At 67.3% G+C, this 56,495-nt stretch carries 56 protein-coding genes (1 of these 56 running past the window's edge); 30 read left to right on the top strand and 26 right to left on the bottom strand.

Annotation, left to right across the window (positions count from 1 at the left end):
* The 5 genes from ACFWBU_RS06990 to trmD form a co-directional block, all read left to right on the top strand.
* Positions 1-1,101 carry the 3' portion of an amidohydrolase family protein gene (locus tag ACFWBU_RS06990; RefSeq protein WP_378527883.1) on the top strand. 6 nt of this gene lie to the left of the window's left edge, so only the last 1,101 of its 1,107 coding nucleotides appear in the window; its start codon lies beyond the left edge, outside the window; its stop codon occupies positions 1,099-1,101.
* A gap of 172 nt (positions 1,102-1,273) precedes the next feature.
* The gene (gene rpsP, locus ACFWBU_RS06985; protein ID WP_378527880.1) at positions 1,274-1,708 is read left to right on the top strand and encodes a 30S ribosomal protein S16; all 435 of its coding nucleotides are present in this window, start codon (positions 1,274-1,276) and stop codon (positions 1,706-1,708) included.
* Positions 1,708-1,950, top strand: a complete 243-nt coding sequence (locus ACFWBU_RS06980; RefSeq protein WP_072698641.1) for an RNA-binding protein — start codon at positions 1,708-1,710, stop codon at positions 1,948-1,950. The genes rpsP and ACFWBU_RS06980 overlap by 1 nt, the downstream gene beginning before the upstream one ends.
* A gap of 10 nt (positions 1,951-1,960) precedes the next feature.
* Positions 1,961-2,554 carry a ribosome maturation factor RimM gene (gene rimM, locus ACFWBU_RS06975; protein ID WP_169620715.1) on the top strand — a complete coding sequence of 198 codons (594 nt, stop codon included), beginning with the start codon at positions 1,961-1,963 and terminating at the stop codon, positions 2,552-2,554.
* A gap of 4 nt (positions 2,555-2,558) precedes the next feature.
* Positions 2,559-3,266 carry a tRNA (guanosine(37)-N1)-methyltransferase TrmD gene (gene trmD / locus ACFWBU_RS06970; protein WP_378527879.1) on the top strand — a complete coding sequence of 236 codons (708 nt, stop codon included), beginning with the start codon at positions 2,559-2,561 and terminating at the stop codon, positions 3,264-3,266.
* Positions 3,267-3,285: 19 nt separating this feature from the next.
* Here trmD and ACFWBU_RS06965 read toward each other — a convergent pair whose 3' ends face one another.
* Complete coding sequence (locus tag ACFWBU_RS06965) at positions 3,286-4,302, bottom strand: serine hydrolase (RefSeq protein ID WP_378527878.1); 1,017 nt, start codon at positions 4,300-4,302, stop codon at positions 3,286-3,288.
* A gap of 128 nt (positions 4,303-4,430) precedes the next feature.
* Between ACFWBU_RS06965 and ACFWBU_RS06960 the strand changes: the two genes are divergently transcribed.
* The 9 genes from ACFWBU_RS06960 (at position 4,431) to dprA (ending at position 13,375) form a co-directional block, all read left to right on the top strand.
* Positions 4,431-6,809 carry a Tex family protein gene (locus ACFWBU_RS06960; RefSeq protein WP_169652432.1) on the top strand — a complete coding sequence of 793 codons (2,379 nt, stop codon included), beginning with the start codon at positions 4,431-4,433 and terminating at the stop codon, positions 6,807-6,809.
* A gap of 97 nt (positions 6,810-6,906) precedes the next feature.
* Positions 6,907-7,803 (top strand): hypothetical protein, encoded by an 897-nt coding sequence (locus ACFWBU_RS06955; RefSeq protein WP_206038754.1) that lies wholly within the window; start codon positions 6,907-6,909, stop codon positions 7,801-7,803.
* A gap of 96 nt (positions 7,804-7,899) precedes the next feature.
* Complete coding sequence (gene rplS / locus ACFWBU_RS06950; RefSeq protein WP_072698636.1) at positions 7,900-8,241, top strand: 50S ribosomal protein L19; 342 nt, start codon at positions 7,900-7,902, stop codon at positions 8,239-8,241.
* 103 nt (positions 8,242-8,344) lie between these two features.
* The gene (lepB, locus tag ACFWBU_RS06945) at positions 8,345-9,208 is read left to right on the top strand and encodes a signal peptidase I (protein WP_296550958.1); all 864 of its coding nucleotides are present in this window, start codon (positions 8,345-8,347) and stop codon (positions 9,206-9,208) included.
* Positions 9,209-9,213: 5 nt separating this feature from the next.
* Entirely contained in the window at positions 9,214-9,912 is a 699-nt protein-coding gene (locus ACFWBU_RS06940) for a ribonuclease HII (protein WP_378527935.1), read from the top strand.
* 37 nt (positions 9,913-9,949) lie between these two features.
* Positions 9,950-10,264 (top strand): DUF2469 domain-containing protein, encoded by a 315-nt coding sequence (locus ACFWBU_RS06935; protein WP_072698634.1) that lies wholly within the window; start codon positions 9,950-9,952, stop codon positions 10,262-10,264.
* A 122-nt stretch (positions 10,265-10,386) separates the two neighbouring features.
* Entirely contained in the window at positions 10,387-10,743 is a 357-nt protein-coding gene (locus ACFWBU_RS06930) for a YraN family protein (protein WP_378527876.1), read from the top strand.
* Positions 10,743-12,251, top strand: a complete 1,509-nt coding sequence (locus tag ACFWBU_RS06925; RefSeq protein WP_296550960.1) for a YifB family Mg chelatase-like AAA ATPase — start codon at positions 10,743-10,745, stop codon at positions 12,249-12,251. The genes ACFWBU_RS06930 and ACFWBU_RS06925 overlap by 1 nt, the downstream gene beginning before the upstream one ends.
* A complete protein-coding gene (gene dprA, locus ACFWBU_RS06920; RefSeq protein ID WP_378527875.1) occupies positions 12,248-13,375 on the top strand; it encodes a DNA-processing protein DprA in 1,128 nt (375 codons plus the stop codon). The genes ACFWBU_RS06925 and dprA overlap by 4 nt, the downstream gene beginning before the upstream one ends.
* A gap of 19 nt (positions 13,376-13,394) precedes the next feature.
* Here dprA and ACFWBU_RS06915 read toward each other — a convergent pair whose 3' ends face one another.
* A complete protein-coding gene (locus tag ACFWBU_RS06915; RefSeq protein ID WP_072698626.1) occupies positions 13,395-14,729 on the bottom strand; it encodes a ClC family H(+)/Cl(-) exchange transporter in 1,335 nt (444 codons plus the stop codon).
* Between the two features lie 216 nt (positions 14,730-14,945).
* The gene (locus ACFWBU_RS06910; protein ID WP_169652429.1) at positions 14,946-15,227 is read right to left on the bottom strand and encodes a DUF6953 family protein; all 282 of its coding nucleotides are present in this window, start codon (positions 15,225-15,227) and stop codon (positions 14,946-14,948) included.
* A gap of 99 nt (positions 15,228-15,326) precedes the next feature.
* On the opposite strand from ACFWBU_RS06910, the gene ACFWBU_RS06905 reads away from it, so the two are divergent.
* Complete coding sequence (locus ACFWBU_RS06905) at positions 15,327-16,109, top strand: siderophore-interacting protein (protein ID WP_378527873.1); 783 nt, start codon at positions 15,327-15,329, stop codon at positions 16,107-16,109.
* An 80-nt stretch (positions 16,110-16,189) separates the two neighbouring features.
* Here ACFWBU_RS06905 and ACFWBU_RS06900 read toward each other — a convergent pair whose 3' ends face one another.
* A complete protein-coding gene (locus tag ACFWBU_RS06900; protein WP_378527934.1) occupies positions 16,190-17,377 on the bottom strand; it encodes a multidrug effflux MFS transporter in 1,188 nt (395 codons plus the stop codon).
* Between the two features lie 108 nt (positions 17,378-17,485).
* On the opposite strand from ACFWBU_RS06900, the gene ACFWBU_RS06895 reads away from it, so the two are divergent.
* Together ACFWBU_RS06895 and ACFWBU_RS06890 are read left to right on the top strand one after the other, a co-directional pair.
* A complete protein-coding gene (locus tag ACFWBU_RS06895) occupies positions 17,486-18,400 on the top strand; it encodes a tyrosine recombinase XerC (RefSeq protein WP_240952167.1) in 915 nt (304 codons plus the stop codon).
* Between the two features lie 420 nt (positions 18,401-18,820).
* Complete coding sequence (locus ACFWBU_RS06890) at positions 18,821-19,939, top strand: MinD/ParA family protein (protein ID WP_072698887.1); 1,119 nt, start codon at positions 18,821-18,823, stop codon at positions 19,937-19,939.
* A gap of 44 nt (positions 19,940-19,983) precedes the next feature.
* Here ACFWBU_RS06890 and ligD read toward each other — a convergent pair whose 3' ends face one another.
* Together ligD and ACFWBU_RS06880 are read right to left on the bottom strand one after the other, a co-directional pair.
* Entirely contained in the window at positions 19,984-20,955 is a 972-nt protein-coding gene (ligD, locus tag ACFWBU_RS06885; RefSeq protein ID WP_378527872.1) for a non-homologous end-joining DNA ligase, read from the bottom strand.
* Between the two features lie 83 nt (positions 20,956-21,038).
* The gene (locus tag ACFWBU_RS06880; RefSeq protein WP_378527870.1) at positions 21,039-21,572 is read right to left on the bottom strand and encodes a M23 family metallopeptidase; all 534 of its coding nucleotides are present in this window, start codon (positions 21,570-21,572) and stop codon (positions 21,039-21,041) included.
* 303 nt (positions 21,573-21,875) lie between these two features.
* On the opposite strand from ACFWBU_RS06880, the gene rpsB reads away from it, so the two are divergent.
* The 6 genes from rpsB (at position 21,876) to ACFWBU_RS06850 (ending at position 26,899) form a co-directional block, all read left to right on the top strand.
* Complete coding sequence (gene rpsB / locus ACFWBU_RS06875) at positions 21,876-22,745, top strand: 30S ribosomal protein S2 (RefSeq protein ID WP_169652423.1); 870 nt, start codon at positions 21,876-21,878, stop codon at positions 22,743-22,745.
* 132 nt (positions 22,746-22,877) lie between these two features.
* Complete coding sequence (gene tsf / locus ACFWBU_RS06870) at positions 22,878-23,702, top strand: translation elongation factor Ts (RefSeq protein WP_072698617.1); 825 nt, start codon at positions 22,878-22,880, stop codon at positions 23,700-23,702.
* Positions 23,703-23,912: 210 nt separating this feature from the next.
* The gene (pyrH, locus tag ACFWBU_RS06865; protein WP_072698616.1) at positions 23,913-24,647 is read left to right on the top strand and encodes a UMP kinase; all 735 of its coding nucleotides are present in this window, start codon (positions 23,913-23,915) and stop codon (positions 24,645-24,647) included.
* 28 nt (positions 24,648-24,675) lie between these two features.
* Positions 24,676-25,233: a ribosome recycling factor gene (gene frr, locus ACFWBU_RS06860; RefSeq protein ID WP_072698615.1), complete on the top strand. Its 558-nt coding sequence runs from the start codon at positions 24,676-24,678 to the stop codon at positions 25,231-25,233.
* A 2-nt stretch (positions 25,234-25,235) separates the two neighbouring features.
* Positions 25,236-26,168 carry a phosphatidate cytidylyltransferase gene (locus ACFWBU_RS06855; protein ID WP_072698614.1) on the top strand — a complete coding sequence of 311 codons (933 nt, stop codon included), beginning with the start codon at positions 25,236-25,238 and terminating at the stop codon, positions 26,166-26,168.
* 32 nt (positions 26,169-26,200) lie between these two features.
* Positions 26,201-26,899, top strand: coding sequence for a class I SAM-dependent methyltransferase (locus ACFWBU_RS06850; protein WP_378527933.1), 699 nt, complete (start codon positions 26,201-26,203; stop codon positions 26,897-26,899).
* A gap of 20 nt (positions 26,900-26,919) precedes the next feature.
* Here the strand turns inward: ACFWBU_RS06850 and ACFWBU_RS06845 are convergent, their stop codons facing one another.
* On the bottom strand, positions 26,920-27,750 hold the full coding sequence (locus ACFWBU_RS06845; protein WP_378527868.1) for an HpcH/HpaI aldolase/citrate lyase family protein: 831 nt from the start codon (positions 27,748-27,750) through the stop codon (positions 26,920-26,922).
* Between the two features lie 84 nt (positions 27,751-27,834).
* On the opposite strand from ACFWBU_RS06845, the gene rlmN reads away from it, so the two are divergent.
* A complete protein-coding gene (gene rlmN, locus ACFWBU_RS06840; protein WP_072698613.1) occupies positions 27,835-28,944 on the top strand; it encodes a 23S rRNA (adenine(2503)-C(2))-methyltransferase RlmN in 1,110 nt (369 codons plus the stop codon).
* Between the two features lie 45 nt (positions 28,945-28,989).
* On the opposite strand, the gene ACFWBU_RS06835 is transcribed toward rlmN, so the two are convergent.
* The 18 genes from ACFWBU_RS06835 to ACFWBU_RS06750 form a co-directional block, all read right to left on the bottom strand.
* Positions 28,990-29,730 carry an ABC transporter ATP-binding protein gene (locus ACFWBU_RS06835; protein ID WP_378527866.1) on the bottom strand — a complete coding sequence of 247 codons (741 nt, stop codon included), beginning with the start codon at positions 29,728-29,730 and terminating at the stop codon, positions 28,990-28,992.
* Entirely contained in the window at positions 29,723-30,496 is a 774-nt protein-coding gene (locus tag ACFWBU_RS06830) for an ABC transporter ATP-binding protein (protein ID WP_378527865.1), read from the bottom strand. Before ACFWBU_RS06830 ends, ACFWBU_RS06835 begins: the two co-directional genes overlap by 8 nt.
* A complete protein-coding gene (locus tag ACFWBU_RS06825; protein ID WP_378527864.1) occupies positions 30,486-32,492 on the bottom strand; it encodes an ABC transporter permease in 2,007 nt (668 codons plus the stop codon). Before ACFWBU_RS06825 ends, ACFWBU_RS06830 begins: the two co-directional genes overlap by 11 nt.
* 53 nt (positions 32,493-32,545) lie before the next feature.
* Complete coding sequence (locus ACFWBU_RS06820) at positions 32,546-33,778, bottom strand: ABC transporter substrate-binding protein (RefSeq protein WP_378527863.1); 1,233 nt, start codon at positions 33,776-33,778, stop codon at positions 32,546-32,548.
* A 20-nt stretch (positions 33,779-33,798) separates the two neighbouring features.
* Positions 33,799-34,320, bottom strand: a complete 522-nt coding sequence (locus ACFWBU_RS06815; protein ID WP_378527862.1) for a carboxymuconolactone decarboxylase family protein — start codon at positions 34,318-34,320, stop codon at positions 33,799-33,801.
* Positions 34,321-34,459: 139 nt separating this feature from the next.
* Positions 34,460-35,203, bottom strand: a complete 744-nt coding sequence (locus ACFWBU_RS06810; protein ID WP_378527861.1) for an SDR family NAD(P)-dependent oxidoreductase — start codon at positions 35,201-35,203, stop codon at positions 34,460-34,462.
* Entirely contained in the window at positions 35,200-36,033 is an 834-nt protein-coding gene (locus ACFWBU_RS06805) for a TauD/TfdA dioxygenase family protein (protein ID WP_378527859.1), read from the bottom strand. The genes ACFWBU_RS06810 and ACFWBU_RS06805 overlap by 4 nt, the downstream gene beginning before the upstream one ends.
* Positions 36,034-36,099: 66 nt before the next feature.
* Positions 36,100-36,669, bottom strand: coding sequence for a nuclear transport factor 2 family protein (locus ACFWBU_RS06800; RefSeq protein WP_378527858.1), 570 nt, complete (start codon positions 36,667-36,669; stop codon positions 36,100-36,102).
* Positions 36,666-37,571 carry an SDR family NAD(P)-dependent oxidoreductase gene (locus tag ACFWBU_RS06795; RefSeq protein ID WP_378527857.1) on the bottom strand — a complete coding sequence of 302 codons (906 nt, stop codon included), beginning with the start codon at positions 37,569-37,571 and terminating at the stop codon, positions 36,666-36,668. Before ACFWBU_RS06795 ends, ACFWBU_RS06800 begins: the two co-directional genes overlap by 4 nt.
* A 25-nt stretch (positions 37,572-37,596) precedes the next feature.
* Positions 37,597-38,145 carry a nuclear transport factor 2 family protein gene (locus ACFWBU_RS06790; RefSeq protein WP_378527856.1) on the bottom strand — a complete coding sequence of 183 codons (549 nt, stop codon included), beginning with the start codon at positions 38,143-38,145 and terminating at the stop codon, positions 37,597-37,599.
* Positions 38,142-39,578 carry an aldehyde dehydrogenase family protein gene (locus ACFWBU_RS06785; RefSeq protein ID WP_072698603.1) on the bottom strand — a complete coding sequence of 479 codons (1,437 nt, stop codon included), beginning with the start codon at positions 39,576-39,578 and terminating at the stop codon, positions 38,142-38,144. The genes ACFWBU_RS06790 and ACFWBU_RS06785 overlap by 4 nt, the downstream gene beginning before the upstream one ends.
* Before the next feature lie 63 nt (positions 39,579-39,641).
* A complete protein-coding gene (locus ACFWBU_RS06780; RefSeq protein ID WP_072698602.1) occupies positions 39,642-41,348 on the bottom strand; it encodes a thiamine pyrophosphate-binding protein in 1,707 nt (568 codons plus the stop codon).
* On the bottom strand, positions 41,338-42,261 hold the full coding sequence (locus ACFWBU_RS06775; RefSeq protein ID WP_378527855.1) for an SDR family NAD(P)-dependent oxidoreductase: 924 nt from the start codon (positions 42,259-42,261) through the stop codon (positions 41,338-41,340). The genes ACFWBU_RS06780 and ACFWBU_RS06775 overlap by 11 nt, the downstream gene beginning before the upstream one ends.
* 45 nt (positions 42,262-42,306) lie before the next feature.
* Positions 42,307-44,133, bottom strand: a complete 1,827-nt coding sequence (locus tag ACFWBU_RS06770) for a flavin-containing monooxygenase (protein ID WP_378527854.1) — start codon at positions 44,131-44,133, stop codon at positions 42,307-42,309.
* 31 nt (positions 44,134-44,164) lie between these two features.
* Positions 44,165-45,547 (bottom strand): SRPBCC family protein, encoded by a 1,383-nt coding sequence (locus tag ACFWBU_RS06765; protein ID WP_378527853.1) that lies wholly within the window; start codon positions 45,545-45,547, stop codon positions 44,165-44,167.
* Positions 45,548-45,573: 26 nt separating this feature from the next.
* Positions 45,574-46,419 (bottom strand): SDR family NAD(P)-dependent oxidoreductase, encoded by an 846-nt coding sequence (locus ACFWBU_RS06760; protein WP_169620565.1) that lies wholly within the window; start codon positions 46,417-46,419, stop codon positions 45,574-45,576.
* 7 nt (positions 46,420-46,426) lie between these two features.
* Positions 46,427-48,016 (bottom strand): SMP-30/gluconolactonase/LRE family protein, encoded by a 1,590-nt coding sequence (locus tag ACFWBU_RS06755; RefSeq protein WP_378527852.1) that lies wholly within the window; start codon positions 48,014-48,016, stop codon positions 46,427-46,429.
* 393 nt (positions 48,017-48,409) lie between these two features.
* Positions 48,410-49,213 (bottom strand): FadR/GntR family transcriptional regulator, encoded by an 804-nt coding sequence (locus tag ACFWBU_RS06750; RefSeq protein ID WP_378527851.1) that lies wholly within the window; start codon positions 49,211-49,213, stop codon positions 48,410-48,412.
* A 121-nt stretch (positions 49,214-49,334) separates the two neighbouring features.
* Here ACFWBU_RS06750 and ACFWBU_RS06745 point away from each other — a divergent pair, with 121 nt between their 5' ends.
* The 5 genes from ACFWBU_RS06745 to ACFWBU_RS06725 are packed head-to-tail and all read left to right on the top strand — an operon-like array spanning position 49,335 to position 54,532.
* A complete protein-coding gene (locus ACFWBU_RS06745) occupies positions 49,335-50,507 on the top strand; it encodes an acyl-CoA dehydrogenase family protein (RefSeq protein ID WP_296550851.1) in 1,173 nt (390 codons plus the stop codon).
* Positions 50,504-51,457 (top strand): acyl-CoA dehydrogenase family protein, encoded by a 954-nt coding sequence (locus ACFWBU_RS06740; RefSeq protein WP_296550852.1) that lies wholly within the window; start codon positions 50,504-50,506, stop codon positions 51,455-51,457. The genes ACFWBU_RS06745 and ACFWBU_RS06740 overlap by 4 nt, the downstream gene beginning before the upstream one ends.
* On the top strand, positions 51,454-52,251 hold the full coding sequence (locus ACFWBU_RS06735) for an enoyl-CoA hydratase/isomerase family protein (protein WP_296550853.1): 798 nt from the start codon (positions 51,454-51,456) through the stop codon (positions 52,249-52,251). The genes ACFWBU_RS06740 and ACFWBU_RS06735 overlap by 4 nt, the downstream gene beginning before the upstream one ends.
* Positions 52,248-53,444 (top strand): acyl-CoA dehydrogenase family protein, encoded by a 1,197-nt coding sequence (locus ACFWBU_RS06730; protein ID WP_378527849.1) that lies wholly within the window; start codon positions 52,248-52,250, stop codon positions 53,442-53,444. The genes ACFWBU_RS06735 and ACFWBU_RS06730 overlap by 4 nt, the downstream gene beginning before the upstream one ends.
* A complete protein-coding gene (locus ACFWBU_RS06725) occupies positions 53,441-54,532 on the top strand; it encodes an acyl-CoA dehydrogenase family protein (RefSeq protein ID WP_378527848.1) in 1,092 nt (363 codons plus the stop codon). Before ACFWBU_RS06730 ends, ACFWBU_RS06725 begins: the two co-directional genes overlap by 4 nt.
* A gap of 37 nt (positions 54,533-54,569) precedes the next feature.
* Here ACFWBU_RS06725 and ACFWBU_RS06720 read toward each other — a convergent pair whose 3' ends face one another.
* The gene (locus ACFWBU_RS06720) at positions 54,570-55,211 is read right to left on the bottom strand and encodes a TetR/AcrR family transcriptional regulator (protein ID WP_378527847.1); all 642 of its coding nucleotides are present in this window, start codon (positions 55,209-55,211) and stop codon (positions 54,570-54,572) included.
* Positions 55,212-55,270: 59 nt separating this feature from the next.
* On the opposite strand from ACFWBU_RS06720, the gene ACFWBU_RS06715 reads away from it, so the two are divergent.
* On the top strand, positions 55,271-56,449 hold the full coding sequence (locus ACFWBU_RS06715; protein ID WP_378527846.1) for an alpha/beta hydrolase family protein: 1,179 nt from the start codon (positions 55,271-55,273) through the stop codon (positions 56,447-56,449).
* The last annotated feature ends 46 nt before the right edge of the window (positions 56,450-56,495 follow it).

Below are 56,495 nucleotides of genomic sequence, written 5' to 3'. Positions count from 1 at the left end.
GGGGGGACCGCCGAGGCATTCGCGGTTCGGGGAAAGACGCTCGACGGTGAGCCCGTCGAACTGTGGGTCGGCTCGGACGGCATGTTTGCGTCCGAGCTGATTCCCGGCGCCGAGGTTGCGTCGACCGGCGGGTGGATTCTGCCGGGTCTCGTCGATGCCCACTGCCATGTCGGAATCCGCTACGGCGGCGGCATCGAAGACGCTGCCGGGGCCCTCGCGCAGGCGATCGTCGAGCGGGACGCGGGCGTCCTGTTGCTCCGCGACGCCGGGTCTCCCGCCGACACGCGCAGCTTCGACGACGATCCGGCCCTGCCGCGGATCGTCCGCGCCGGCCGTCACATCGCACTCCCGAAGCGGTATATCCGGGGTCTGCCGGTCGAACTGGACGACGAATCGCAACTTCCCGCGGAGGTGGTGAGGCAGGCGCGCGCCGGCGACGGCTGGGTCAAACTGATCGGCGACTGGATCGACCGGGGGAGCGGCGACCTGGCGCCGTTGTGGAGCGATGCCATCCTCGTCGAGGCGATCGCCGCGGCACACCGCGAGGGCGCCCGCGTCACCGCGCACGTGTTCGGTGAAGACGCGTTGCCGGGTCTGCTCGCCGCGGGGATCGACTGCATCGAGCACGGCACCGGCCTGACCGACGAGACGATCGCGACCATGGCGGCAGCGGGCACCGCGCTCGTCCCGACGCTGGTCAACATCGACAACTTCCCCGAAATCGCCGATTCCGCAACGCGTTTCCCAGTGTATGCCGCGCATATGCGGGATTTGCACGCCCGCGTCGCCGACACGATCGGCGCGGCCCACGACGCCGGGGTCCCCATCTATGCCGGCACGGACGCCGGTGGGCACGTCCGGCACGGCCGGATCGCGGACGAGATCGCCGCACTCGCCCGCGTGGGTCTCGGCCCGACCGAAGCGTTCGACGCGGCCGGGTCGGCGGCCCGGACGTGGCTCGGCCACCCCAGCCTCGAGCCGGGCACTCCGGCCGACTTCATCGTCTACACCGAGGACCCGCGCCGGGACCCCGCGGCAGCACGTCCGGATCTCGTCGTCCTCCGCGGTGCGGTCGTCACGCGGAGTGCGTCACTCGCGTGACCTCCGGTTTCGTCCTGGCTCGGCGATCTGGCAGAATGGACCGCTGTCGTCGCATCCGGTTACGTACCGCGCGGCGGTCACAGGTTAGAGGCAAAACCGGGCGTGCCAAAAGGGTGCGCCGTCCGAATTGCACGTGACATGCGCCTTGTGCGCTTCGAAGGAGAACTCAGCCATGGCTGTGAAGATCAAGCTCACCCGTCTCGGCAAGATTCGCAACCCGCAGTACCGCGTGGTCATCGCGGACTCGCGTACCCGTCGCAACGGCCGGGCGATCGAGACGATCGGCAAGTACCACCCCAAGGAAGAGCCGTCGCTGATCCAGATCGATTCGGAGCGCGCGCAGTACTGGCTGAGCGTCGGCGCACAGCCGACCGAGCCCGTCCTCAACCTTCTGAAGATCACCGGTGACTGGCAGAAGTTCAAGGGCCTGCCGGGCACCGAGGGCACCCTGAAGACCGCAGAGCCCAAGCCGTCCAAGCTCGAGCTGTTCCAGGCCGCTCTCGCGCAGGCCGAGAACGAGCCGGCCGCCGCAGCGACCACCCCGAAGAAGAAGAAGGCTGCCAAGGAAGAGGCCGCCGAGGCCGAGTCCACCGAGGCCGCCGAGTAATGAGCACCGTGGTCGCCGACGCCGTCGAGCATCTTGTTCGTGGAATCGTCGCCAACCCCGATGACGTCCGCGTCGACCTGATCACAGGCCGACGGGGACGCACCGTCGAGGTTCACGTCAACCCCGACGATCTCGGCAAGGTGATCGGTCGTGGTGGGCGTACCGCCACCGCGCTGCGGACCCTCGTCACCGGCATCGGTGGCCGGGGCATTCGCGTCGACGTCGTCGACACCGACCGATAGGCGCATGCAGGTGGAGCTCGTGGTAGGCCGGGTGGCGAAGTCGCACGGCATCAAGGGTGAGGTGGTCGTCGAGGTTCGCACCGACGAACCCGAGGAGCGCTTTGCTGTGGGTGCGGTCCTGCGTGGCCGCAAACCCCGCGAGAAGAACCTGCAGGACTACACGGTAGAAGCCGCCCGGGAGCATTCCGGGCGGCTTCTGCTGCGCTTGACCGGGGTTGACGATCGCAGCACGGCGGACGCGCTGCGCGGAACCCTGTTCGTCGTCGACAGCGACGACCTGGGGCCGTCCGACGATCCCGACGAATTCTACGATCACGAACTCGAAGGGCTGTCGGTGCGCATCGTCGCCGGCCGTCCCGACGGCGGCACCGTGGTGGGCACCGTGCGCGAGGTGCTGCACACGGCTGCCGGTGAACTGCTCTCGCTCCGTCCCGTCGACGACGAGCGCGCGGAACTGCTGATCCCGTTCGTCACCGACATCGTGCCGACCGTGTCTCTCGCGGACGGTGTCATCGAGATCGATCCGCCCGAAGGTCTGCTCGACCCCGACTTCGGGGAGCCGCCTTCGAAGGCGTCACAGCGGAACAGCAAGGGAGACAGGTAGTTCCGTGCGACTCGATGTCGTCACCATCTTTCCCGAATATCTCGCACCGATGCGTGCAGCGCTCCTCGGCAAGGCCATCGACAAAGGCCTGATCTCCGTGGACATCCACAATCTCCGCGACTGGACGCACGACGTCCACAAGGCCGTCGACGACTCGCCGTACGGCGGGGGTCCCGGAATGGTCATGAAACCCACCGTCTGGGGGCCTGCCCTCGACGACGTGCTCGCCGGTCCCGGCGGCGACACCGACCCCGACGTCCTGCTCGTCGTCCCCACCCCCGCGGGGCGGCCGTTCGACCAGGCCACCGCCCAACGCTGGTCGCAGGAGAAGCGCATCGTCTTCGCGTGCGGCAGGTACGAAGGTATCGACCAACGCGTCTTCGACGACGCTGCCCGCCGCGTGCGCGTCGAGGAAGTGAGCATCGGGGACTACGTACTGATCGGCGGGGAAGTCGCGGTACTCGTCATGGTCGAGGCTGTCGTCAGGTTGCTCCCCGGCGTCCTCGGCAATCAGCAGTCGCACCAGGAGGATTCGTTCTCCGACGGACTCCTCGAGGGGCCGAGCTATACGCGGCCCGCCAGTTGGCGTGGACTGGACGTACCGGCGGTGCTGCTCTCGGGCGACCACGCGAAGGTCGCCGCCTGGCGCCGGGAGCAATCGCTCGCCCGCACCCGGGAACGCCGGCCCGACCTGCTGCCCGACGAGACCTGACCGCCCTGCGCGCTGCCGCTCAGCGGTCGGCGCTGCTGCCCAGTGCCGTCTCCACCGCCATCGACACCGTCTCGCGCGCATGCCGGGCGCTGCCGTCGTAGGTCACGTCGTAGAGCGACGTATCCGGCATGCTTCCCGTGCCGAACTCGGGATCGCCCTCCTCGTAGGTGACTTCCTCCTGCGACGTCACGGCCACGACATACCGTTGGTCGTCGCCGAAGAAACCGGTGGACAGGTGTACCCACTCGCCGTCGAGGCAGCACATCCACCCTTGCTTGACCCCGAGATCGGTCATGCCCGGCAGGCCTTCGGGCAGACCGAACGTCTGGTCGTACCCGTCCGATCCTGTGGGTGTGAAATCGGTCAGATATCCGATGATCCGGGCGCGCGCCTCGTCGTCGAGCCCGCCGCGACCACCGAGCACATCGTCGTACCAGGTGAGCAGGTCCGACGCCGTGGTCGTCGTGTTCCACCACCACGGTGAGAACGGCGGCGTGGTCCCGGTGAGGTTGTGCCGCTCCGCAACCCGCAAGACCATCTCCGAACCACCGTGCTGCGCCCACAGCAGATTCGCGGCCGTGTCGTCGGACGACCGGAGCATGTTCTCGATGAGGTCGTAGTCGTCCTCGGTGAGTGTCACTTCGCCGGTCGACTCGCGGAACAGCAGGTCGTCGGCGAGAAACAGTTTCACCACCGATGCGGTTTCCACGGGCTCGTCCACGCCGCCCACCGTGCGTGCGCCGGTGCTGCGATCCAGCACGGCGATGGTCATCCGGGCACCCCGGCGTTCCGCGAGGGTCGCTGCCGCTTCGATGCGGTCGGCGACCGACTCCACGTCGAGTGAGGACGAGCCCATCTGCAAGGCGAGGTCCGCGAACCCGTCACCGTCGGTATCCGTGACACCCGGGTTCAGCGCGGCAAGCGCCGGCACGATCTCTTTCGACCCGTCGGACTGCGATCCACACGCCGCTACCGTTGCTGCGGCGAGCAGCACCGTTGCGTACGACCGAGCACCGGTCCGGCGACCCCGATTCATCGTTTGCTCCTGTATGCCATTGTGCGGCGCGCAGCACCATGCGTCCACGCGTCCGTCGTCGACGCTCCGTCCGGAACCCGATGTGGCGCCCGGGGAGCTTCGCAAGGATAAATGTAGGGTCGATCGTCGTGACAACCGAACCCGACACCGTGATCCGGCGAATCGCCGACGAACTCGACGTCCGCGAACACCAGGTGGCTGCGGCGGTGGGATTGCTCGACGGCGGCGCGACCGTTCCGTTCGTCGCGCGCTACCGCAAGGAAGCGACCGGCGGACTCGACGATGCCCAGCTCCGCACCCTCGAAGAGCGACTGCGGTACCTGCGTGAACTCGACGAGCGCCGCACCGCGATCCTCGAATCGATCGAGGCCCAAGGCAAACTCGACGACGACCTGCGCGCCCAGATCCGCCTCGCGGACACCAAGGCCAGGCTCGAGGACATCTACCTGCCCTACAAGCCCAAGCGGCGCACGAAAGCGCAGATCGCGCGGGAAGCCGGCCACGAACCCGTCGCCGACGCCCTCTACTCGGACCCGAGCACCGATCCCGCCGGGTTCTCCGCAGAGCAACTCGACGGTGCACGTGCCATCCTCGTCGAGCGTTTCGCGGAGGACCCCGACCTCGTCGGTGAACTTCGCGAGGCGATGTGGAGCCGCGGTTGCATGAAAGCGGCCGTCCGCCCGGGCAAGGAGACCGACGGCGCGAAGTTCGCGGACTACTTCGAATTCTCCGAGCCGTTCACCCAGCTTCCGTCCCACCGCATCCTCGCGATGCTGCGTGGCGAAAAGGAAGAGGTGCTCTCCCTGACGCTCGTTCCCGATGCCGACGAGCCCGAGCCGGGGGAGCCGTCGTACTTCGAGGGCCGCATCGCCGCACGTTTCGGTATCGCCGACCGCGGCCGGGCCGCCGACCGCTGGTTGCTCGACACCGTGCGCTGGGCGTGGCGGACCCGCCTGCAGGTCTCGCTCGGTGTCGATCTCCGGATGCGGCTCAAGCAGTCCGCGGAGAAGGATGCCGTCGACGTCTTCGCGGCAAACCTCAAGGATCTTCTGCTCGCCGCACCCGCCGGGTCCCGTCCCACCATGGGCCTGGACCCCGGCTTCCGCACCGGCACCAAGGTCGCAGTGGTCGACGCCACCGGCAAGGTCGTCGACCATGCCACGATCTACCCGCACCAGCCCCACAACAAACGGGACCAGTCGCTGGCGACCCTCGCCCAACTCGTCGCGAGGCACGGCGTCGAACTGATCGCCATCGGTAACGGCACGGCGTCGCGGGAGACCGACGCGCTCGCCACCGAACTGATCGCGAAGCTCGGCACGCCCGGTCTCACGAAGATCGTGGTGTCCGAGGCGGGGGCCTCGGTGTACTCGGCCTCGGCGTACGCCTCACAGGAACTGCCCGACCTCGACGTGTCGATCCGCGGCGCGGTATCGATCGCCCGGCGCCTGCAGGATCCGCTCGCCGAACTGGTCAAGATCGATCCCAAGTCCATCGGCGTGGGGCAGTACCAGCACGACGTCTCGGAGACGATGCTCGCCCGGTCCCTCGGAGCGGTCGTCGAAGATGCGGTGAACGCGGTGGGGGTCGATGTCAACACTGCGTCGGTGCCGCTGCTCTCGCGCGTCTCGGGTGTCACGTCGTCGCTCGCCGAGAGCATCGTGGCGCACCGCGACCAGAACGGTCCCTTCCCCAGCCGCCGGGCGCTCAAGGACGTCGCGCGGCTCGGTCCCAAGGCGTTCGAGCAGTGCGCCGGATTCCTCCGCATTCCCAACGGTGAGGACCCGCTCGACGCGTCCGCCGTGCACCCCGAGGCCTACCCCGTGGTGCGACGGATCGCCGAACGCAGCGGGACGGCCGTGCGCGAACTGCTGGGCAACACCGCAACGCTCCGTACGGTGCGTCCGGACGACTTCGTCGACGACAAGTTCGGGCTGCCGACGGTCACCGACATCATCGGGGAACTCGAAAAGCCCGGACGCGACCCCCGCCCGGAGTTCAAGACCGCTACCTTCGCGGTGGGCGTCGAGAAGGTGGGCGACCTGAAGCCCGGGATGGTGCTCGAAGGTGTCGTCACCAACGTCGCCGCATTCGGTGCGTTCGTCGACGTCGGAGTGCACCAGGACGGTCTGGTGCATGTGTCGGCGATGTCGCGCAGCTTCGTCAAGGATCCGCACGACGTCGTCAAGTCCGGCGAAGTGGTCAAGGTGAAGGTCCTCGAGGTCGACGTGCCGAGACAGCGCATCGCTCTGACCCTCCGCCTCGACGACGAACTGCCCTCGACCACGCCCGATGCGTCCGACGGGCGTCCGCCCCGGGGCGGCGCACGCCGCGGGGGACCGGCCGGCGGCCAGAGCCGGGGCAACACTCAGGGCCGGGGCGACAGCCAGACGCGGGGCAACGGACAGGGCGGCCGGAACCGCGACGGGCAGTCGGGCCGGCGCAGCGAAGCTCCGGCCGCCGGGTCCATGGCCGAGGCGCTGCGACGAGCCGGATTCGGGAAGTAGTTCGTATCCCGGTGCGGGGTCGCGTTGTTCCGCGGCGTGGCCCCGCACCTGCGATGCTGAGTTGTATGGAGTGGCTGCCGGTCGTGCGATGACCGGAATGATCGACTGGTTCCGCAGAGAAATCGTCGAGCAGGGGCGATTTCCGCTGCTGTGCTTCCTCATCGGTTTCGTGGTGGCCTTCTTGTTCATCCGGATGAGCGTGCGCATGATCCGCGCGAACGTGCGGTGGTGGCCCGGCAACATCAGTCCCGGCGGACACCATGTGCACCATGTGGTGTTCGGCGTGGTGACCATGGTGATCGCCGGTGGTGGCCTGATCGGCTTCTACGAGGACGGCAGCCTGGCGGCCGGGGTCGTGTTCGCGACGCTGTTCGGGATCGGCGCCGCGTTGACCCTGGACGAGTTCGCGCTGATCTTCTACCTCAACGACGTCTATTGGGACGAAGAAGGCCGCGTCTCGGTCGACGCGGTGTTCGTCGCGGTCGCCGTGACGGGCATGTTGCTCGTCGGGCTCCGGCCGCTGGACCTCGGGGACGCCGGCAATTTCGAGGACACCGGCGACCTGATCAGCCGCGGCCTGCTGGTGGTGGGTGCGGTGATCGACCTGCTGCTGGCGATGGTCGTCCTGTCCAAAGGGAAGATCTGGACGGGGCTGGTGGGCTTGTTCTTCGCTCCGCTGCTGTGGGTCGGTGCGCTCCGGTTGTCGCGTCCGGCGGCACCGTGGGCACGGGCGCGGTACGCACCCGACTCGCGCAAGATGGCTCGGTCGCTCGCCCGGGAGCGGAAAGTACGTCGCCCCGTCGTCCGGGCGAAGGTCGTCGTGCAGAACCTCGTGGCGGGGGCTCCGACGCTCGAGACGGTGCGCGGAAGTGTGGAGAATTCGAAGGTCGTGGCCGAGGAGGTCCTCGACCGGGAGGTCCATCCTGCGCTGCCACCCCCGTCGATTTCGCCTCCGGCGGCGTCGTCTGGCACAATTGACGGGTTGCCCCGTTAGGGCACGCCTACCTGACCTGGGTATGAACCGGTCGAGCCCGCCTCACGGTGGTCGCCGCCAGGTTCCTCTGCTCGAGCAAAAAAGAGGATGTAACCGATGAACACCCTGGACTTTCTGGACGCAAAGTCGCTGCGCGACGACATCCCGGACTTCCGTCCCGGCGACACGCTCGACGTGCACGTCAAGGTTATCGAGGGCTCCAAGGAGCGCGTGCAGGTCTTCAAGGGCGTCGTGATCCGGCGTCAGGGCGGCGGCGTCCGCGAGACCTTCACCGTGCGCAAGGTGTCGTTCGGCGTCGGTGTCGAGCGCACCTTCCCGGTCCACAGCCCCAACATTGCGAAGATCGACGTCCTCACCCGCGGTGACGTGCGCCGCGCCAAGCTGTACTACCTGCGCGACCTGCGCGGCAAGGCTGCGAAGATCAAGGAAAAGCGCTGATCTCCACGCGCTGAACCACGCGTTCGACAACCCGGTACGGACATTCGTCCGTGCCGGGTTGTCGCTGTTCGGAGAGCGTCGGGACAGACGCTAGGCTGTCGTCGTGGCAGATTCCCCGCACGATCCGGCCGGTCCGGGTGCGCACCGTTACAGCGACGACGCCGTCGCCCGCAACCACCGAACCTCCGGTGCACACCACCGGCGCGACGACGCCGATCCGGGCGGTGGATTCTCCCGCAAGGACGACAACACGGACACGAAGAAGGAGAAGTCCTTCTGGCGCGAACTCCCTATTCTCATCGTGGTGGCGCTGGCACTGAGTTTCCTGCTCCAAACATTCGTCGCCCGCGTCTACCTCATCCCGTCCGAGTCGATGGAGCCCACGCTCCACGGATGCCCGGGCTGTACCGGAGACCGGATCGTCGTCGAGAAGATCAGCTACCGCTTCACCGATCCCCGGCCCGGCGACGTCATCGTGTTCAAGGGACCCGACTCGTGGTCGGCGGGATACACCTCGACTCGCTCCGACAATGTCGTTCTGCGCGGCCTCCAGGAGGTCGGCTCGCTGATCGGTGTCGTGCCGCCCGACGAGAACGACCTCGTCAAGCGCGTCATCGCAGTCGGGGGTCAGACGGTCGAGTGCTGTGACGACCAGGGCCGCGTCCTCGTCGACGGCAAACCGCTCGACGAGCCGTATGTGCAGATGGACTACCCGTTCACGCCCGGTGTGGTCGACTGCGACACCGACGTACCGTCCGGCCGGTGCTTCGGACCGATCACCGTCCCCGAGGACGCGGTATGGGTCATGGGCGACAACCGCAGCAACTCCGCAGACTCGCGGTATCACGTCGGCGACGAATACCAGGGTGCCGTTCCCCTGGACAACGTGATCGGCAAAGCCCAGTTCATCGTGCTGCCCCCCGGACGGTGGGGTCTGATCGATTCTCCGGAGATAATCCCCTCGTGACCGTTCTGGACAATTGGCCCCCTCGTCCGGTGATCCGCAGGTCCGCGGGCCTGCGGACGATGGAATCCGCCCTCGTGCGGTGCGGACTCGGCCCGGTGGCCGGAGTCGACGAGGCCGGGCGAGGTCCGTGCGCCGGCCCGCTGGTCATCGCGGCCTGCATCCTCGGCCCGAAGCCGCACCCCTCGCTCGATCGGCTCGACGACTCGAAGAAGCTCACCGAGAAGACCCGCGAAGAGTTGTACGCGGTCATCACGCGCAGGGCACTCGCGTGGAATGTGATCGAGGTACCGGCCGCGGAGATCGACGCGATCGGTATCCACGTGGCCAACATCGAAGGCATGCGACGCGCCGTCGCGGGCCTGTCCCTCGCACCTGGCTATGTGCTCACCGACGGATTCCGGGTGCCCGGTCTGCCGGTTCCGTCGCTTCCGGTCATCGGCGGAGACGGCGCGGCCGCCTGTATCGCGGCCGCCAGTATTCTCGCCAAGGTCACGCGAGATCGGATCATGGTGGACCTCGATCGCGAGATACCGGGGTACGGTTTCGCGGTACACAAGGGATACAACACACCTACTCACCTGGCCGCGCTGAGGGATCGCGGCCCGTGCCCGCAGCATCGGCGATCATGGGCGAACGTCGCGGCGGTGTCCGGGGAGGGCCCGTTCCGGCGGCGATTGTTCATCGACGAGGCAGATGCGGGATGATGACAGGACACACCGGACTGGGAGGACACCGAGAGCGATGAGTGCCGAAGATCTCGAAAAGTACGAAACCGAGATGGAGCTCTCGCTGTACCGGGAGTACCGGGACATCGTCGGTCAATTCGCGTACGTCGTGGAGACGGAGAGACGGTTCTATCTCGCCAACGCGGTCGAATTGCTGCCGCACAACGCGAGCGGTGAGGTGTACTTCGAAGTTCGCATGTCCGACGCGTGGGTGTGGGACATGTACCGCCCTGCGCGGTTCGTCAAGCACGTCCGGGTGATCACCTTCAAGGATGTCAACATCGAGGAACTCGACAAGCCCGAGTTGAGGCTGCCCGACAAGCTGGGATAGCCGAGCGTAGGGAGTTGTCCACAACACCCGTCCTCATCCCCAGATCACCCTTTCTGCGCCTTTCCCGCGCTTCTCCGGTGCTTGCCCGCTGCACAGTAGGTGCACGCAGGGGAGGAGCGGACATGGGACGCAATCAGGATCTGGGGATACGCGGGGAAGACCTCGCCGCCGAATTCCTCGAGTCCGCCGGAATGGTGGTGCTCGAACGCAATTGGCGCACTCGCTACGGGGAACTCGATCTGATCGCGCAGGACGGCGCGGTCCTCGTATTCGTGGAGGTCAAGACCCGGTCGGGTCTCGGGTACGGCACGCCCGCCGAAGCCGTCACCCGAGGTAAGACCGAACGGATCCGGCGTCTCGCGGGCATGTGGCTCGCCGCGCAGAGCAGGCGGTGGACGCACATCCGGGTGGATGTCGTGACAGTGCTGCTCCAGCGCGGCTACGCGCCCGTCATCACCCACCTGCGGCAGGTGCTGTGATGGCGCTGGGCAGAGCCTGGTCGGTCGCGGTCTCGGGTGTCGACGGGCAGGTCGTCGAGATCGAAGCGGATATCGGCCGGGGGCTACCCGGCGTGACCATGGTGGGTCTGCCCGACACCGCACTGCAGGAGTCGCGCGATCGGGTGCGCGCCGCGGTGTCCAATTCTGGTGCTGCATGGCCGGATTCGAAAGTCGTGCTGGCGTTGTCGCCGGCGACGCTGCCCAAAGTGGGCAGCGTCTACGACGTGGGTCTTGCGTGCGCGGTGCTCAACGCCGCCGACGTCGTCCCCCTCGATCTCCTCGAGAAGACGATCCTCCTCGGTGAACTCGCACTGGACGGCAGGCTGCGGCCGATCCGGGGAGTGCTGCCGGCGGTCGTGACCGCGATGAATCACGGGTGGCGGAGGGTTGTGGTGCCCACCGCGACGATGATCGAAGCCGCGCTGGTGGAGGGGATCGAGATCTACGGCGCCGATACCCTCGCGGACCTCGTGCGCTGGTTGCAGGGTGACGGTGCTCTCGAGCGTCCCGGCGAGCGTCGCGCCCCTCCGCGTGCGGTCCGCGGGGACCTGAGCGAAGTCGTCGGGCAGTACGAGGCGCGCCGCGCCCTCGAAGTGGCCGCTGCGGGGGCGCATCACCTCATGCTCACCGGTCCGCCGGGGATCGGCAAAACGATGCTCGCACAGCGTCTCCCGGGAATTCTTCCCGTGCTCACCGAGAAGCACGCCCTCGAAGTGACCGCGATCCACTCGGTGGCAGGTACGCTCACCGCCGACCGTCCTCTGGTGACGGAACCCCCCTTCATCGCCCCTCACCACACCGCCTCCGTGAGCTCGCTGATCGGTGGTGGGACCGGGATGGCGAAGCCGGGTGCGGTAAGCCGAGCACACCGCGGAATCCTCTTCCTCGACGAAGTTGCCGAGATGGGCACGAAAACACTCGAAGCGCTGCGGACACCCCTCGAGGACGGCGAAGTCCGGATTGCGCGGCGTGACGGCGTGGCACGGTACCCGGCGCGGTTCCAGCTGATCCTGGCGGCGAACCCGTGCCCGTGCGCACCGGCACGCGACGCCGACTGCGTCTGTGCTCCCACGGCGCGCCGCCGGTATCTCGGGAGGCTTTCGGGTCCGTTGCTCGACCGGGTGGACCTACGCATCCGGATGGAGTCCGTCGCGACCAGCGCCCTGATGGACGAGACCGGCGAGAGTACCGACGAAGTGCGTGCCCGGGTCGCGAACGCACGCGGCGCCGCGCGGGAGCGCTGGGCCGAGTACGGGTGGTCCACCAATGCCGAGGTACCCGGACCCGCTCTGCGGCAAAAGTTCCGGCTCGCCCCGGCGGCGGTGCGGCCCGTCGAACGAGCGCTGCGGAAGGGTGCGATCACCGCGAGAGGCGCCGACCGGGCGTTGCGCGTCGCGTGGTCGCTGGCCGATCTCGCGGGTGCGGCCTCGCCGTCGGAGGTGCACGTCGCGACAGCACTGCAGTTCCGCGACAGGGGCTTGGTGTGAGCGCGGCCGACGAGAGACGTCTCGCCTGGGCGTATCTGTCCACGGTGGCGCAGGGCGCGTCCCGGTCGTTGTCCGCGGCGATCGGGGAACATGGTGTGGTCGAGGTGGCCGAGGCGGTTCGTCAGGGCGGCGCCGGCGGACGGTTGTCGTCCCGGCTTGCCGCGCGGGCGCACCTCGACACGGCGGCGGAGGATCTCGGCAGGCTCGCACGATCGGGAGGGCGCCTGGTCACGCCGGACGACGAGGAGTGGCCGGCCTGGCACCTGCTCGGATTCGACTCGCTGACCACCACCGCCGATGCCGACGCGCCGCCTCTCGCGCTGTGGGTGTGGGGGGAGCGAAGAATCGACGAACTGACCGACCGGTCCGTGGGCATCGTGGGCACCCGCGCGGCGAGTGGATACGGCGAACACGTGACCGCGCAGGTCGCCGGGGATCTCGCTGTCGACGGGTGGACCGTGGTGTCCGGTGCGGCGTTCGGGGTCGATGCTGCAGCGCATCGGGCGGCGCTGGGGGTCGGGGGGCCGACGCTGGCCGTCCTTGCGTGCGGCGTCGACCGGGCTTATCCCGCCGCGCATTCCGCGCTGCTGCGATCGGTCTCGGAAACGGGCCTGGTTGTGAGCGAGTACCCCACGGGCACTACGCCTGCCCGGTACCGATTCCTGGCGCGCAATCGCCTGATTGCGGCGTTGTCGGCGGGCACGGTCGTGGTGGAGGCGGGATGGCGCAGCGGCGCTCGCAATACGGCGACGTGGGCTCGACGGCTCGGCAAACCCGTGATGGCGGTGCCGGGTCCGGTGACCTCCGCATCGTCGCAGGGTTGTCACCGGATGATCCGCGAGGGTGAGGCGCGTCTGGTGGGCAGTGCGCGCGAGATCGTGGAGGAATGCGGTCCGCTGCTCGGGCGTGACGACGGACGTGATGCGTTGTTCCGCCGCGATCTCGATGATCTGTCCAGGGAGAGTTCTCTTGTGTACGAGGCTTTTCCAGCCTCAGGTAGTTGTACTCCGTCGGTCTTGGCGGAGTCGGCGGGTGTGCCCGTCGAGCAGGTGCGGGCTGCCTTGTCCCTGCTCGAACTCGACGGGCTCGTGGTTCTGGTGGACGGTGGCTGGCGGCGTGCGTGAACCTCACCAGTGCCGGATTTCAGTCTCCACGTGGGGGGTGGTGCAGTTGCGCGAGCATGCGTTCTCTCAGGCTGTCGTAGATCGGCGAGGATCCCATCAACTGCGCTACGGCGAATGCCCCGGCGACGGCTGCGAGCATCGGGACGGTGACGCTGGTCGTCGCGGTCATCTCCATGACGAGGACCGCGCCGGTGACGGGTGCGCGCACCGTCGCACTGAACATCGAGGCCATTCCCACGATTGCCATCGGCACCGCAACAGAGGAATCGATTCCGGGAACTATTGCGTGGCAGATCCCCGCGTAGAGCACGCCCCACAGCGCACCGAGCGCGAGTAGCGGAGCGAACAGACCTCCCGGAGTGCCCGCGGCATACGAGACGGGCCCCGTGGCGAACCGCAATGCGACGTACAACGCGACGAGCGGGATCGCGAGCGCGCCGCCCGACAGCACGTGCTGCACCAGGGAGTCGCCGCCGCCGGTAGCAGGAGGTGAGGCTGCGGAGAGCAAGCCGATGGCACCTCCGATCGCAGTGGCCTTCACCACCGAGGGGACCGAGCGGAGAGCGTCCACAACGGACAGTGAACCCATCACCGCACGGTTGTAGGCAGCGCCGAGAACTCCGGTGAGGAGACCGAACACGACGAACACCGGGAGCAGGGTGATCGAGGGGGGATCGACCGGGCCGACCGAGAAGTCAGGCGAATCTCCGACGACAAGACGGGAGCACGCGACCCCGACGGCGACAGACACCAGAACCGGCACCACAGTCCGGAGCCGGAACGAGTGCATGACTTCCTCGAAGACGAACAGCGCGCCACCGATGGGCGCATTGAACGCGACCGCCAGTCCCGCGCCGGATACCGACGTCTGCAGGAGTCGCTGGTGATCGGCGTTCATCCCCGCGCGGCGAGCTGTCTCGGCCCCTGCGACTGCGCCCATGTGCACGATGGGGCCTTCACGTCCGAGCACGAGACCCGACCCGATGCTGAGGACGCCGCCCACCAACGTCGCAGGCAATATCCGGAATTGCGGTGGGTCGACCTCGCCGCGGGAGACGGCCTCGACATGCTGAATACCGCTACCGGATGCGAACGGCACCCAGCGCACTATCAACGCCGCGATCGCGGCACAGACGGCCGTGACCCCCATCGGGATCAACCATCCCGGTCCGGGCAACTCGTGCGCCCAGCCCAGAAGATCGATCCGTGCTGCGTCAGCCCTCAGCAGACACCATCGGAACGCTCCTCCGACGAAGCCGATCAGCGCGCCGGCAACAGCAGCGACCAGGCAGACGATTGCGAGTTCGCGCGCGACTACGGGAGCTTCGTCCGATTTGTCGCGTGAATCCGCCATGCGCTCTCCAGGACCGGGGGATGTCGGCTACGGGCGCAGGCCGCGCCGTGCCGACGCGGCCGTGAAGGGATCGAACGCAGGCGATCGAAAACAATCCACACTCGGAAGTATGGCCACCGGAGTCTGTCCTGCGTGGTCGTTCGGACGTTTCGGCCGGTCCGGGAATCGGAGTATCGCGGAATCGTCCCGGCGGGTCGGCGTCGCCGGGGTGTCGTGTCAGTTCCCGGTGGTCTCCGAGTCGGTGCCCTCGGCGGCGGCGGTGTCGTCCACGTACCAGGCGCGATCTTCCCGGTCCCACTTCACGCCACCGCGGTGGGCCTTGCGGAACTCCCGGAGAACGGCCCGGTCGATCGACGCGTGACCGTTGTCGTTGATGTAGGTCCACTCGGGTCCGAACTTGGCCTCGATCGCGTCGACCATGTCGGTCTGGGTGACCTTGTGTTCCGTGGTGATGATGTCGGTCATCCAGGTGGCGATCTCGGTCGCGGTGGTGCTCATGGGTATCGAGCCTAGAGCGTCCCGAGGGGTGACGTCCCCGCTGGACCCCGCCTCGGAGTACGGTTGCGCCGATATAGGTAACCCTTACCAGGAGGCGCAGTGGCCCGGAAATCTCCGTCATCGACGACCCTGACCGTGTTGCGCACGGAGACGATCGCCGAACACTTCGTCCGGGTCGTCCTCGGCGGAGACGGCTTCGGCGACTTCGCCGCGCGAGCCGACACCGACAGCTACGTCAAGATCGAACTTCCCACGGGAGAGGACACCGCGGTACGCACCTACACGGTGCGCCGGGTCGACGAGGCTGCCCGCGAGATCTGGATCGACTTCGTCGTGCACGGTGACCAGGGTGTCGCCGGACCGTGGGCGCGCAGTGTGCAGCCCGGGACCGACGTCGTAGTGCGCGGACCGGGCGGTGGATACCGGCCCGATCCGGCCGCGGATTTCCACCTGCTCGCGGGCGACGAGACGGCGCTCCCGGCGATCGCTGCTGCGCTCGAGTCGCTGCCCGGCGACGCTCGGGGGGCGGTATTCGTCGAGGTGGCGGGCGTATCGGACGAATTGCCCTTGTCCGCTCCGGCGGGTGTCGAGGTGCACTGGGTGCATCGTGGGGTGGCCGCCGGTGACGCACCGCAGGACCTGATCGACGGTAACGCGCCGCTCGTCGCCGCGGTGAAGTCGCTTCCGTGGCCGGCCGGGGACGTCCACGTCTTCGTGCACGGTGAGGCGGAGACGGTGATGAAGCATCTTCGTCCGTACCTGCGAAAGGACCGGGGCGTGAGTCCTGCCCGCGCCTCTATCTCCGGGTACTGGCGTCGTGGTCGTACCGAAGAAGGCTTCCGGACCTGGAAGCAGGAATTGGCGACCATCGAAGCGTCGTAACGGCATTCACAACGAGTGCGGCCCGGGTCCCCGGTGAGGGGAGCCGGGCCGCACTCGTCGTGCCGACGGGGCGCGTTGCGTCAGTGCGCAGGCTCGCTGGCGGCCTCGACGCGGGATTCCCTGGTGAGCACGGTGAACGCGGTCAGCGCGAGGGTCCCGCACACGAGGATCGAGATCGCCATCGGTACCGCGGTGCCCTCGCCGCCGAGTCCGACGAGGGGCGACACGAGTGCCGCGAGCCCGAACTGGGACGCGCCGATCACCGCCGAACCGGTGCCGGCCGCCTTGGGGACCTGCGACTGGGCGAGCGCGGTGGCGTTACCGAGGATGAAGCTGAGGCTGCTGACGCACACGAACATCAGCGGGAGGATCAGCCAAGGTGTGTACCCGACGACCAGGATCGACAGCAGCAGGAGTGCTCCACCGCAGAAAAGGGTGGTGACGCCGGCGCGCAGCAGCGACCGCGTCGGGAAACGTCCGATCAGCCGGCTGTTGACGATGTTACCGCCGACGAGACCGACGGAATTCACGGCGAAGACGAGAGAGAACTGTCCCGGGCTGAGTCCGAGGATCTCCTGCGTCACGAACGGGGACGCCGAGATGTAGGAGAACATCGCCCCGAAACTGAGAGCGAAGGTCGCGGCGTAGCCGACGAACCGCCGCTGCGACAGCACGTACCCGAAGTTGCCTGCCATGGCGGAGAAGCCGCCGCCGTGCCGCTTCTCCGGCGGCAGGGTTTCCGGGACGAAGAGCAGCACCGCGACGGTCATCGCGACGGCCAGCGCCGTGAGAACCCAGAAGATGCCACGCCACCCGATGGGGCCGAGAAGCGCGCCGCCGAGCAGGGGCGCGGCTACCGGCGCGATACCGCCGATGATCATCATGATGCTGAAAAGCTTGGCGGCCTGATCGCCCCGCGCGCGGTCGGCGATGACCGCACGCGCCAGGACGATTCCGATTCCGCCGCTGAATCCTTGGACAAGACGCGCGGCGATCAGCACCTCCACCGTCGGCGCCAGCGCGCAGAGGGCGCTGCTCGTCACCAGGACGAGCGTGCCGATGATGAGCAGTCGGCGTCGCCCCCAGCCGTCGGAGAGCGGCCCGATCACCAGCTGTCCCAGGCCGAGACCGGCCATGAACGTCGTCAGGGTGAGCTGGACACCGACCGTCGTCGTGCCGAGGCTTTCGGACATGACGGGGAGCCCGGGAAGGTACATATCGGTGGAAAGTGGTGCGATCGCCGACAGCAGCGCGAGCGCGCAGAGCATCGACAACGGGATTGTTTTACTCACTAACGAACTGTAACGGCGTGGCTCGTTGCGTCGTGCGGTGACTCCGCGCACGGTAGACCCATGCGAACCGACGGTCCGAGAGAACTGCCGCCCCCGCTCGCCGTGCACCTCGACGATTTCGCCGACCACCTCGCCCTCGAGAACAACCGCTCCGCCCACACCGTGCGCGCCTACTCCACCGATGTCCGGTCCCTGCTCGCCCACCTGGCTGCAACGAACCCGGACGCTCGCATCGCGGACCTCGACCTCGCGACGCTGCGATCGTGGCTCGCAGGGCAGGTCGAGGCCGGCGCGGCACGGACCACGATCGCGAGACGCACGTCGACGGCGCGGGCGTTCACGGCCTGGCTGGTTCGGACCGGGCGGCTCGACCAGGATCCGGCAGTGCGACTCGCGTCGGCGCGGGCACATCGGACACTGCCCACCGTGCTGCACGACGAGCAGGCCATCGAGGTCATGGAGGCTGCGAAATCGGGTGCGCAGGAACTCGACCCGTCGGCACTCCGCGACCGGGTCATCCTCGAGGTCCTGTACGCGACGGGCATCCGTGTCGGCGAACTGTGCGGGATGGACCTCGGCGACGTCGACAGCGAGCGGCGCGTGCTGCGTGTGCTCGGCAAGGGTGACAAGGAGCGGGTGGTGCCCTACGGCGTTCCGGCGGCCGACGCGCTCGATGCCTGGCTCCGTCACGGCCGCCCGCATCTGGTGCGGCCGTCGTCCGGCGATGCGCTGCTGCTCGGCAAGCGCGGCGGACGCGTCGACCAGCGCCAGGTCCGCACGGTCGTGCACGACGCGGTGTCGGCGATACCCGGAGCCCCCGATCTCGCGCCGCACGGACTCCGGCACAGTGCCGCGACCCATCTCCTCGAGGGCGGCGCGGATCTGAGAGTGGTCCAGGAAGTGCTCGGGCATTCGAGCCTCGCAACCACCCAGCTCTATACGCACGTGTCCGTCGCGCGGCTGCGTGCCGTGCACGAGCAAGCACATCCACGGGCCTGACGACCGGAACGTCGGCCCTCGTCGCCCGCGCGAACTGTCCTCCGCGCAGGGGTTCGCCCGGTGCGGACGTGCGCAGTCCCGCCCGGATTGATAGCGTGCGCGCCGCACCATCGAATTCGGGGGGATCAGATGAGACGCGACGAACCGGGCCATGCTCTGCCCGCGTGGCTGCGGGACCAGCCGCCTGCCGCAAGTGAGCCACCACCGGCACGGAAGTCTTTCCGCCGGGTGGTCCGGCCGGAGGGGGCAGGCTGCGAACCGAAGAGTGAGACGCCCGAGACAGCTGCCACCGCTGTGCAGGCGGCCGAGCGCCCCGTCGCGTCGGTCCCGTTCGGAACGCCACTCCTGCCCCCGGCCGGTGCGGCGGACGACGCGGGAGAGACACCGACCCCGGAGCCCGGAGCGCCGCGATCCGAAGACATGCCGCGCTCCGAAGAGACCGAGCCGTCCGTCACGGCTTCCGAACCATCCCCGGTGAACGCCTCCGGGGAGGACTGTCCCGATCCGGTGGTCGAGGCCGAGGAACCCTGGGCGCCGCACCAGGCCGGTGAACACGATCCGTCGGCGTTGCTCCCTCACGCGTTCGAGCACCAGCCGTCCACTGTCGATCTCGCGTCGGACGTGCTGGTCCGACGATCCCGTCGTTCTTCGCCGGCCGGGTGGCGCCGTGGTGTGCAACGGTTCGCGAAGGGACTCCTCGAGCCCGGCGACTCCACGGGGAGCGCTCGCCACGAACATCTCGTGGAACGAATCCGGCAACCGATCTCGGGGGATTACCGCATCGCGGTGCTGTCCCTCAAAGGTGGGGTGGGCAAGACGACCACGACGATCGGGCTCGGTTCCACGTTCGCCTCGTTACGTGGCGACTGTGTGGTGGCGGTCGACGCGAATCCTGATTTCGGCACGCTCGCGCAGCGCATCCCGCAGCAGACCGACGCCACGGTCCGGGACCTGCTCGCGGCAGCGCCCACGATCCGGCGCTATTCCGATGTCCGGGCGCACACCTCCCAGGCGCCGAGCCGGCTCGAGGTGCTGGCGAGCGAACGCGACCCGGCGGTGTCGGAGGCGTTCAGCGAGGACGACTACCGCGCTGTCGTCGACATCCTCCAGGTCTTCTACAACATCATCCTCACCGATTGCGGTACCGGGATCATGCACTCCGCGATGCGGGGAGTACTCGATCTGGCGAATGCCCTCGTGCTGGTGGGCTCGCCCGCGCTCGACGGTGCGCGGAGCGCTGCCGCGACCCTCGACTGGTTGCAGGCACACGGGTACGACGATCTGGTCGACCGCACGGTCGTGGTGATCAGCGCGCCGCGTCCGGGCACGTCGACGATCGACATGGATGCGCTGACTGCGCATTTCCTCGCGCGGTGCCGCGCACTGCATGTCGTCCCGTTCGACGAGCATCTGGCGGAGGGAGCCGAGATCGACCTCGAGCGGTTGCGGCCTGCGACCCGGCGTGCCTTCGTCGAGCTTGCCGCGATCGTGGCGGACGACTTTCCGCCGTTGTCCGGCCGGCATGCCGGCCGCGGCTGACGATGCGGGTGTCTCCGGTCCGGCCGAGGGTCGCGGCGCGCTCCTCAGTGCTTGCCCGGTAGCTCGACCTCGGCCGGTGACTTGTCGGTCCGTAGTCCTTTCCAGCTCGGATGGCGCAGGCTTCCGCCCGCGTATTCGCGGAACTCCACGTCGCCGACGAGGACAGGCTCGACCCAGTGCGCATCGCGGGTGTCGCGAGCCGGTGCCGGGACTGCCAGCGGGCTCGTCGTCCGCTCGAGTGAATCGAGTTGTGCGTGCAGCGTCCGCCGGGTCGCGGCGGTGAAACCCGTGCCGACCTTCCCGATGTACACCAGATGCCCTTCGTCGTCGTGCGCGCCGAGAATCAGGGAGCCGATACCTCCGGCGGCCGACCCCGACCTGGGCAGCCAGCCGACCACCACGGCCTCGGTGTTGTTCCGCAGTGGTGACTTGATCCAGGTCGGCGCCCGGGCCCCGGGCAGATACGTCGAGTCGAGCCGTTTGGCCACTACGCCTTCGAGTCCGTGCAGGCGGGCAAGGTCGAGCATCTGCGCGCCGTCGACATCGGTCCAGTACGGGGGGATCTTTACCTGCGCACTCGGTCGCACCAGGTCGTCGAGCACGGCCCGGCGCTCGGCATACGGCAACGCGGTGGTCGACCGGCCGTCGACGGCGAGAACATCGAACAGGTACAGCACCACCGGGATCTCGCGTCGCAACGCGGGCGTAGGCCGCTGCACGTGCATCCGGCGCTGGAGCCGGTGGAACGACGGTCTTCCCTTCGCATCGAGCGCGACGATCTCGCCGTCGAGTACCGCCTCGCGGCCGCCCAGGGCGAGCGACACCGGGCCGGGCAGTTCAGGATAGGAGACGGTGATGTCGTTGCCGTTGCGGCTCGAGAATCGGCAGCCGTCGGCTCCGGCCCGCGCGATCGCCCTGACACCGTCCCATTTCATCTCGAATGCCCAGCCGTCCCCGGCCGGCAGCACGCCGAGGGTCGCCAGCATCGGGGACGGTTCCGTCGGCGAGGACCGCATAGACCGAGTCTGCGGCATCCGCCCTGGCGGTGATCGGCGAATCGGGAGCGTTGCCCCCGGCTACTGCTCGTCCTCGATGCCGGTCACACCGGATGGAGACGGATAACCGGTCGCTCCACGAGGGGGAGGGGATCGAGATACTCGTCCCGGTCCCGGCGCAGTCCCCAATGCAGGCACGCCGCGACCGGGCACCCCTCGTGACCGCTCTCGACCGTGCCGATCGGATCGCCGCGCCCGATGCGCCGCCCGGACACGACCGCGGCGACGACGGGTTCGTACGTCGTGCGCAGCCCACCGGGATGGTCGACGGACACGACCGGCTTCCCCGCGACGGTGCCTGCGAACACCACCACACCGTCACCCGCAGACCGGACGTGCTGTCCGGGCGACGCGGCCAGGTCGACGCCACGGTGACCGGGCAGCCAATTCCGGTCGGGCGGGTCGAAGGCGCGAGTGACGGCGGGCCGGGGATCGAGCGGCCATCCGAACAGCGGACCGGCGGGCGGCCCGTCGGTCCGGAGGGGGCCGCCCAGGGCCGGGACCGTCCCCACGGTGAACACCAGCACCGCGAGGCAGGCGCTGCGGGACACGATCCGGCGGGCGGCCGCGATACTCATGCAGGAAGGGTGCCGTCCGCAGCCGCCCGAGCGACAGACCCGATCCGGGGTCTGTGGACAAAGCGGGAGTGCTCCACAGGGGCGACGTGCCGGTTTAGCGATCCGGCACCTGGGCACGTACACTTGTCGGGCGGTCTGTGTTCGCAGATCGACTTCGCGCGTCCGCGCACGGTGTCACCCGTTCGTACGGTGTACACCCGATGGCCGTCGATCGGTCCCGCAAGGGTTCGACGGGCATGTGGACGCCAGGGCGGGGATCGCAAGATCGCCCGCATCAACCGACACGAAAGAGAGACAACAGCCATGGCTGTCGTAACCATGAGGCAGCTGCTCGACAGCGGCGCCCACTTCGGTCACCAGACTCGACGCTGGAACCCGAAGATGAAGCGGTTCATCTTCACCGACCGCAACGGCATCTACATTATCGACTTGCAGCAGACGCTGACGTACATCGACAAGGCGTACGAATTCGTCAAGGAGACCGTCGCCCACGGTGGCACGATCCTGTTCGTCGGCACCAAGAAGCAGGCGCAGGAATCCATCGCCGAAGAGGCCACTCGCGTCGGAATGCCGTACGTGAACCAGCGCTGGCTCGGCGGCATGCTCACCAACTTCTCCACCGTCCACAAGCGCCTGCAGCGCCTGAAGGAGCTGGAGGCCATGGAGCAGACCGGTGGCTTCGAGGGTCGCACCAAGAAGGAAATCCTCATGCTCACGCGTGAGATGAACAAGCTGGATCGCACCCTCGGTGGTATCCGCGATATGGCCAAGGTTCCGTCGGCCGTGTGGATCGTCGACACCAACAAGGAGCACATCGCCGTCGGTGAGGCTCGCAAGCTCAACATCCCGGTCATCGCGATCCTGGACACGAACTGCGATCCGGACCTCGTCGACTACCCGATCCCGGGTAACGACGACGCGATTCGTTCGGCTGCGCTTCTGACCAAGGTTGTCGCTTCCGCCGTCGCCGAGGGCCTCCAGGCCCGCGCCGGCAAGAGCACGGACGCCGACGCCAAGCCCGAGGCCGGCGCCGAGCCGCTCGCCGAGTGGGAGCAGGAACTGCTCTCGCAGGCCACCCCGGCCGCCGAGGCCGAGGCCCCTGCTGCAGAGGCTCCCGCCGCGGAAGCTCCCGCTGCCGAGGCATCTGCCGCGGACGCAACGCCCGAGGCCTGATCCCGATGGACGGCCCCGACCGGTAGATCGCAAGATCCATGGTCGGGGCCGTCTGTTCGCGAGCGGCCCGGACATTCGCTGCGCCGCCCGCACTCCGAGACTTTCCATCACAGACACAGGAGGCTCGCTTCCATGGCGAACTACACCGCCGCCGACGTCAAGCGTCTCCGTGAGCTCACCGGCTCCGGAATGCTGGACTGCAAGAATGCTCTCGCCGACAACGACGGCGACTTCGACAAGGCCGTCGAGCAGCTGCGCATCAAGGGTGCCAAGGACGTGGGCAAGCGCGCCGAGCGCTCCACCGCCGAAGGCCTGGTCGTGTCCAAGGACGGCGTGCTCGTCGAGCTGAACTCGGAGACCGACTTCGTCGCCAAGAACGACGAGTTCAAGGCTCTCGCCGACACGATCGTCACCGCGGCCGCGCAGGCGCGTCCCGCCGATGTCGACGCCCTCAAGGCCGTCGAGATCGACGGCAAGACGGTCGACGCGCTGGTTCAGGAGATGTCCGCGAAGATCGGCGAGAAGCTCGAGCTTCGCCGCGTCGCGTCGTTCGACGGCCAGACGTCCGTCTACCTGCACAAGCGTGCGTCGGACCTGCCGCCGTCGGTCGGCGTCCTCGTCGAGTACACCGGTGAGGGCGACGCTGCCGCCGAGGCCGCGCGTGCCGCCGCGATGCAGATCGCTGCGCTCAAGGCCAAGTACGTCACCCGTGACGAGGTCCCCGAGGACATCGTCGCCAACGAGCGTCGTATCGCCGAGGAGACCGCAAAGGCCGAGGGCAAGCCCGAGGCTGCGCTCCCGAAGATCGTCGAAGGCCGCGTCAACGGCTACTTCAAGGATGTCGTGCTCACCGAGCAGGCCTCCGTCACGGACTCGAAGAAGACCGTCAAGGCGATCCTCGACGAGGCCGGTGCCACGGTTGTCCGCTTCGTGCGGTTCGAGGTCGGCGCCAGCTAGAATGTCTGCTTCTCGACCCCGCCGGCTCTCTGCCGGCGGGGTCGAGGTGTGTCAGGGCACGCCCACCGGCACGCGCACGGCCGCCGCACGGGCGGTCCGCCGCCGTGCGAACGGTCATGACACAGCGTGTCGTCTCGCGCCCGGTCTCGGTTCCACCGGGTCGATGAGGCAGGATGAAAGGGCCGATTCATGCGCAACCAGAGGAGAGTCATGTCCGAACACGCCCACGAACGGCCCGGTTTCCGCCGGGTGCTCCTCAAGCTCGGCGGCGAGATGTTCGGCGGCGGCACCGGCAAGGTGGGGCTGGATCCCGACGTCGTGACCACGGTGGCAGAGCAGATCGCCGAGGTCGTGCGCAGCGGTGTGGAAGTTGCCGTGGTGATCGGCGGCGGAAACTTCTTCCGCGGCGCGGAACTGCAACAGCGCGGCCTCGAACGCGCTCGCTCCGACTACATGGGCATGCTCGGCACGGTCATGAATTCCCTTGCGCTGCAGGATTTCCTGGAGAAGCAGGGTATCGACACCCGCGTGCAGACCGCCATCACGATGGGGCAGGTCGCCGAGCCGTATCTCCCGCTTCGCGCCCGCCGGCACCTCGAGAAGGGCCGCGTCGTCATCTTCGGTGCGGGCATGGGCATGCCGTACTTCTCCACCGACACCACCGCCGCGCAGCGCGCGCTCGAGATCGGGGCCGATGTCGTGCTGATGGCGAAAGCCGTCGACGGCGTCTATTCCGCCGACCCGCGGGTGGTTCCCGATGCGGTGATGTTCGAGGAGATCACCCACCGCGAGGTCATCGAGAAGGACCTCAAGGTCGCGGACGCGACCGCTTTCAGCCTGTGCATGGACAACTCCATGCCGATCATGGTCTTCAACCTGCTGACCAAGGGCAATATCGCCCGGGCCGTCAACGGTGAGAAGATCGGAACGCTCGTACGGTCATGAACGGACAACGGAACATGGAGGAACTGCCGTGATCGATGAAGCCCTCTTCGAAGCCGAGGAGAAGATGGACAAGGCCGTCACGGTGGCCAAGGACGAGCTCGGGGGCATCCGCACCGGACGCGCGAATCCCGGCATGTTCAACCGCATCGTGGTGGACTACTACGGCTCGCCGACGCCCGTCACGCAGATTGCCAGTATCAGTGTGCCCGAGGCACGCATGGTCATCGTCAAGCCGTACGAGCAGTCGCAGCTCGGCGCGATCGAAACTGCGATCCGCAACTCCGATCTCGGCGTGAACCCGAGCAACGACGGGCACATCATCCGCATCTCGGTGCCGCAGCTCACCGAGGAACGTCGCCGCGAACTCGTCAAGCAGTCCAAGTCGAAAGGCGAGGACGCGAAGGTTGCCGTGCGCAACGTCCGGCGCAAGGCGATGGAAGAACTCGGCCGCATCCAGAAGGACGGCGAAGCCGGCGAGGACGAAGTCAACCGCGCGGAGAAGGAACTCGACAAGACCACGGCCAAGTACGTGGCGCAGATCGACGAACTGATCAAGCACAAGGAAGCCGAGTTGATGGAGGTCTGACGGTGGGCAGAGCCGACGGGTCTTCAACCCCGCAGCTTCCACTCGGTGCCGAAGGCGACTCCGGTACCACCCCCGCAGTCTCGGACTCGACATCCGGTACCGCACCCGCGAAGCCGGCCTCCCGTGCCGGCCGAGACCTCCCTGCCGCGATCGCGGTGGGGTCCGGGCTCGGCGGTCTTGTCATCGTAATTCTGCTGTTCGCCCCGACTGCCTGGCTTGCCGTGGTCGCGGCGGCGATCGCCATAGCAACGTGGGAGGTCACCAAGCGCCTCCGCGAAGCCGACGTGTCGGTTCCGCGCGTGCCTCTCCTGCTCGGTGGGCAGGCGATCATCTGGCTGGGATGGCCGTACGGCACCACCGGCGTACTCGGTGCCTTCGCGGGCACCGTTGTGGTCACCATGTTGTGGCGACTGTTCGACCGCGGCTTGGCGGCGCAGCCGCACAACTATCTCCGGGACACCGCGGTAGCGGTGTTCACCGCGGCGTGGTTGCCGCTGCTCGCCTCGTTCGCGACATTGATGGTCCTCGAAGATCAGGGTGCCGCCCGCGTCTTCTGCCTGATGCTGGTGTGCGTGGCGTCCGATATCGGTGGTTACGCGGCGGGCGTGCTGTTCGGTAAGCACACGATGGCCCCGGCGATCAGCCCGAAGAAGTCCTGGGAAGGATTCGGAGGTTCGCTGGTCGCCTGTGTGGCCGTAGGAATCCTCACCGTCACCTTCCTGCTCGACGGCCCGTGGTGGGTCGGTGCCGTCCTCGGCGTGGTCCTGGTCTTCACGGCCACGGCCGGTGACCTGATCGAATCCCAGGTCAAGCGGGAACTCGGCATCAAGGACATGGGCACACTCCTGCCGGGCCACGGCGGCATCATGGATCGGCTGGATTCGATCCTGCCGTCCGCATTCGTCACCTGGCTGATCCTCACCGCTTTCATCTAGTGGCTGTCGGCAACAGCGGCCGCGACCGGGGCGTGATAGCGAGCCCCAACATCTGGCACTGGCCCGCGGTCTACGAAGAGGAGAACCGGGCCCAGGACACCCGCGGCGCCGTTTATGCGGCGCTGCGGGAGTCGGTCGACTGGACCGGCCGTGATGTCGTCGACGTGGGATGCGGCAGCGGCTACCATCTGCCGATGTTCGCCCGTGCGGCGCGCACGGTGACCGGTGTGGAACCCCACCCGCCGCTCGTGGCGGCGGCACGGCGCCGGGTCGAGGATCTGTCGACCGTCCGGGTTCTGCGAGGATCCGCCGCGTCTCTGCCGTTGCCGGACGCCTCCACCGACCTCGTTCACGCCCGCACCGCGTACTTCTTCGGCCCCGGATGCGGGGCCGGAATCCTCGAGGCCATGCGGGTGCTGCGGCCCGGGGGAGCGCTCGCCGTCGTCGATCTCGACGCGACCGCCCATCCGTACGGAGAGTGGATGCGCGCCGACCTCCCGCACTACGACCCTCCGGCCGTCGAAGCGTTCTTCCGCGCCCAGGGATTCGACCTGCGACGCGTCGACACGGAATGGGCGTTTCCGGACCGTGCGGCCCTCGAACGCGTGCTGGGTATCGAATTCGGCCCGGAGGTGGCATCCTGGGCGATCAGGGAAACACCCGGCACGACACTGACCGTGCGCTATCGCCTCCACGTCCGTCGCAAACCGGCAGGCGTCGAAATACGCTGAGCCGGACCGCGTCGTGCCCGTCAGCGCGACACGCCGACGTGGAATGCCCTCGCGAGTTCGGTGATCTTCTTCGCTTTCGCCAGTGTGGGCAGGTCGCTGCCGTCGTGCACACCGTGGCCGTCCTCGCCCAGTTCGTCGATCACCCGGCGTGCCCATCCGACGTCCTCGGCGCTGGGACTCAACGCCGCGTTGACATACGGCGTCCGCTCCGGCGTCATACAGAGCTTTCCGGTCATGCCCATCGAGCGTGTGCGCTCGGCATCCTGCCGCAGCGCCGCCGGGTCGGCGCTCAGCGACGGACCGTCGACGGGCCCGGGCAGGCGCGCGGCGCGACTGGTGATCACCAGACGCGACCGCGGGTAGGCCAGGGCCAGCGGCGAATCGCTCATACCGGTGTCGCGCCGGAAGTCACCGCTGCCGAAGACGAGGCGGAACGTGCCGTCGGCCCGGGCGATCTCGGGCGCGGCCTCGAGACCGGTCGCCGATTCGATGAGCACCAGGATCCGGGTGCCGTCGGGCATCGCGTCGGCGGTGGCATCGACCTGCTGGCCGCTTTCGGTCTTCGCGAGCATGACTCCGGCGAGATGCGGGATCGCGCTCAGAGCTGCGAGGTCGTCGGCCCAGTGCGGGGTGCTGGTGTCGTTGATGCGCACCCACGCAGAACTGCCGTCGCTGATCCAGTGCGCCACGGCGGCGCGGGCGTCGGCCTTGCTCGCGGCCGGAACCGCATCTTCGAGGTCCAGAACGATCGCGTCGGCGGGCGACGCGGCCGCGGCGTCGAATTTTTCCGGTGCGGTGCCGGGCACCAGTAGCCACGATCGGGCGAGTTCCGGAGCGATGCTGGTGGCCATAGAGCCATGGTCCCCCTGCCGATAGGCGAGCATCACAGCAACGGCGAGTCCGGGCCGCTCCGGTTCATGGGAGAATGGATCATTATGGCTTCTTCTCTGCCCCTGGTATTCGACGCACCCAAGCGCGGCATGCCGCCGCGACACCTCGCCGACCTCGATTCCGAGCAGCGACGTGAGGCGGTGCGGGAGCTGGGTCTGCCGGCGTTTCGCGCCGACCAACTCGCTCGCCAGTACTACGGGCGTCTCGAGGCGGACCCGGCCAAGATGACCGACCTGCCCGCAACGGTGCGGGACACGGTGGGCACGGCCCTGTTCCCCCCTCTGCTCACCGCGGTCAAGCACATCGCCTGCGACAAGGGCGAGACCCGCAAGACGCTGTGGCGCGCCCACGACGGCACACTCCTCGAAAGTGTGCTGATGCGCTACCCCGACCGCGCGACCCTCTGCATCTCGAGCCAGGCCGGATGCGGGATGGCGTGCCCCTTCTGCGCGACCGGCCAGGGCGGTCTCGACCGCAATCTGACGACCGCGGAGATCGTCGATCAGGTGCGTGCGGCCGCGGCCGCGCTTCGCGACGGTGACGTAGCCGGCGGGCCGGGGCGACTGTCCAACGTCGTGTTCATGGGCATGGGCGAACCGCTCGCGAACTACAAGCGGGTCGTCGCTGCGGTCCGTCGTATCACCTCGCCGGCACCCGACGGCCTCGGTTTGTCCCAGCGTTCGGTCACTGTCTCGACGGTCGGGTTGGCGCCCGCGATCCGCAAGCTCGCCGACGAGGGGCTGAGCGTGACGCTCGCCGTGTCGCTGCACACCCCCGACGACGAACTGCGCGACACCCTCGTACCCGTGAACAACCGCTGGTCGGTGAAGGAGGTGCTCGACGCCGCGCGCTACTACGCCGACAAGACCGGGCGCCGGGTTTCCATCGAGTACGCGTTGATCCGCGATGTGAACGATCAGCCGTGGCGTGCCGACCTGCTGGGCAAGAAGCTGCACAAGGCACTCGGCGCGCTGGTGCACGTCAATCTGATTCCGCTCAACCCGACGCCGGGTAGCGAGTGGGACGCAAGCCCCAAGCACGTCGAACGCGAGTTCGTGCGGCGCGTACAGGCCCAGGGCGTCTCCTGCACGGTGCGTGACACCCGCGGCCAGGAAATTGCCGCGGCGTGTGGCCAGCTCGCCGCCGAAGGCTGAGAACGGGGCGACGTGGCGACCCGGACCACCTCGGACTGAGCCGGCTCAGACTGCTCGATCCTGCTTCGCCTCGAGGTCGCCGGCGCCGAAGTACGCTGCCTCGAGACGATCCCGGTCGGCCAGCAGTTCCGCCGCGCTGCCCTCGAGGACGACGCGGCCGTGCCCGAGCACGATCGCGCGGTCCGACACGGCGAGAGCGAGTTCGACGTGCTGCTCCACCAGCACGACGGCGATGTTCTCGTCGCGAGCGAGATCCCGGATGGCGGGCAGCATCTGTTCCACGACGAGCGGTGCCAGCCCGAGGCTCATCTCGTCGACCATGAGGATCCGCGGTTCCGCGAGTAGCGCCACCGCGATCGCGAGCATCTGCTGTTCACCGCCGGACAGGAGACCGACTGTGCGCGACTGCAATCGGGCAAGAGCCGGAAACCTGTCGAGAACGAGTTCTTCCCGGGCACGGTCGGCTGTACTGCGGGCGAGCCGGAAGTGGTCGCGCACCGTCATGGTCGAGAAGAGGCCGCGGTCGTCGGGAACGAGTCGGATACCGCGCCGCGCCATCCGGTAGGGCCTGCGGTGGTCGACCGGGGCACCGAGGGCGGTGACCGCACCGCCCATCACCGGAAGCAGTCCCGCGAGTGTCAACAGAGTCGTCGTTTTGCCCGCGCCGTTGGATCCGAGGATCGAGACGACCTCACCGGCGGAGACGGTCAGGTTCACGTCGGAGACCGCGGCGACGCCGTTGTAACCGGACGTCATGGATTCGGCGGTGAGCACCACGTCAGCCATGAGTGGTCTCCATCGGTGTGCCGAGATACGCAGCGATCACAGCAGGATCCTTTCTCGCCTCTTCCGGTGTGCCCGAGAAGATCACCTTCCCGAACTCCATGACGTAGATGCGGTCGCACACACCGAGAATCAGCGACATGTCGTGGTCGATGAGCAGCACTCCCGGACCGCCGCGCGCCACGGCACGGATACGCTCGGCGAAGTCGAGGCTCTCCTGGCTGTCGAGGCCCGCGGCGGGCTCGTCGAGCAGCAGCAGGCGGCAGTTCCCGACGAGTGCACGTGCGACGCCGACGAGTTTCTGTTGTCCGAGGGTGAGATCGCGCGCCGTGGTCTCCCCGAGATCGCCGAGGCCCACCGCATGCAGCGTCGAGGCCACGAGTTCGTCCGTGCCGGTCTTCCGGCGGCCGAACAGATCCCGCCACAGCGTCGACGGTCCGCCGGGACGCAGGGCGGCGACGACATTCTGCGCGACGGTGAGGTTGCCGAAAAGCTCACCGGATTGCCATGTGCGGGACAGTCCGGCGCGTCTGCGCAGATGCGGCGCACGTCCGTCGAGCCGTGTGTCGCCGAGAGTGATCTCGCCGCCGTACTCGGTGAAGCCGGTGACTGCGTCGACGAACGTGGTCTTGCCGGCACCGTTCGGCCCGATCAGTCCGACGATCTCCCCGGAGCCGACCGTCAGCGACACGTCGTCGTTGGCGACGACGCCTCCGTAGGCGACGGTCACGTTCCGCGCGGACAGCCGCGCCGGTTTCTCATCCGGCATCACTCACCGCAACCTTTCTGTCGTCGGCGTTCGGGGCGGAGTCGGTCCCCGGTGGGGCAGGTGGTCGCGATCGGCGGGAGCGGACCAGATCGGCGATCCTGGATGCTTCTCCCGCCACACCGACGGGATTGACGATCGCGGTGGCGATCAGCGCCAGTCCGGAGATCAGCGCGTAGTAGTCACCGAAATCGAACACGTTGTGCAGCAACACGTAGACGATCCCCAGTGGCCCGATGACGCCGGCGATCATCGCGCCGCCGACCGAGGTGATGCCGCCCAGGTAGGCGACCGCAAGCACCTGCAATCCCACGAAGACCGTGAAGGACTCCGCCGAGAGCTGGCCTGCGCTGTACCCGATGAGGCAACCGGCGACACCGGCGATGAAGGCGGAGAGACCGAACCCGACGAGCTTGGTCAGCCGCACGTTGATGCCGCTCGCGGCGGCGGCGCGCTCATTGGCGCGTACTGCCAGAAACGTCCGGCCCGTGTCGCCGGACGCGAGCCGGATGAATCCCCAGACGACCAGGACTGCGACGACCAGGACGGTGAGGGAGAACGACAGACGCGCGATGTCGCTGCCCTCGCGCACACCGAGATTCAGTCCGAACAGCGTGGGGTTGGCGATGGGATTTCCCGACGGAGGGGTCAGGCTGTAGTTGTTGAAGACGAACCGCTCGATGGCCAGGGCGGCCGCGATGGTGACGATCGCGAGTTGCGCGCCCCGGATTCTGAAGGCGGGCAGCGCTATCAGCATTCCCAGCCCCGCCGCGACGAGCGAGCAGAACACCAGTGCTACCGGGAACGGTAGACCCCAGCCGGTGGTCACCTTCGACAGCATGAATCCTGCCGCTCCGGCGAATGCCGCCTGCGCCAACGAGATCTGGCCGAGGTAACCGGTGATCACCACGTACGACAGGGCCAGGAGCATCAGGATGATCGAATAGGTCAACCCGAAACGGTACGTGCCGGAGGTGACCGCCAGCAGGACCCCGGTCGCGACGACCACGACGGCGGCGGGGATCGGCCGGAAGCGCGGAATCCGCACATCGGGCAGTTTGACCGTCTGGAGCGAACCGCGGGACGGTATCCGTCCGCCGAACGCGAAGAGGATCACGATGATCACGAGGAACGGCACAACCTGGTCGACGCCGGATTGCGCCCACACCGGCCACCAGTTCTCACCGGTGAGCAGGTTGAGCACCGATTGGAATGCTCCCAGGGCGAGCGAGGCGATCACGATCGTCGCGACGGACTCCATCCGGGCGACGAGGAGCACCGCGAGAGCGGGCACGACGAGCAGCGAGTAGTTGAGAGGATTCAACCCGGTCAAGCTCGCGCCCAGGACGACACCCATCGTGCTGACGAACGACGCCATCACCATCGCGAGTGCGGCGAGGCGGTCCGCCGAGAATCCCATGAGCGTCGCGCCCCGCTCGTTCTCGGCGGCCGCCCGGGTAGCCGCACCGGCCCGCGTGAAGCGGAAGTATGCCCAGATCAGTGCGGAGAGCGCCACCATGATCCCCGCCATCACCAACTCGGCGGACGAGACGGTGGTGCCGAAGACGTCGAGGGAGCCGTCCGGGACGATCGCCTCGATCGGAATGTTGTTCGGGCCGAACCGAAGCACCACCAGCGCCTGGATGGTGAGCATCAGTGCGACCGAGACGACCACCTGCGCGAGTGCCGGTGCGCGCCGGACGGGCCGGAACACCAGGTAGTGCGTGAGAAGGCCGAGGAGCAGTGCCATGAGCAGCCCGATGGCCAGCGCCACCGGGGTGGACGGTTTCTCGTCGAACTCCAGGCTTCCGATCGGCAGAACCAGTGTTCCGTCGCGGCGCAACTGCGCGAAGACGTACGCGCCCCACATCGCGGTCGCGCCCTGGGCGAAGTTGATGATGCCGGTCGACCGGTAGACGAGCAGCAGGCCGCCCGACAGCCCGATGTACACCGCTGCGAGGCCGAACCCCAGGACGATGAACTGCAGGTAGGTGCTCATGGTGTACTCCGGCGCGTCTCGGTCGTCATGTCTCGGTCGTCATGTCGTGATCGTCAGGACGCGGGCATCAGGGACGGATCGAGGTCGATGTATCCGTTCTCGTCCACCGAGCGGAGAGTCCCGTCCTCCTGCACCTCGAAGAAGATTGCCTGCGCGTTGCAGGTGGTGGCGACCCCGGGCCATTGCTGCCCGTCGCACGTCACCGTGGGTCCTGCGAACGAGGGGAAGTCCTTCACTGCCTTGAACGCGTCCGTGACCGTGCCCGCGGTGATCTCTCCGCCGTGGTCGGACAGGATCTGGGCGATGTTGACGATCGCGGCGAACGTGTAGATCGACCGCGACGACAGTTCGTTCCCGTAACCGACCGCGTCCATCGCGTCGGCGAAGACGTCGAGTTGTTCCTGCACCTCGGCGGGCGCCGACTCCTTTGCCAGCGGCACCCACAACCGCGGCTGGGTGACGATACCGGCGGCGTCGGTCCCCATCTCGTCGATGAACTGGGAACACGACCCCGCGAGGATGGTGTCCTCGTAGCCTTGCCGGCGCAAGGCCTGGAACAGGCTCGTGCATCCGTCTTCCGGCAGAGCGATCACACCGGCCATGTCGGGGTTGTCCGCAAGCTGTGTCGCGGCAACGACATTCAGATTCGCGCCCGACGCCGGGGGATACTGCACGCTGACATCGATGCCCATTCCCTCGGCGATCGGCATGATCAGATCGTCGACGTAGGCATGGGAGGTCGGGGATTCGTTGACCGCGAGAGACGCGGTCGTCTTCCCCATGGTCTCGAGCGCTGACATGCTGGCGAGCGCTGCGAACGACACGGGGCCGGTGAAGTAGAACGCCTGCCCGTATTCGGCGGCGTCGGCGACGAACGATCCGGCGAGCGTTCCGATGATGGGGATACCCGCAGAACCGAGGATCGGTACCGCGGCCCCCATGCTCTGATCCACCGCGTCGATCACGAGCGGCACATTCTTCGAGACGAAGCCGTTGGCGCAGTTGATGGACGTTTCGGGGCTGCCGTCACCACCGCACACATCCACTTCGAGTGGGCGGCCGTTGATGCCTCCGAGCACCTCGTTCACGTAGTGGACGCCGGCTTCGAGCCCGTACGCGGTCTGCGGGTACGCGGTTGCACCTTTGATGGGTGCCTGCGCGCCGATGACGATGGGGGCGCCGGTGGGTGCGGCGGCGTCTCCGGACGCGTCGCCGCCGCTCGATCCGCACGCCGACACGGTGAGTGCGGCCACTGCTGCGATCGCACCGATATGGAGCTTCTTCATGGGTGTGCCACTTTCTCGAATCAGTCGCGGGAAGTGAGAGATCGGGCGGCGAGTGTGTGTTCGGGGAGGTACGGCACCAGGCCGGGTTCGGGCTGCACGTCGAACGAGCGCAACGCGGTCGCCAGCATCGCGTAACACCCGACCGTGAACACGATGTCCATCAGTTGCTGCTCCCCGAACTCGCCGGAGAGCACGCGCCACGTCTCGTCGGACACCGCGCCCTCGCCGATCAATTCGTCGGTCGCCGCCAGCAGTGCGCGGTCGATGTCGGACCATCCCGGCGCTGCGGGGCCTTCGGCGATGCCGGTGATCTCGTCGGCCGTGATGCCGGCACGATCCGCGAGGATGACGTGCTGGGCCCATTCGTAGTCGGAGTGGCGAAGCGTGGCGACTCGGAGAACCATCAGTTCCCGCTGCCGGATCGACAGCGTGGACTGCGCCAGCAAATGCTTGTTGAAGCTCAGAAACGCCATCGCCAGCGACGGGTGGCGGGCCAGCGTGCCGAGCAGGTTGGTTCCCGGTTGCCGCTCTTCTTCGGGCACGTTGCTCGCGACGGCTGAACGGAAACCCGTGACGTACGCTGCAATCTCCTCTGTCCAATCCTCTTGGGGAGCGGGAGAAATCCGGACCATCGTGCTCGGTGTCCTTTCGTCGGGAAGATGCGTGCTCGGCAGAGCGCGATCAGGTGTTGCGTCCGCCGTTGACGCCGATGACCTGGCCGGTGATGTAGCCGGCCTCCTCGCTGACGAGGAACGCGCAGGTCGCCGCGATGTCCTCGGGCTGCCCGATCCGCCCGACGGGCGTCTTCGCGGTTTGCTGATCGAGGTCGACGAATCCCTTCTCGACCGTGCGGCGCAACATGGGTGTGTCGATGAAACCGGGCGGAATCGTGTTGACGGTGACACCGTGCTTGCCGAATTCCAGGGCCAGCACCTTCGTCAGTCCGACGACACCCGACTTGGCGGACACGTAGCCCGCAAGCCCGGGGGAGCCGCTGTGGAAACTCGAGGACGAGATGTTGACGATGCGGCCCCAGCCTTCGTCGAGCATGTCGGGAAGCACGGCCTGGCAGCAGTCGAATGTGCCGGTGAGGTTGACCGCCAGCGACTTCTGCCACAACTCCGCGGTGATGTCGAGGAAGGGAGAGTCGAGGGAGAGCCCGGCGTTGTTCACGAGAACGGTGGGCCGGCCCAGGCGGGAACGCACCTCGGCGACACCGGCGTCGATGTTCGCTCGGTCGGTGACATCGACCTGCACACCGAGTGCTTTTCCTCCGGCCTCGACGATCGTGTCGGCCGTCGCGGCTGCGGCATCGCCGTCGAGGTCGAAGATCGCCACCATGTTCCCGTCGGACGCGAGACGCAGCCCGATCGCCCGGCCGATACCGGAACCTCCGCCGGTCACTATCGCGATGCGGTCGCTCATTTGATCGGCTCCCGTCCGGCGATGGTCGAGCGGTGCATCACGCGCGGCTGCGACCTGTCGAACGCGCAGGCTCGGTGCAGCAGGCCGTGGTTGTCCCAGACGACCAGGTCACCGACCGACCAGGTGTGTCGATACACCCGATCCGGGGTCGTTGCACGCTTCTCGAGATCCTCGAGCAACGCCCGCCCCTCGTCGAAGTCCATCCCCACGATGTGCGATGCGAACGCCCCGATCACCAGCGAGCGGCGCCCGGAATCGTGTTCCCAGACCAGGGGGTGCTCCCGTGGAGGGCGCGACGCCCACTCGTCCAGCTGCGCCTGCGTCGGGTTCGGATAGGACCGGCGCTGGATGGCTTCGAAGGTGTAGACGGCGTGAAGATCGGCGAATCCCTCCTTCTCGTCGTCGGTCAACGCGTCGTAGGCCGCGTACGTGCTGGCGAACTCGGTCTCGCCGCCGTCGGCGGGAATGATTCGAGCACTCAGCATCGTCGCCTTCGCGGCAACGTCGTCGCTCAGGCCGTCGATGTGCCAGAAGACGTTGGAGGCAAGATATTCCGCATTCGCGTTGGCAGGGTCGAAACTGACCTCCATCACTTCCTCCGCGGCCGGAGGCACGTCGGGGAATGCGCGCAGGGGGCCGAGCTTGCGGCCGAACGCCACTTGGGCGTCGTCGTCGGCGTGCAGTTCGCGGAACAGCAGGACGCCGTACTGCTCGAGCGCGTCCAGGCACGCCCCGGGTAAGTCCTCGTCGTGGAGCAGTCGGTCGACGTCGACGTCGAGGATCTCGGCCCCGACGTTCTCGCTCAGCTTTTCTAGGGTGAGTGTGCGCATCCGTCATTCCTCGCTTGTGATCATGGGTTCGCGGGCAGGTGCCGTCGGCAGATTCGGGTCCTGCTGTCAGCCCGGGACGTTCGGCTCCCGGACGTTGGTCAGCGGGCGGGTGTACGACGGGTCGCTCGTACTCCGGGAAGGTGCGCCGTTGTCGTGGATACCGGGCACGTCGGCGAACGGGATCTCCATCGACGGAACCATTCCCGACCACTCGATCATGTTGGTGCGCAGAGCGATACGCCACTGGCCGTCGCGGCGTTCCAGCCGGTCGATGTACCGTCCGCCGGCAACCCAGTTGCTGTCGTCGAGGTTCCGGGCGGCGAACAGGTAATAGGTCTCGGTGTGTGCGGTGTCGCCGTCGATATCGCACGTGTGATTGAGCAGATTGTGGTGGGTGGCCTTCTGGCCCCGGGCGTGCATGTCGGTGGACCAGTCGTACAGGTCCACCGGTCCGCCGACGAAGCTTCCCGCGGCGATGATCGCGTCGGGGTGGAAGGCCGAGAGGAAGAGATCGCGGTCGAAGCGATCCATCGCCCGGCTGAACCGCGTGAGCGTATCGAGAATGTCCTGGCGATCGAGGATCGACTCGAGTCTGGCGATCCTGTCCGGGGAAAGTCCTGTCACCGGCGTGGTCATGGTGCGCTCCGTTGCATTCGGGGGGAGGAGGTGTGGGCGTCGGCGATCGGCGACCAGAGGGGTTCACCGCGCGTCGCCCGGAGAGACGGAATCGTTCTCCCGTCGATATCGACGATGCCGTAATGCTGCGCGAGTTCGGCAGTGATGAAGGTGCCGCCGGATCGGGTCATCACGTCCGGATCGTTCGCAAGAGCCCCGATCACCCGGCCCGGAAACTCCGGTGAGCAACCGTTTTCCGGGCGGGTCGCCGACCCCGCCGTCAACCCGGGGATGGCGGCGAGATTGCGTTCCGCGCGTTCGGTGAAGGTCAGGCCCTGCCAGAGCGAGACCGAGGCCACGTCGTGGGGTTGTAGTTCGACCGCCATGTCGCGCGCCATGCGGTCCACCGCGGACTTGGCCGTCCCGAAGACGACGCCGTAGGTGTAGGCCACGCCGGTATAGCCGGACACCGCCACGATGAGCCCGGATCTTTGCGGAACCATCAGTTTCGCGGCGTGCCGGGCGGCGACGAAGTTCGACCGCACCCCTACATCCACCATCTCCCAGTTCGACAACGGCTTCTCCCAGAAGGGATCAGGGTCCGTCAGATCGTCGGGAAGCGAGAACGCATTGTTGACGAGGATGTCGAGGCGGCCCTGTTCGTTGCCGACACGCTCGAAGAGGGAGGCAACCTGATCGTCGTCCGCGTGGTCCACCTGGACGGCGACGCCCCGGCCGCCACGGTGATCACACTCGGACGCGGTTTCCCCGATGGTGCCCGGGAGTGGGTGCGTGCCGGGCGTATTCGTGCGGCCACTGGCATAGACAGTGGCGCCCTGTTCCGCCAGTGCCAGCGCGATCCCCTTGCCGATACCGCGGCTGGCGCCGGTGACCACAGCGACCTTGCCCGACAACGCACCCATTCGAACTCCTTACCGCTGTAGCGGGTTACTTGCGTGTGGCGAGGTCGCCGGCGGCGAAGAACGCTTCGCTGTGATCTCCGGCGGCCTTGCCTGTGAACCGGTCGTCGCTGAACGGCGTGCCCATGACGCCCTGCGACCAGTCGACCGAGACGCCGTCGTCGCGGAACCAGTCGTAGAGCATCGTGCGTTCCGCGATCCGCCACTGCCCGTCGCGCTGCTCGAATCGATCGAGGTAGCGGCCGCCGAGGACGGTGTCTCTTTCCTCGGTCCCCGTGTCGACGCGGTGGTAGGCGACGACATGCGTTTCGGCGAGCAACGCATCACCTGCCGGCTCGATGTGGGTCTGACCGAGCAGATGCTGTGTCACCAGAACGGCGGGCGAGCCCGGGACGACCCATGCGAAGTACTCGTCGAACGACCCCGCGAAGATGCCGAAATCCACGGTCGCGTCCGGCCAGAAGGCGGCGCGGACGGACTCACCGTCCCGGCGGTCCTCGCCGCGCGCGAGCCCGACGACGCACGCACGGACTCGATGGTGTGCGAGAAGCATGCCGAGGTCGGGGTCTTCGCTCACTCCGCGCCGTCCTCGGCCGCGTAGCCGATCACGGCCTTGATCTCCAGGTAGTCGTGAAAGCCGAATTCGCCCCACTCGCGCCCGTTCCCGCTCTTCTTGTAACCGCCGAACGGGGCGCCGAAGTCGAATGCGCCGTTGATGGTGATGTTGCCTGCGCGGATTCGACGCGCGACACTGCGGGCCTGCTCGAGGTCCGCACCGGCCACGAATGCGGCGAGACCGTACTCGGTGTCGTTGGCGATGTCGACGGCGTGATCGATGCTGTCGTAGCCGAGGATCGTGAGGACCGGCCCGAAGATCTCTTCGCGTGCGATCGTCATGTCGTTCTTGACGTCCGCGAACACGGTGGGCTGCACGTAGTACCCGACGGCCAGTCCGTCCGGGCGCCCGACACCGCCGCCGACGAGAGTCGCGCCCTCGTCGATGCCCTTCTGGATCAGCGACTGGATCTTGTCGAACTGCGCCTTGGACACCACCGGCCCGATCGAGAAATCGCCCTCGGGGTCGCCCACGGTGATCTGCGACAGCGTCTGCGCCGCGATGTCGATGGCCTCTGCCATGCGTTCGCCGGGAACGAGCATGCGCGACCCGGCGCTGCAGGTCTGGCCCGAGTTGACCATCATGGTGGCGACGCCCGCTCCGACATTCGCGGCGAAGTCGGCGTCGTCGAGAATGACGTTCGGGCCCTTGCCGCCGAGTTCCTGCGTCACGCGCTTGACGCCGACCGCCGCGGCGGCGGCGATGTCGGCTCCGGCGCGCGTCGAACCGGTGAAGGACACCATGTCGATATCGGGATGGCCGGAGATGGCCCGGCCGACGCCGGCGCCGTCACCCTGGACCAGGTTGAACACGCCCGCGGGGACACCCGCTTCGTGCAGGATCTCCGCGAAGACCTGTGCGCTGAAGGGCGACTGCTCCGACGGCTTGAGCACCATGGTGCAGCCGGTGGCCAAGGCGGGGAACACCTTCACCGCGATCTGGTTGAGCGGCCAGTTCCACGGCGTGATCAGGCCGCAGACGCCGATGGGCTCTTTCGCGATGAGGGTGCCGCCACGCTGTTCCTCGAACGTGAAGTGCTCGAGTACGTCGATCGCGGTGGTCAGGTGCCCGAGTCCCAGGTTCACCTGGAAGCCACCCGCCAGCGCCTTCGGAGCGCCCATCTCCTCGGTCAGTGCGGACGCGAGATCGCCCATCCGCTGCTGGTAGAGGTCGAGGATGTTGCGGAGCACGCCCAGTCGCTGCTCGCGGCTCGTCCCGGACCAACCGGGAAAGGCGCGCCGGGCGGCTCCGACCGCTTTGTCGACGTCCGCGGCGGAGCCGAGCGCCACGATCCCCGCTACCTCCTCGGTGGCCGGGTTGACGACCTCGAAGGTCTCCGACTGCGCAGGATCGGTCCACTGCCCGTCGATATAGAACTTCCGGTACTCACGCATGTTTGCCCGATTCTCTCGTGTTGTTCGACCCGGATGTCACTGCCGGACTCCGGAAAGGCGCTGTCACTGCTGACCTTCGGCGTACCAGGTACGGAACTCGTCGTAGCTGGGCATTTCCTCCGAGTTGGCCTTGGGGTCGACGGCGACGTGGATGACGCCCGGCTTGCCGCTGGCGTAGGCGCGTTTGATCGCGGGCGCGATGTCTTCGTCGCGCTCGACGTACTCGCCGTAGCATCCGAACCCTTCGGCGACCTTGTCGAAGCGGGTGTCCTTGCTCCAATGGACGCCGGTTTCGAGCGATCCCTGACCGTAGGTGCGCTTGTAGACACCGACTTCCAGGCCCCATGCGTAGTCGACCGCGACGACGCAGACCAGCGGGAGACCGAGGCGCGCAGCCGTTTCCAGTTCGGCGATGTGGAACTGGAACGACGAGTCGCCGGTGATGAGCATCATCGGCCGCTTGCCTCCGGCGGCGACCCCCGCACCCACGGCGTAGGGGAGACCGGTGCCGAGATGGCCGAAGTTCTGGTTCCACATCACGTCGTGCGGCTTCGCCTGTGAGTACGTCCAGCCGAAGATGGTGGTGGCGCCGCCGTCACGGACCATGATGCCGTCTTCCGGGAACGCCTTGGTGGCCTCGACGATCAGGCGGGCCGGGTGCACGGGGGACATGCCGGACGGCGCGGTCTCCGCGAGCTCCGCCAGCTGATCGGCGTCCTGCTTGATCCAGCCCTCGAGTTCAGGCGACGGGGTGCGCGGGGTGTCCTTCAGCGCGTCGACGAGCTGGGGCACGATCGCTCGCAGGTCGCCGACCAGCGGAACATCGATCGGACGGTTCACTCCGATGGCCGAGGGGTCCTGTTCGACGAGGATCCAGTGACGGTTCGCCTCGTTCGCGACCCAGTGCCGTCCGCGACCGAAGTGCACCGGCTCACCGAGTTCGGTGCCGATGGCCAGGCACAGGTCGGACTTGACGACCGCGTCGATCGCGGCGGCAGAGAAGCCGTACGGGAAGGTCCGGTCCTCGAGTCCCTCGATGTAGGAGGTGCCGCCGGAGGTCTGGATCACCGGGCAGGCCATCAGGTCTGCGAGTGCCTTCACCGACGCGCCCGCGCGTGAGGTGTGGACACCGTGACCGACGAGGAGAACGGGTTGCTGTGCAGCACCGATCAATTCGGCAGCCTTGGCGACGAGGTCCGCGCCGGCGGTCTGCCCGACGAGGCGGTAGGCCTCGGGCGGGAGGACCGGAGGAACGTCGAGTTCTTCCTGGATGACGTGCTGCGGGTACTCGATGTACACGGGACCGGGGGTGCCGGAGAGTGCTTTGCGCAGACCCTCGCGGATGATCTCGTCCGTCTGCTCGGCGTATTCGATGCTCGCGCTGTACTTCACGGAGTTCTCGACCAGTGCCATCTGCTGCACGAACTGGATGCGTCCGCGCCGGACACGCTGCTCGGTGATCCGCGCCCGCTGCCCGCCCAGGAAGATGACGGGGGAGTTCTCGACCTTGGCGCACATGATGGCGCCGGCGAGGTTCGCCAGTCCCGGCCCGAGCGTGCCGATGCACAACGCGGCCTTGCCCGTCATACGGGAGACGGCTTCGGCCATGAAGCCGGCGGACTCTTCGTGGTGGGGCGCAACGACGTTCCAGCCGCGCTCCTCCGCGAGATGGAAGAGATGAACGAAGTTCGGATCGGGAATGCCGAACAGGGTGTTGATGCCCTCGGCTTCGAAGAGATCCAAAATGCGCTCGTAAACCTTAACCGACATGCGTACTGCCCTCCATGGCTATCGCAAAGCTTTTGGTGATGTGGTCGACGTGACCGGAGACGGCCGGCAGAATCCACGGATCATCCGTGTTCCGGATGGCGTCGATGTTGTCCGCGACCTCGTCGATCGACCAGGACGGCCGGTACACGCCGGGGGTTTCGGCGACGAACACCTTCGCCACCCGTCCGGCGATCGCGGCGAACATTTCGCCGGTGACCGAGCAGGACTCGTGGGCGAGCCACCCGACGACCGGTGCGGCGAGTTCCGGTCCCATCGGGGGGTACGACGAGGTGTCGAGCCCGTCGGCCAGCCTCGTCAGAGCTGCCGGAATGATGACGTTGGACTTCACGCCGTGCGCAGCGCCTTCGATCGCGGCCACGTTGGACAGCCCGATCATCCCGGCTTTCGACGCCGCGTAGTTGGCGACGTTCGCGTTGCCGTAGATGCCCCCGATGGACGAGGTCAGCACGATCCGCCCGTATCCGGCGTCACACATGAGCGGGAAGGCCGGACGGACGACGTGGAACGCCCCGCGCAGGTGAACGTCGAGAACCGCGTCGAAGTCCTCGTACGACATCTCCGACAGCGACGCGTAGCGATTGTTGCCCGCGTTGTGGACGAGGATGTCGATGCGTCCGTAGTTGTCCAGCGCGGCCTGGACGATCGCCCGGCCACCTTCGGCGGTCGCGACGGACTCGGTGCAGGCGACGGCCTCGCCGCCGGCCGCCCGGATCTCCCGGACCACTTCTTCGGCCGGACCGGAGTCCACGTCCTCTCCGCTGATGGCGGCGCCCGGGTCGTCGACGACGACCTTGGCACCCAGGGATGCGAGCAGGAGCGCATAGTCGCGCCCCAGCCCGCGGCCGGCGCCGGTGATCACGGCGACGCGGCCGTCGAACCGCAGGTCAGACATCGGACACTCCTCGCGCCGTCGCGATGCGGGGGTAAGATGTGCGTGTCACTTCTCGAGCACCAGGCCCTCCAGTGTTCCTGTGCTACGCCAGTTTTCGAGGAGTTCGGTGAGTTCGTAGAAGCCACCCCAGAAGGGATCGCCGAGGAACGAACGGCCGTTCGGCTCACCCTCGCTGTTGTAGTAGCCGGGAGTGCACTCCGTCGTGAAGGTGCTGTTGTCCACCGAGTACGTCCGGACGGTCTGAATCCAGTCCTCCTCCGCCTCGGCTGTGGGCTCGACGACGGTGGCGCCGCGGGTCTGCGCTTCCTTGATGATGTAGGCGATGTGGTCGGCCTGCTGCTCGAACATGAGGGTGGTCGACGCGGTGACACCGCCCTGGACGAACCCGGTCGCGAAGTGGTTCGGGAACCCGTGCGCCATGATGCCGTGCAGCGTGCGGAAACCCTTACCCCAGTGGTCGTAGAGGGAAGTGCCGTCGCGGCCCGCGAACGGCGCGATATCGAACTGGCGCTCGAGCGCGGTGGTGATCTCGAATCCGCTCGCGAAGACGATGCAGTCGAACTCGTGCTCGACACCGTCGAGGACGATGCCCTTCTCGGTGATCCGTTCGACACCCTTGGTTTCCGACACGTCGACGAGGGTGACGTTCGGGCGGTTGAACGTCGGAAGGTACTCGTCGTTGAAGACCGGCCGCTTGCACATGTTGCGGTAGTACGGCTTCAGTTTCTCGGCTGTCTCGGGGTCTTCGACGATCTCGTCCACCCGGCGACGGAGGCGCTCCATCGCCCGGTAGTCCTCGATCTCCTTCAGTTCCATGAACTTCGCCGGATCCGCCAGCGCGGCCCAGCCGTTGGTCTCGTTGAGCTTGGCCGCCATGTTGCGGGCGACCTCGGTCCACCCGTCGCAGATCAGGTCGGGCTCGCCCGGGTTGTAGAACGCGAAGGCAGCATTGTGGAAGTTGCGCTGCCGCGCCGCGCGCCAGCCCGGTTCGAGGCTCTCCACCCATTCGGGGTCGGTCGGGTAGTTGGCCCGCTCGAAGATGTAGGACGGGGTCCGCTGGAACACGGTCAGGTGCTTCGCACCGCGCGCCAGATGCGGGATCGCCTGGACGCCGCTCGACCCGGTGCCGATGATGGCGATCTTCTTGTCGGCAAGCTTGTCGAGCCCGCCGTGCAGGTCGCCACCGGTGTAGTCGTAATCCCAGCGGGCGGTGTGGAACGTGTGGCCCTTGAAGTCGGTGATCCCGGGGATGCCCGGAAGCTTCGGGCGGTTGTAGGGACCTTGTGCCATGACGACGAAGCGAGCACGGATCTCGTCGCCCCGGTTCGTGCGGATCTGCCAGCGATCGATCTCGTCGTCCCACTCCAGGGAGCGGATCAGCGTATGGAAGATCGCGTTGTCGTACAGACCGAAGTGCTTACCGATGCGCTGGGCGTGTTCGAAGCATTCGTCCCCCTTCGAGTACTTCTCCTTCGGCATGTAACCGGTTTCCTCGAGCAGGGGGAGATAGCAATAGGCATCCGAGTCGATCTGGATGCCGGGGTAGCGATTCCAGTACCAGACGCCACCGAAGTCGCCGCCCAGTTCGACGATGCGGAAGTCGGTGACGCCGGCCTGCTGAAGACGATGTGCCGCGATGAGACCGCAGAACCCACCGCCGAGGACGACCACCTCGATGTCGTCGGTGATCGGTTGCCGTGGCACGACCGGCATGTGGGGATCGCCCTCGTAGAACTCCGCGAACTCGTTGTCGGCTTCGAGGTACTGTTTCTGGCCCTCGGGGCGAAGTCGCTTGTCGCGCTCGGCGAGGTACTTCTCTCTGAGGGCGGGGATGTCGACGTCGGGTGTCTGGGTGGGGGCGCAGTTCTTCATGCGGAGATCCTCGGGCTAGGGGGGAGTCGGGTCAGGCGAGGTCGCGCGGAGCGCCCGTACCCATGTAGGTGGCGAGATTGTGATGGAGATTGACGACGCTGCGTTCGCGGTACGGATTCGGCTTGGGGCCGGAGAACCCGCGGGTCTTCATGCCCTTTTGAACAGCGGCCATGTTGTGGAAGTCCTGGGGAAGCACCGTGCGCCAGCCCGGGTCGTCCGCGGGGGTGTACTCCCATTCCGTCTTCGGCTCCTCACCGGCGGGGAAGAGTTCGTACACAGCGGCTTCGAAGATGCACTTGTCGGGGTCGTCGCCGTAGAGACGGGCGCTGTAGCAGAGCATGTTGTTGAGGGCATGCCCGATCTGGAAGTTCGGGAAGATCTGCCACGCGGTACCGCTCTGGGCGACCACTTCGGGCGGAACGGTCGGCCACACCACGCCGCGTGCCTCGTCGTCGCGGCGGGCCGAATCGAGCCAGTGGCGCAGCACCTGATCGGGAGGCGTGCCTTCGGGCAGCTCGTCGATCAGCCGCTGTGCGGCGTCGACCAGAGTCCGGGTGGTGTTGGTGTTCGCGTTCTCCCACGTGAAGTTCTGCAGCTGGATGGTGGCCTTGCGCGCGTCCGGGCCATTTCCGACCCGGAGTTTCGCCTGGTTCTCCTCCATGCCCTTCGGCGCGTCGTAACCGATGTTGCTGTGCTTGCCCTGTGCTCGCGACCACCCCAGGAAGTTGCCGAAGTTCATGAACTCCGGATGGGTGTACGGCACGTGGTAGGTCTCCATGAAGGCTTCGAGCGCGACCTTCCAGTTGCAATCGAAGACCAGCCACTTGCGCCAGCGGTACCGCATGTTCTCGAGCTGGAAGTGGTCGAGCAGGGAAGCCGCGGGCTCGAGGTACTCCCGCAGGGGCTCGGCCTCGGGGTCCATGTTGATCCAGATCCAGCCACCCCAGGTGTCGACCTTGACGTCCACGAGGCGGGAACGCTCCGCCGTCAGGCTTTCCCGCCAGTCGTCCCGTTCCGGCGCAAAGGTGTTGTTGCCATCCAGGTCGTAGCGCCATCCGTGGAAACCGCACACGAACTGCTTCGCGCACCCGTGTGCTTCGCGGGCACCGGCAGGGGTGTCGACGAGCCGGCGGCCCCGGTGCGAACAGACATTGTGGTACGCGCGGATCGTCTCGGGGGAAGTACGCACGACGATGATCGAGTCGTCGAGAACCTCGTAGGTGAGGAAGTCCCCGACCTTGGCGAGTTCCTCGACGCGGCCGACCTGTTGCCACACCTTCGCCCAGAGCTTGTCGCCCTCGGCGCGTGCGTATTCGCGGGAGGTGTATGCCTCCACGCCGATCGTGAGCGGGGTCGAAAGCGGGTCGGTGGTCGCGGTGGCGGTGTCTTCGATGTTGTCGACGGTGTCGGTCATGGGATCTCCTCTGAAACCGTGCTGTGTCAGCGGGTGATGGCGGCGCGGAAGGTGTCGTCCTTGAGGAACAGCGAGGTGTGGTCGGCGCCCATGTGGGTCCACTTCAGGTTCAGTCCGCCGTCCACGAGGATCGTCTGCCCCGTGACGTAGCTCGACAGGTCGGACAGCAGGAAGAGAATCGCTCCCGCCTGCTCCTCGGGCTTTCCGCGGCGACCCATGGCGATCGCACGACGGTCCCGCTCGGGATCCTCGTCGACATAGGTGCCCGAGGCGGGGGTCTGGGTGACTCCGGGCGCGACGGCGTTGACGCGGATGTTGTCGGTGGCCAGTTCGACGGCCATGGTGCGCGTCGCGGCGACGAGTGCGGCCTTGGCGGTGCCGTATCCGATGTGGAACGGTGCGGTGTTCATGCCGCTGATCGACGAGATGGAGACGATCGAGCCGGGCAGCGACTGCGACTTCAGTTCGGCGGCCACCGCCTGGCTCATGAAGAACATCGTTTCGAGGTTCTGCGTGAACAGTGCGCGCCAGTCGTCGCGTGTCACCCGCGTGGCCGGCATCCAGGTCGCAGGTGCGGCACCACCGGCGACGTTGACCAGGCCGTACAGGTCGCCGTCGGTGCGGCGGGCCTGCTCGATGACCTTCGCGATGCCTTCGTCGGTGGACGCGTCCGCGGCCACAGGGATTACCGATAGTCCCTCTGCTGCAAGCGGTTCGATGTGCTTGGTGAGATTCTCCTCCGAGCGGCTCACCGCGATCACGGTCGCGCCGGCCTGGGCGGCTGTTCGCGCCACCGATGTGCCGATGCCACCGCCTGCCGCTCCGGACACGATGACGATCCGGCCGGTGAGATCGACGAATTCGTTGCTCATCGGACGCTCACTTCCCTTCGCGGAGAGCGAGGACGCTGCCCTCGGCGTCGGCGGAGATGTACAGAGTGCCGTCGGGGCCCGCGGCGATACCGGCGAACGGTCCCTGTGGACCGGCGAACGGGATGATCCCCTTGAGCGGCTTGGGGGTGACACCTTCGGGCGCGCCGACCGGCAGGTGCCGGGCGATGATCTGCTGCGCCTTGGTGTCCAGGTCCACGCTGATCAACTGCTTCGACCCGGCGTCGACGATGTAGAGCTTTCCGTCGCGTACGAGGATTCCCTGCGGTCGTTCGAGACCGTCGACGAGCGTGTCGACGCCACCGCTCGTGACGGAGACGACGCGACCCGCCCCGGCTTCGGAGACGAGAAGCGTTCCACCCGCGGTGAATGCCACGCCCGTCGGATCCTGAAGTCCCGAGGCCAGCACTTCCGACTGCCCGGACCGGACGGAGTGCACCTTGCCGGTGCCGAGGTCCGCGACCGCCACGGTTCCGTTCCCGGAGACCGCGACGCCGTAGGCCTGGGAGAGTCCGTCGAAGAGCATCTCGCTCTCGGCGGTGGAGGGACGGTAGCGGGAGACGTGAGTGTCGCCGGCGACGATGAAGTCGCCGTCCCCGACGGCCGTGACGCCGCGGATGTAACCGGGCCAGCCGGGGTGGAAGAGCATTCCTGCCGTGTGCAGTTCGCCGTCCGAGCCGAGCGCGAGCAGGAAGGTTCCGTCGGCGACGAAGAGGGTTCCGTCTGGGCCCACCGTCAGATCCAACGGCCAGGTCAGCCCGTCGGCGAGGGCCGTTTTCGTCTCGCCGCCCCCGAGCACCTCGGTGATCTGCCCGGTGAAGCTCGACACGAACAGGCGGTCGCCGACGAAGGTGAGATTGTCCAGGCCCGAACCGATGTCGGCGATGACAGTGCTCTCACCGTTGCGGGGGTCGATGCGCAGCACCTGTCCCGACGCGACCTGGGGAGAGATGATGTAACCCTCGGAATCGAACTTCAGCGCGACCGGCACGCCGAGGTCGCCGGCGACACGTTCCGGTTCGCCGCCATCGGGATCGATACGCCAGATGTCGTTGGTGCCGAGCATCGGGTAGTACAGCTTTCCGTCCGGCCCGACTTCGAGGGCGTTGGGGAGCTGGAGGCCCTCCGCAAGGACCTTGGGTGCACCGCCGTTGAGGTCGATCTCCATCAGGCGACCGTCGGGACGGCATTCGTCGACGAACAGCCGGCCCTGGTGGAACGTGATGCCGTTGGCGCCGGGAAGGTCGTCGCGCAACAGGCGGGTGCTTCCGTCCTTGCCCCGCACGCTGACCCGGCCGTCGTAGTACTCGGTGATGTAGAGCTCGCCGTCCGGGTGGAAGGCCAGGTCGTCGGGCGCGGTGATGTCGCTGCCCATGGCGCTGATGGTTTCGAGTTCCGCGGTCCCGGGGTCGAAGGCGCTGATCTGGCTCCCGGCCACCTGCGCAACATAGATGCGGCCGTCTGCACCGGCACGGATGCCGTTCGCGCCGAACAGCCTGCTGGGAGGGGTGAGCCGTTCGAGGCTCCACCCTTCCGCGAGGCTTGTCGATGAACCTGTGTAGCGCGACCCTTGCGTCAAGGTGGGTCCCCTCCTGTAAGAGAACGCAGTTCTGCGTATGACGAGAACATGGTTCTGCCGTTATGGGCGCGAGAGTGGCCGTACTGCGAGGCGTATGCGAAGAATCCGTGTAAAAAGTAGTGACCTAAGCCACTCCCGGCTGCGTTTCGCAGTTAACCACGAACGCAACAGCGTTACAAGTATTGTTATCCTTACAATGATAGGTCGGTGCGCGCCTGGACTCCGACGAGAACTACATTCTCGTCTGATCGGTACGGAGATCCGGGAGGGGTCGGGCCCGATGCCGACTCGGGGGCCGGTCACACGCGAAACGGCCGGGCACGGCGTCGAAACGCGGTGCCCGGCCGTTCGGTGGCGTACCGGGTGGGATATTCCGGTGGAGTAGGGGAGTGCTTACATTCGCGAACGCCTACCGGCGCGAATGGCGTTGCGCTCCAATGCGGCCGACGCATTGACCACGCTGTCGCCGAAGCGTTCGAGCACGAGAGTCTGGGTCGCGGCGAGATGGATCCGAGCGAGTCGTTCCGCCTCGTCGGCGCGGCCTGCGGCGATCTCCCCGAGTATCCGTTGGTGGGCGCGCACGGCTTCGTTCGCGTCCTCTTCGGCCGGGTACTCGCCGCGTCGGGTCAGGGCCTCTGCCCAGGCCTCCTCCTGCGCGGACCACAGGGCGACGTAACTGCTCACGGCGTACCGGATCGTCACATTGGGTGTGAAGGAGACGACGAGATCGTGGAATTCGCGCGCTGTCTGGGTGAACGCGACGCCGTCTCCGACGACCTCCGCGGAACTCTCGATGGAAGACTCTAGGACGGGTACGACCACTTCGAGTCGATCCTCACGCCGCGCGCACTCGGCCGCGCACATCGGCTCGAGCATCTGCAGGCCGGCCGCGAGGTCGCGCAGGGTGACGCGGGCGCCCTGGAGCGAGAGTCCGAGGTGGTAGGCGGCGGAGAACTCGTCGGGGCGATGGACTTCGGCGCCGCCGACGTTGCCCCGGCGTACGGTGACGAGTCCTTCGGTTTCCAGGATGCGAAGTGCTTCCCGGATCGAGGGGTAACTGACGCCGAAGTCCTTGACCAGCTGGTCCTGTGTCGGCAAACGGTAGTTGTCGTCGGACAGGATGTGGTCGCGCAATTCCGCGGCAACGGTCTCGGCGATGCGGCGTTGGGGCACCCGGCCGCGCCGCGGGGTCGTCACGAAAAGCGCCTTCCATACATGGAACGTCAGTCTAGCGACAGGCCGTCTTTTCTACCAAGTATTGCGAGGTTAATTCTCTTAAGCATTGCTATCCTTGTTAGGATTGTCGTAATGTCCGGGCATGGACTTCACGATGGGTGGGGCGGCCCCGGAACTCCGGAGTGAGCTGCGCCGGCTGGTACACGAGCACGTCCCCTCGCACTTTCTCGGCGCGTTCACGGACGACCCTGCCGATCTCGAAGCGGCACAGGCGTTCTGCCGGCTCCTCGCCGACCGTGGCCTGCTGTGCATGACGTGGCCCGAGGAATTCGGCGGTCGTGGAGCGTCGATCTGGGAGCAGACGGTGGTCCGCGAAGAGATGTGGGCGCACCACGAGCCCAGGGGCGCACAGTATATGGGCGTGAACTGGGTGGGACCGACGATAATGCGTCACGGGACAGCAGACCAGCAGAGCACCCATCTGCCGCCCATCGCGCGGGGCGAGGCAATCTGGTGCCAAGGGTTCAGTGAACCGGGATCCGGATCGGATCTCGCCTCGTTGCGGACCGCTGCGCGCCGTGACGGCGACGGGTGGCTCATCTCAGGCCAGAAGATCTGGACCTCCTACGCCACGATGGCGCAGTGGTGTTTCCTGCTGGCGCGAACCTCGACCGGCGCGCGGAAGCAGCAGGGCCTCACCGTGTTCCTCGTGCCGATGTCCGATCCTGCCATCGAGGTCCGGCCCATCCGCGCCATGCTCGGTCCCCATCACCTCAACGAAGTGTTCTTCGACAACCTCCGTGTCACCGACGCCGATGTTCTCGGCACGGTGGACGAGGGCTGGAAAGTGGTGCAGGAAGTGCTCGCCTACGAACGGGTGGGCATCGCCCGGTACGCCCGATGCGAGCGTCTCCTGCAGGCGGCGCCGTCGGTCCTCGGCGACCGGTGGGACGATGTGCCGGACGAACTGAAAGCACGCTGGGCCAGGATGCTCACCCATTGCCGTCGTGCCCGGCTTCTCGCCTACCGGGTGGTGTCGCTGCAAAGCGGCGGCGACGTGCAACCGGGCGACGCGGCGGCATATCGGATCGCCGTGACCACCCTCGATCAGGACAGCGCCGAGGTGCTCACCGAGATAGCCGCCTACGCCACACCGCCCGACGACGATGCGAACGGATTCGACGACGACACCGCCAAGTGGTTCCGGCGCGCGGTCGAAGATCACTGGCGGTATTCACAAGCAGCCACCGTGGCATCGGGAAGCATCGAGATGCAGCGGATCCTGCTGGCCCGAACCCTTCTGGCGGCATCATGAACACGGACCTGAGCACGGAAGCAACCGACTACGGACGCGAAGTGGTCCGAGCACTGGAAGCGGCCGGAGGTGACGACCTCACTCTGGCAGTCGAAAACGACCCCGACCGTCGCCGAACGACCGTGGCACCACTGCTCGGTGAGCTGGGTGCGTGGGACCTCGATCCGCGTGGCAACGCCGACGAACTCGAGGCATCCGCCGCCCTGTGCCGCAGCGTGGGCTACTGGGCGGTGCCCTACCCGGTTGCGGAACGGTTGGCGCGCCCGGCCGATCTCGACGTCGACGGACTGCTCGTCGTCGCGGACTCCGACCCCAAGGCGCCCGTCGGATGTCTCGATCTACGGTGGGCTGCAGTCTCGCTGGACGGCCGGCGCAGTATCGCGGTGGCCAGGCCCCCGAGCACCCCGCCGAGAACCTCGGCATTCGTCGCGCAACTCGACCTCCAGCCGGTCGACGACAACGGTGCGAGCGACCTCGCGCTCGCACTGACCCTGCCGTGCTGGACGCTGCTCGGAATGCTCGACCGGGCAATGGCGTTGACGCGCTCGCACGTGCTCCTTCGTGAACAATTCGGCGCGCCGCTCGCCACGCTTCAAGGTGTGCAGTTCCAGCTCACCGAGGCGGAAGTCGAACGCACCGGACTGGACGTACTCGCGAAATACACACTGTGGAGCATCCAGGCCGGCAACGCCGAAGCGCTCGACGATGCGCTCGCACTGCGCCTGGCGGCCGTCGAAGCTGCACAGACGGTGTTTCGCGTCGCGCACCAGTTGCACGGCGCGAGCGGGTTCTGCGACGAGACGACGCTGTCCTGGATCTCGCGGTACAGCTTGCCGATACGGCGCATCCCGTGGGGACCGTCCGGGACGCTCGACGCGTTGACCCGCCGGATCGGCCGGCGTGGACTGACGGGATTGTTCGGTGACGCTCACGAGAAGGCGATGCGATGAACTACGAATTCCCGGGCGCGCTGACCGTGACCTGCGACGGGCCGATCCGCATCGTCGAAATCAACCGACCCGACGAACTCAACGCCGTCGACAAGACTCTGCACCGGGCACTGGCGACCGTGTGGCGGCAACTGGCGGCCGACACCGATGCCGCGGTGGTGATCCTCACCGGAGCCGGCCGCGCCTTCAGTGCGGGTGGTGACCTGGACTGGATCACGTCGTTCCTCGACGATCCGGTCGGGCGCGACGAGAGCATCCGCGAGGGCGCCGAGATCATCGACGAGATGTTGCGCTTCCCGCTCCCCGTGATCGCCGCGGTCAACGGTCCGGCCGTCGGCCTCGGCTGCAGCGTCGCGGTGCTCTGCGACGTCGTCCTCATGTCGGAGAAGGCATACCTGGCCGATCCCCACGTGGCAGTCGGTCTTGTCGCGGGGGACGGTGGCGCCGCCTTCTGGCCGTTGCTCACCCCGATCATGCGGTCCCGGGAGTATCTCTATACCGGAGACAAGATCACGGCGAGCACGGCGGTCGAACTCGGCCTCGCCACCCGCGTCACCGCACCCGAGGATCTGTTGCCCGAGGCGCACCGCCTCGCCGCCCGGCTCGCCGCGCAACCCGCGCAGGCATTGCGGGCTACGAAGCGAGTGGTCAACATGTACCTGTCCCAAGCGCTCGGCGGTCCGATGCAGGCCGGTTTCGCGGCCGAGGTCGCGACCATGCAGTCCGCCGAGCATCGGGACCGGCTGACCGCGCTCCGGAAGAACGCGTCGAGACAGAAGGAGCCGACGCGATGAAGGCTGCGGCCCCTACGCTCGCGGAATTCCGGGCCACGGTCCGCGACTGGTGTCGCGACCACGTTCCGCCCGACTGGCGCCGTGCGCAGACCGGAGTGCCGGACGACGAGTTCGTGCGATTCCAGAAGGAGTGGTTCCGGACCCTGCGCGGCGCAGGATTCGCTGTGCCGCACTGGCCGAAGGAATGGGGCGGCGGGATGCCGGTCGCCCAGCAGGTCGTGCTGTATCAGGAGCTGGCCGCACACGACGCGCCTCGTCTGGTCCTGCCCTTCGTATCGATCCATCACGCCGCATCGACGCTGCTGGCGGCGGGCACCGACGCGCAGCGGGAGCGCCACCTGCCCGCGATCCTCGACGGAGAGATCTGGTGCCAGGGGTTTTCGGAACCCGGCGCCGGATCGGATATGGCTGCGCTCACGACGAGCGCACGCAAGGACGGCGATACGTACGTCGTCAACGGGCAGAAGCTGTGGGCGAGCGGTGCGATGCACGCCGATCGGTGCCTCCTGCTCGCCCGCACCGATCCCGGCGCCCCGCAGCGCCGCGGCATTTCGTACTTCCTGATGGATATGCGCACACCGGGAATAGAGGTACGGCCCATCCGGCAGGCGACCGGAGAATCGCACTTCTGTGAGATCTTTCTCGACGACGTGATACTGCCGGCGACCGACCTCGTCGGTCCCGAGAACGAAGGCTGGCGGGTCGCACAGGAGACTCTCGGGGCCGAACGCGGGATGACCATGCTCGAACTCGCGGAGCGGCTGGGCAACGGCGGATTCCGGTGGCTCGTCGAGTTGTGCGCCCGACCGGGTCCGCTCGGGACGACGCCACTCGACGATCCTCTGGTCGCCGACCGACTCGCCCAGTTCGAGATCGAACTCACCGGACTGCGAGCGCTGTGTGCCGAGTTCGTCGCGGATGATCGGCCCGGCCCGGCCGATGCGTCGATCGTCAAGCTCTATTACAGCGAATTGCTCCAGCGCATGACCGATTTCGGCACCGAAATCGCCGGTCTCTCGGCCCACACGCAGCTTCGCAAGCCGTCGTCGAGCGGGTGGGAATCCGGTGCGTGGGTTCTGGATTTCATCGGGTCGTGGGAATGGACGATCCCGGGCGGAACCAGCGAAATCCAGCGCACCATCATCGGGGAACGCGGCCTCGGCCTGCCCTACGAACCGAGAGGCAACCGATGACGGAGTCGCTCACCGACCTTTCCGAGTTCCACGACGACGTGCGCGCGGTTGCCCGAGACATTCTCGGGCGATCGGGAAGCGAAACTGCGCCGGAGTGGGAATCGATCGCCGGCTCCGGTTGGCTGGGATTCGAGGCGCCGGGGGAGTTCGACGGTGCCGACGCGTCTTTCGCGGAAGTGGCGGTGGTCCTCCGCGAGATCGGTCGTGCCGCCGCTCCCGGCGGATACCCGGCGGTCGCCGTACTGGCGATGGGGGCGCTCGGTCTGCTCGAGCCGTCCGCGAATCGTGACCGGATGCTCCGCGACACCGTCGCGGGGACCTCTGTTCCGGTTTTCGCCGCAGCAGGTGAGCCCACGGGCCGGGTACCTTTCCGTCTCGGGTACGTGCCGGGCGGCGCAGTTCTCGACGGCACGGCACCCTTCGTTCTCGGGGCGCCCGGAGCGGACCGGATTCTCGTGCCCGCCGAGGAACCCGACGGGACGGTCGTGGTCGTCGACGTGGATCGGCGAACTCCCGGGCTGATGGTCACCGAGCAACCGGTGATCGACGCGACCCGCAGTTTCGGTTCCGTCCTGGCGGCAGAGTTACGTGTTCCCTCCGAGTCGGTGTGGCGATTCCGCGGCGACCCACGGGAGGCGATCGGGCACCTTCACGACCGGGCCGCGGTGGCGGTGGCATGCGACAGCCTGGGTCTGAGCGAGGCGATGCTCGAGGCCACGGTCGCCTACGCCGGCACGCGGGAACAGTTCGGCCGCAAGATCGGTTCCTTCCAGGCCGTCAAGCACGCGTGCGCCGACATGCTCGTTCAGGTGACGGTCGCGCGCAGGCTCGTCGACGCGGCCGTGCGCGGCATCGCGGGCGGGGACGCGGACGCGTCGGTCGCGGCATCGATGGCGAAGTCCTATGCCTGTGCCGGAGCAGTCGAGATTGCCGGTAAGGCAATGCAATTGCACGGCGGTATGGGGTACACCTGGGAGAGCGGTATCCACGTGTACCTCAAGCGGGCGACGCTCAACCGTTCGCTGTTCGGCTCACCGGCGCTGCATCGCGCGCGTGTGGCGGAACGGTACCGGGCCGGAACCCGATGACATCGAAGAGTGTTGGTGGTCGCCGAGCGTCCACCTCTCACCGCTGAGGTACACGCAGCATCGCGCACGCAATGTCGAGGACTTCGGTTTCGAACGTCGTCAGGTCCGGTGCAGCTGCGCTGTCCTCGGCGCGCTCCCAGGTGGCGAACGACCCGATGACGAAGCGCACCATCAGCCCGACCCGGCGCCGGGCGGCGCTGTCGGGAAGGTCGAGCACTTCCGCGATCCGGGTCAGAAGAGCGGTCAGCACGTCGAGGGACTCATCGCTGGGGTAGTAGTCGGCTCCGACGTCGTCCGGCCCGGGAACAGCGAGCAATTCGAGCGGTGCGGCAGCGAGCCACTGCTCGTTGAAACGGGCCCAGTAGCTCGGGTTCCCACGAGCGACCTCTGTGGCGATCGGGTGGACGTACGCGTACACGAGGCGCTCGAGTGTAGGTGGCGCGTCGCGTTCGGCGACTTCCACGAGCGTGGCGCGTTCGATGTTGATCCGCGGCGCGTGCCGGGTCCAGACCGCGTCGAGCAGCCCGTGCCACGATCCGAAGTGGTAGGTAATCGCGGAGTTGTTCCGCTGACCCGCGGCTTTGGTGAGTTCGCGCGCGGATGTCCCGTGAATTCCCTTGAGGGCGACGAGTTTCTCCGCGGCGTCCAGCAGAGCGAGGCGACCTGTTGACACTGCCATCCCCCTACTGTACTAAGAAGCTCACCTGAAATATTAATACGTTCTTCTTAGGGAGCTCCATGAACGACTCCTCCACCCGTTCCGTCCTCGTGGCCTTCGTGCTCGCCTCGATGCTGGGCCTCGCGGGGTGCGCGAACGGCGAATCCGCGGAAGGAGGTGAGCTCTCGCCCGGATCGCTGGTCACCCACCGGGCGCTGGCCACCGCTGCGGCGCTCCCCAGCGCGGTACGCACCGAGTTGATCACCTATGTGTCCGAGGACGCCGTCGGACAGCCGGTCCTGGTGTCCGGCACTGTCGCGATCCCGCGAGGCGATGCTCCGGAAGGCGGATGGCCGGTTGTCAGCTGGGCCCACGGCACGACGGGGGTCGGTGACGCGTGCGCTCCGTCGGCCGATACGGCCGGCGGACCTGCGCACAGTTACGTCTCGAGGGCGGGAGCGATGCTCGATCGCTGGGTCGCCGACGGCTACGTCGTGGTCCAGACCGATTACGAAGGGCTCGGTACGCCCGGCGGGCATCCGTACATGAACGGCGAGAGCGCACGGAACTCGGTCGTCGACATCGTGCGTGCGGCACGCGAACTCGATGCCGGCGTCGGAAGTCGGTGGACGGTGATGGGGCACAGTCAAGGTGGGCACGCCGCCTTGTACACGGCGGCCGGTGGTCTCGACCGCGCTCCGGAACTCGAGCTACAAGCGGCAGTGGTGCTCGCGCCCGGGAGCAGGACCAGCGACGTCGCGGGATTCTTCGCGTCCGGCGGCCCGGGGATCGAGCAGGCTCTGAGTTTCCTGCCGGTTCTTCTGCTGGGTGCCGAGGCGGCCGACCCGAGCCTGTCGGCCGATGCGATGCTCACCGACACGGCGCGACCGTTGCTCTCCGCCGCCCGCACCGGATGCATGGACGATGTGCGTGCTGTGGCCGACACGGTTCCCGTGGACAACCTGTTCGCGCCGGATGCCGAGATGAGCCGTATCGGGGAGTACTACGCGACCCAGGAACTCGAGTCACTCACGCCGGTCGTGCCGACACTGGTCGTGCAGGGCACCGCGGATGTCCTCGTCTCCCGGGCGGCCACCGACCGGATCACGGAAGCGTTGTGCGGCAACGGTGCCGCACTGAACTACAGCGTCTACGACGGCGCCGATCATCGCGGTGTGCTGGAGGAATCGCTGCCCGAGGTGAAGTCTTTCGTAGACAAAGTGCGCAGCGGCGAAGTTCCGGAGCCGACCTGCGGCTGACGCTCACCACGTTGGTAGCTTTCTGCCCGCTCAGCGGGCAGAAAGC

This window comes from Rhodococcus sp. NPDC060084 (assembly GCF_042730335.1).
Classification (GTDB): Bacteria; Actinomycetota; Actinomycetes; order Mycobacteriales; family Mycobacteriaceae; genus Rhodococcus.
Note: the sequence above shows the minus strand (reverse complement) of the source record. Positions and strands in the feature narration are given on the sequence as shown.

Excerpts from the sequence above, each read along its gene's own strand:
- rpsP (WP_378527880.1), top strand. The coding sequence starts at position 1,274 with ATGGCTGTGAAGATCAAGCTCACCCGTCTCGGCAAGATTCGCAACCCG.
- ACFWBU_RS06980 (WP_072698641.1), top strand. The coding sequence starts at position 1,708 with ATGAGCACCGTGGTCGCCGACGCCGTCGAGCATCTTGTTCGTGGAATC.
- ACFWBU_RS06965 (WP_378527878.1), bottom strand. The coding sequence starts at position 4,302 with ATGAATCGGGGTCGCCGGACCGGTGCTCGGTCGTACGCAACGGTGCTG.
- ACFWBU_RS06955 (WP_206038754.1), top strand. The coding sequence starts at position 6,907 with ATGATCGACTGGTTCCGCAGAGAAATCGTCGAGCAGGGGCGATTTCCG.
- rplS (WP_072698636.1), top strand. The coding sequence starts at position 7,900 with ATGAACACCCTGGACTTTCTGGACGCAAAGTCGCTGCGCGACGACATC.
- ACFWBU_RS06935 (WP_072698634.1), top strand. The coding sequence starts at position 9,950 with ATGAGTGCCGAAGATCTCGAAAAGTACGAAACCGAGATGGAGCTCTCG.
- ACFWBU_RS06930 (WP_378527876.1), top strand. The coding sequence starts at position 10,387 with ATGGGACGCAATCAGGATCTGGGGATACGCGGGGAAGACCTCGCCGCC.
- ACFWBU_RS06925 (WP_296550960.1), top strand. The coding sequence starts at position 10,743 with ATGGCGCTGGGCAGAGCCTGGTCGGTCGCGGTCTCGGGTGTCGACGGG.
- ACFWBU_RS06915 (WP_072698626.1), bottom strand. The coding sequence starts at position 14,729 with ATGGCGGATTCACGCGACAAATCGGACGAAGCTCCCGTAGTCGCGCGC.
- ACFWBU_RS06910 (WP_169652429.1), bottom strand. The coding sequence starts at position 15,227 with ATGAGCACCACCGCGACCGAGATCGCCACCTGGATGACCGACATCATC.
- ACFWBU_RS06900 (WP_378527934.1), bottom strand. The coding sequence starts at position 17,377 with ATGCTCTGCGCGCTCGCGCTGCTGTCGGCGATCGCACCACTTTCCACC.
- ACFWBU_RS06890 (WP_072698887.1), top strand. The coding sequence starts at position 18,821 with ATGCCGCGCTCCGAAGAGACCGAGCCGTCCGTCACGGCTTCCGAACCA.
- ligD (WP_378527872.1), bottom strand. The coding sequence starts at position 20,955 with ATGCGGTCCTCGCCGACGGAACCGTCCCCGATGCTGGCGACCCTCGGC.
- ACFWBU_RS06880 (WP_378527870.1), bottom strand. The coding sequence starts at position 21,572 with ATGAGTATCGCGGCCGCCCGCCGGATCGTGTCCCGCAGCGCCTGCCTC.
- rpsB (WP_169652423.1), top strand. The coding sequence starts at position 21,876 with ATGGCTGTCGTAACCATGAGGCAGCTGCTCGACAGCGGCGCCCACTTC.
- tsf (WP_072698617.1), top strand. The coding sequence starts at position 22,878 with ATGGCGAACTACACCGCCGCCGACGTCAAGCGTCTCCGTGAGCTCACC.
- pyrH (WP_072698616.1), top strand. The coding sequence starts at position 23,913 with ATGTCCGAACACGCCCACGAACGGCCCGGTTTCCGCCGGGTGCTCCTC.
- ACFWBU_RS06845 (WP_378527868.1), bottom strand. The coding sequence starts at position 27,750 with ATGGCCACCAGCATCGCTCCGGAACTCGCCCGATCGTGGCTACTGGTG.
- rlmN (WP_072698613.1), top strand. The coding sequence starts at position 27,835 with ATGGCTTCTTCTCTGCCCCTGGTATTCGACGCACCCAAGCGCGGCATG.
- ACFWBU_RS06835 (WP_378527866.1), bottom strand. The coding sequence starts at position 29,730 with ATGGCTGACGTGGTGCTCACCGCCGAATCCATGACGTCCGGTTACAAC.
- ACFWBU_RS06830 (WP_378527865.1), bottom strand. The coding sequence starts at position 30,496 with ATGCCGGATGAGAAACCGGCGCGGCTGTCCGCGCGGAACGTGACCGTC.
- ACFWBU_RS06825 (WP_378527864.1), bottom strand. The coding sequence starts at position 32,492 with ATGAGCACCTACCTGCAGTTCATCGTCCTGGGGTTCGGCCTCGCAGCG.
- ACFWBU_RS06820 (WP_378527863.1), bottom strand. The coding sequence starts at position 33,778 with ATGAAGAAGCTCCATATCGGTGCGATCGCAGCAGTGGCCGCACTCACC.
- ACFWBU_RS06810 (WP_378527861.1), bottom strand. The coding sequence starts at position 35,203 with ATGAGCGACCGCATCGCGATAGTGACCGGCGGAGGTTCCGGTATCGGC.
- ACFWBU_RS06805 (WP_378527859.1), bottom strand. The coding sequence starts at position 36,033 with ATGCGCACACTCACCCTAGAAAAGCTGAGCGAGAACGTCGGGGCCGAG.
- ACFWBU_RS06800 (WP_378527858.1), bottom strand. The coding sequence starts at position 36,669 with ATGACCACGCCGGTGACAGGACTTTCCCCGGACAGGATCGCCAGACTC.
- ACFWBU_RS06795 (WP_378527857.1), bottom strand. The coding sequence starts at position 37,571 with ATGGGTGCGTTGTCGGGCAAGGTCGCTGTGGTCACCGGCGCCAGCCGC.
- ACFWBU_RS06785 (WP_072698603.1), bottom strand. The coding sequence starts at position 39,578 with ATGCGTGAGTACCGGAAGTTCTATATCGACGGGCAGTGGACCGATCCT.
- ACFWBU_RS06780 (WP_072698602.1), bottom strand. The coding sequence starts at position 41,348 with ATGTCGGTTAAGGTTTACGAGCGCATTTTGGATCTCTTCGAAGCCGAG.
- ACFWBU_RS06775 (WP_378527855.1), bottom strand. The coding sequence starts at position 42,261 with ATGTCTGACCTGCGGTTCGACGGCCGCGTCGCCGTGATCACCGGCGCC.
- ACFWBU_RS06770 (WP_378527854.1), bottom strand. The coding sequence starts at position 44,133 with ATGAAGAACTGCGCCCCCACCCAGACACCCGACGTCGACATCCCCGCC.
- ACFWBU_RS06765 (WP_378527853.1), bottom strand. The coding sequence starts at position 45,547 with ATGACCGACACCGTCGACAACATCGAAGACACCGCCACCGCGACCACC.
- ACFWBU_RS06760 (WP_169620565.1), bottom strand. The coding sequence starts at position 46,419 with ATGAGCAACGAATTCGTCGATCTCACCGGCCGGATCGTCATCGTGTCC.
- ACFWBU_RS06745 (WP_296550851.1), top strand. The coding sequence starts at position 49,335 with ATGGACTTCACGATGGGTGGGGCGGCCCCGGAACTCCGGAGTGAGCTG.
- ACFWBU_RS06740 (WP_296550852.1), top strand. The coding sequence starts at position 50,504 with ATGAACACGGACCTGAGCACGGAAGCAACCGACTACGGACGCGAAGTG.
- ACFWBU_RS06735 (WP_296550853.1), top strand. The coding sequence starts at position 51,454 with ATGAACTACGAATTCCCGGGCGCGCTGACCGTGACCTGCGACGGGCCG.
- ACFWBU_RS06730 (WP_378527849.1), top strand. The coding sequence starts at position 52,248 with ATGAAGGCTGCGGCCCCTACGCTCGCGGAATTCCGGGCCACGGTCCGC.
- ACFWBU_RS06725 (WP_378527848.1), top strand. The coding sequence starts at position 53,441 with ATGACGGAGTCGCTCACCGACCTTTCCGAGTTCCACGACGACGTGCGC.
- ACFWBU_RS06720 (WP_378527847.1), bottom strand. The coding sequence starts at position 55,211 with ATGGCAGTGTCAACAGGTCGCCTCGCTCTGCTGGACGCCGCGGAGAAA.
- ACFWBU_RS06715 (WP_378527846.1), top strand. The coding sequence starts at position 55,271 with ATGAACGACTCCTCCACCCGTTCCGTCCTCGTGGCCTTCGTGCTCGCC.